Genomic DNA, 57,671 nt, shown 5'->3' with positions numbered 1-57,671 from the left:
TTTAAGTCAAAGCCATGGGCACAGTAGTGAGATTTTATTAGGAAGTATGTTGGCCTTATATGGGCTTTATGGATTATGCGTCAAGAAACTTCCACACTTAGGTAAACATGAGCGCTGGTTATCGCCGATTATTGGATATATTGGTGGGGCAGTGACAGTAGCAACAGGCGTTATTATTATTCCTATCGTGCCATATTTGCAGTCTTTACATTTAAAACGTGACGAACTGGTACAAGCCTTGGGATTAACATTTACCGTCTCTACCATTTGCCTTGCAGTGTTTTTACATCATAACCCGATGTCGGGAGTAACACTGGACTATCGTTTATCTTTTGCTGCTTTGTTGGCGGCACTCGTTGGAATGTGGATCGGTAAAAGAATTCGTTATCGACTCAATGAGCAGTTATTTCGCCGTATCTTTTTTATAGGTTTAGTGTCATTAGGGCTTTATATGATTTTGCACTAAGCCAAATTTCTAAGGGCGATGCTCTAATAGGAAATCTGCAAATTGCTTATAACTACTAGACAGTTGGCTGAAATTTTGTGTTGCCAAAAGTAGTTTTCGGTTTGCCCATGCGCCGAGTAATTGGATGGAATGAAAATCATAATCCGATTGCAAGCGCTGCGCCGCACGGGCAGGCATAATCGCAATACCCACGCCTTTGGCAACAACCTCAGCAATTGCACTAAAGTTAGGTAGGCGCAAACGATACTGTATATTAAAGCCTAATAATTTCGCTTGAGTTTCAATGGACTGTTGCAAAGAGTGATGGGCTTTAAGGCCAATAAAACCATAGCTTAAAGCCTCTACCAAATTTAGCTTTTGATATTGAGCTAACTCATGTGTAGCAGGACAAATCAAAACTAAAGGATCACTTGCAAATTCTTTCGTTTGCAAATGTCGAGTATCAAAAAAGCTTGAGACCAAACCAAGGCTCGCAATTCCTTGGGTTAATGCATCTACAATTTCTGAACTTTCTGCTTCGTGCAAATCGATACTCATTTCGGGATGAAGCACCAGATATTGCGGTAATAAAGGAGGCAAATATTCGCTTTGAGCAGAAGAGTTACACCAAAGTGTTAATGCTTGAGTTGTAGAAGACTTAAAGCGCTGCATTTCTTGTTCGAGTTGATCTTTTTGAGCTAAAAGCTGACGAGCATGCTCTACAAATGCATGTCCAGCTGTGGTGAGTTCTACGCCTGTGGTTTGGCGAATAAATAAGGGTGTTTCAAAATACTGTTCGAGTTTTTTTATACGCTCACTCGCTGCTTGAAGTGAAATTGCAGAACGGTCAGCACCTTTGGTTAGACTACCAGTCGAGACAATATGAAGAACTAGCTGTAAATCAAAAAAATCAAAACGCATGATAGGAACGTATTGAAACGCAAAAATTCATCATACTAAATCGGAATGAAAAAAGGCAGCTTACGCTGCCTTTTTGAATTTAAGTTTTATCTTTTAAACTAAACAACCAGTTTAAAATAATGGCTGCAAAAGTTGCGGTACCGATACCGCCTAAATTGAAATTACCGAACAATAATTCAAAGTTACCAGCACCTAAAATAATCGTCACAGAAGCAACAATCAGGTTTTTATTGTTAGAAAAATCAACTTTGTTTTCGATCCAGATTTTTGCACCAGCAATAGTAATTAAACCAAATACCACAATAGATGCACCTGTGAGGACTGCACTTGGAATAGTGCTAATGACAGCACCAAATTTTGGGGATAGCCCTAAGAAAATAGCGAAGATACCTGCAATCACAAATACAATCGTTGAGTACACACGAGTAACCGCCATCACACCAATGTTTTCACCGTAAGTGGTCATGCCAGGTGCGCCAACACTACCAGAAAGTGTAGTCGCTAAACCATCTGCAACAAATGCTTTGCCTAATTGTGGCGTCAGGTTTTCACCAGTCATTGCACCTACTGCTTTAATATGGCCTAAGTTTTCTGCCACTAAAATGAGTGCAACCGGCGCGATAATTAAAATAGCCTTGGTATCAAAAGTAGGATGTGAAAAGCTTGGAATACCGAACCATGCAGCCTGTGAGATCTGGCTAAAATCGATTGGTTTACCTAAACCTAACCCATTAGTCGTAATGGCATAAATTGCATAAGCCAAAATCAAACCAACTAATAGAAGTAAACGTTGTAATAAACCACGCGTAAAGACCGCAATACTGCCCATACAAAGTACGGTAATTAAAGCCATCCACATTTCAAAGGGTTGGCCTGCAACACCTTTAATGGTGACAGGTGCAAGGTTTAGACCAATAATCATCACGATTGCGCCAGTCACCACAGGTGGCATAAGTTTTTCAATCCAGCGTGTACCAGTAAGCATCACAATAAAACCGATGAGTGCATAAAAGATACCGCAGGCTACGATTCCGCCTAACGCAATTGAAAGATTTGGATTGGCTCCTGAACCTGTGATATGCCCCGTAGCTGCGGCAACAACACCAATAAAGGCAAAACTCGATCCTAAATAACTTGGAACACGACCACCTGTAATTAAGAAGAACAGGATGGTACAGATACCAGACATTAAAATAGCAAGGTTAGGATTAAAGCCCATGAGTAATGGTGCTAAAACGGTGGCTCCAAACATAGCAAATGCATGTTGGATGCCTAAAATGGCACTTTGAACTGGGGGGAGATATTCATTGGTAGAGACCGGTCGATGGTCAACATCACCTTGGTAAGGCTGCCATTTTGGAAACCAGTTGGACATAAAATGAGCTCGTTATTCTTTAATTGGTGCAATGATACTCTTTCTTGGGAATGCATTTAATCTCTAGAGAGCAGTATGTGAGTGAAAAGTAATTATTTTTTAACGATTGGTATAATTTAAAGAATTCTAAATATAAGGAATTAGTTATTTTTTTATTATAAAAATTAATTTTATGATTTTTAAAAAATATTTAAAAAAATAAAAAATCGTGGAAAATTTATAAAAAATGGGGAACTTTGCAAGTAAAAAGCAGCACATCATCGATGTACTGCTTTGTCAAACAATTGGTAAAAACAGCTTAGCCCGTATTACGTAAACCAGCAGCAATACCTGCAATACTCACCATCAGTGCATGGTCAACAGGGGTATGTTCTGCCTGACGCTCCGCGAGATAATCACGGCGGCGTTTCATGAGTTCAGCTTGTAAAAGATGCAAAGGAAGTAAATATGGTTTACGGACCTGCATAGATTGATCCAGAACCTCGTTATTGCTAAGAAGCTTTGATTCATCTTTCAATTTAAGTAACGTTTCAACAGCATCTTTTAAGCGCTGACGTAATTGGTTACCGAGCACTTTTAAATCTTCATCTTCAGTTAAATGAGACTCGTAGTAGAGTGCAATGTTGGCATCGGCTTTAGATAATACCATTTCCAACATATCAATGAGCGTTTGGAAATAAGGCCATTGCTGGAGCATTTCATCAAGTGTTGCTTTTTGCTGATCGGCAATTACTTCATTAATGGCAGCGCCTGTACCTAACCATGCTGGTAACATCAAGCGGATTTGAGTCCACGCAAATACCCATGGAATTGCACGCAAAGATTCAATACCACCACTCACTTTACGTTTTGCCGGACGCGAGCCTAGTGGCAACATTTGTAATTCAAGTTCAGGCGTGACAGTCCGTAAATACTTCACAAAATGTGGGTTTTCACGCACGGTTTGGCGATAAACCTTCACGGAATGGTCTGTCATACGGTTCATAAGTTCACGCCACTCAGCCTTAGGCTCTGGCGGCGGTAACAAGGTCGCTTCAAGTGTTGCTGCGGTATAGATTTCAAGGTTTTGCATGGCAATACCTTCTAGACCGAATTTGAAGCGGATCATTTCACCTTGTTCTGTTACACGAATTGCACCAGAGATCGAACCCGGTGGTTGCGAAAAGAGTGCCTGTTGGGTTGGAGCACCACCACGGCTAATTGAGCCGCCACGACCGTGGAACAGAGTCAACTGTACGCCGTGTGTACGAGCAATTGCAGTCAGCTCTTCTTGAGCACGGTATTGGGCCCAGTTAGCAGACATGAAGCCAGCATCTTTTGCAGAGTCAGAGTAACCGATCATAACTTCGTGTTTGCCCTGAATGTGCTGCTTATACCAATGCATATTGAACAGCGTATTCATGGTAGTTGCAGCGCCATCTAAATCTTTTAAAGTTTCAAATAGAGGCACCACACGTAAAGGGTGCTGAATACCTGCTTCTTTTTGCAATAACAATACAGCTAAAACATCACTCGGATATTCAGCCATCGAAATAATATAAGCTCCTAACGACTCTGGTGGTTGGTCTGCCAAAGTACGCATAGTTGCAAATACTTCCTGTACATCTGGGTGGCCAATCAAACTACCTTCAGGCTCATTAATATATTTGGGTAGCAACGGGCGTTTGCTTTGGAGCTCCTGAATCAGGAAGTTTTGACGGGCTTGTTCAGTCCATGACTCAAAATTACCCAAACCTAAGTATTCGGTAATGGCTGAAATGGCTTGGCGATGACGGCCTGATTCTTGGCGAATATCAAGTTTAAGTAGTTCAATACCAAAACAGTTCACACGGTAGATAAAGTCGAGAAGTTGACCATTTGCGATTTCAGGCAGATTACTATCAATTAAAGAGCGATAGCACAGCAATAATGGTTGTAATAGCTCATCTTTACTTTTAATGACATTGCTATCGTCTGCTTCTAAACCTTGTAGGCGCTGGGCTAACCAATGACGAGTTGCTTTTAAACGCTCTCGTGTTGCACGTAAATACTCGCGATAAGGTTCTGGGTGTGGACTACCAATCGCTTGAATCATCTCTTCAGAACAAGCCTGAATTGAAAGCTCCCAACGTAAATTCTCAATATCTCTTAGGTAAAGGTCGGCAGCTTGCCAGCGTGATAACCATAATACTTCTTGAGTGATTTGATGAGTAACGTTCGGGTTACCATCACGGTCGCCGCCCATCCAAGATGCGAAGCGGACTGGTGCAATATTGAGTGGTAAGTTTTGTTGGCAATTGTCTTGAACTAACTCATTTAATTCACGAATAAACTTAGGTACGGCGTTCCAAAGCGTTTGCTCAATGGTTGCAAAGCCCCATTTTGCTTCATCGACAGGAGTCGGGCGGTGCTGTCTGATTTCATCTGTCTGCCAAGCTGAACTAATTTGTTGTTTTAAGTTGGCAAGCGCATTTTGACGTTCGCGTGGAGTAAGTTTTTGCTGATCGAGTTGTGAAAGACAAGCATTAATATCGTCATATTTTTGAATGAGGGTACGACGGCTTACTTCGGTTGGGTGTGCTGTAAGTACCAATTCGATCTTAAGATCACAAATTTGCTGGAATAGTTTTTCTGTCGAAATACTTTTATCTTTAAACTTTTGAAATAAGTGAACAAGTGGATTTGGAGAATTAGCCTCCGAATCAAACTCTGCCTGTCTGCGGCTACGTACCACATGATATTGCTCGGCAATATTGGCAAAATTCAGAAAATGAGAGAAAGCGCGGGTAAGAGGTAATAGCTCTTCATCGGGCAGTTCTAAAAATAATTGTTCTAATTGCTTTTCGGCTTCAGCTTGACCATCACGTGCACCTTTGGCAAGAGCACGGATTTGCTCGATCTGATTAAACAGTTCTTGTCCTGCATGTTGTTTTAGGGTTTCACCTAACAAATTGCCAAGTAAGCGGACATCCTCACGCAGTGGCGCATCGATTTGCTGAACCATGCTATTTTCTCCTGTTCTTATTCTTATCGAATATAGCGCGATTAACGAACATTCCAAGCTTTGAGCGTAAGAAAATGTGAATTTTTGCTTAAAAAATAACATTTAAATCGCTTATAACGCTTCAAAAGATGGCATGCACCTGATGCAAATTTTGGCAATCGGACTTTGGTTTAATTCCGATATTTGAGGAAAAATAAGTCAAGAGCATCTCGAATAATCTGATTTAGTTCTTGAGCATTGGGTACAGTAATAATTCCAAGTAAAACCTTATGGTGGCGTACACCAAGCAATAAAGTTAAAAGAAGTTCTGTTTGATAAATCGGATCATCGGATTGAATAAAGCCTAATTCGGCTGCCTTTTGGAAGAACGCAGCTAACTCATTTTGCAGGCGAGTATGAGATGCCGTAAAAAATTGTTCAGCTAATGGGCTTTGTTCCGCTGCGAGTTCAAATAATACATGTTCAAGTTTTAGTGCCTCAGGTGAATAAATAATTTGTAAGGCGCGTGAACACACACTAAAAAGTGCTTGATAAAAGTCTACGGAAGCATCTAATTCAAATTGTTTAGTGCCGAGTGTCTCTTCACATGTTTCCGTAATCGCACAGATAAATAGATTGGCTTTGTCTTGAAAGTGGTTATAAACCGTAAGTTTGGTAACGCCTGCTTCCTGCGCAATCTGGTTCATGCTGGTACCGTGATAACCAGATTTTAAAAAAATAGCTTTAGCAGCTTGTAGGATACGAGCACGCTTTTCTAGATCTTTGGGGCGACCACTTTGATTAACTGTTTGCACAAAACCCTCTAATAAAAGATTAAAAAAATAAATATTTATAAGTTTTTTTTAATTAATGTACCCATGGGTATATTAATTAAAAAACAAACAAACTATGATGCAAGCATATTGTGCCTTAAAAAATCAGTTTGAATAAGAGCGATAAGATATGAATCTGTTAAAACCTCTCATCATGAGTATGGTGATTGTTTGCACGGTCACATTAATGGGGTGTAGTAAAGAGGCACCCAAAACAGAAGAAATACCCTACGTGATGGTAACGCAGCCTTCGACCACACTAAACGAATTAAAAAGCTATGCAGGAGATGTACAGGCTCGACAACAAACTGCCTTGGCATTTCGAGTAGGTGGACAAGTTACGGCTCGCTATGTCGATGTAGGTGACCGAGTTAAAGTTGGACAAGTTTTAGCGAAACTCGATGTAGCAGATGCACAGTTACAATTAAATGCGGCCAAAGCTCAATTACAAAATGCACAGGCAGCAGCGAAAACAGCATCAGATGAACTTAAACGTTTCCAACAATTATTACCTGTAAATGCAGTTAGCCGTTCACAATTTGATACGGTAAAAAATCAATACGACGCAGCGCAAGCAGCGTTACAACAAGCCCGCTCTAACTATGAAGTTTCTGCAAATCAAACTGGTTATAACCAACTTATTTCTAATAAAAACGGAGTGATTACCGCGCGTAATATTGAAATTGGACAAGTCGTTTCAGCAGGACAAGCAGCTTATCAATTGGCTATTGATGGCGAACGTGAAGTGGTTATAGGCGTACCAGAACAAGCAGTTACCGAGATCAAGGTTGGTCAAGCAGCTTGGATTACCTTGTGGTCTAAACCGAATGAAAAATTTGCCGGATATGTACGTGAAGTTTCTCCAGCGGCTGACCAGTCTCGTACTTTTACAGTCAAAGTAGCACTCAAAGAAGGCCAATCTGCTATTCAGCTTGGACAAAGTGCTCGGGTATTTTTTAGCTCGACTCAAACCAATGTCATGAGTGTGCCACTTTCGAGTGTTTCTGCCACAGATAATCAGCCCTATGTATGGGTCGTAAATGCAAATCAAACTTTACGCAAAGTACCTGTAACCGTGGGAGCTTATGGCCGAGACAGTGTGCCTGTATTAACGGGGTTAACACCAAATGATTGGGTTGTGATTGGTGGTGTCCATTTACTACGTGATAAGCAGAAGATCCATCCGATTGACCGTGAAAACCGCGCGGTGAAAATTCAGGGGGCAACAAAGCCATGAAATTCAATCTCTCGGAATGGGCACTGAACAATAAAGGTATCGTCCTTTATTTTATGTTGTTGCTTGCCATTATCGGTGCAATTTCCTATTCCAAATTATCTCAAAGTGAAGATCCGCCATTTACCTTTAAAGTGATGGTTGTCAAAACATTCTGGCCTGGAGCGACTGCCAAAGAAGTTTCAACGTTAGTGACTGATCGTATTGAAAAGGAACTGATGACAACTGGGCAGTATGAAAAGATTATGGCCTACTCCCGTCCAGGTGAGTCGATGGTTACATTTGTTGCTAAGGACTCGCTCACTTCTGCACAAATTCCTGATGTTTGGTACAACGTTCGTAAAAAGGTTAATGACATTCGTACTGAACTGCCAAGTGGTGTACAGGGTCCTTTTTTCAATGATGAGTTCGGGGATACTTTCGGTAATATTTATGTACTGACAGGCAAAGACTTTGACTATGCACTTCTCAAAGAATATGCAGATCGTTTGCAATTACAACTACAAAGAGTCAAGGATGTTAGTAAAGTTGAATTGATTGGCTTACAAGATCAAAAAATCTGGATTGAGATTTCAAATACAAAAGCAGTCCAACTCGGTATTCCTCTTTCTGCAATTCAAGAAGCCTTACAAAAGCAAAATAGTATGGCAAGCGCAGGTTTCTTTGAAACCGGTACAGACCGTATTCAAATACGTGTAAGTGGGCATTTAAACAGCGTTGATGAAATTAAAAAAATTCCTTTATTAGTCGGCAATAAAACCATCCAGCTTGGTGATGTTGCTGATGTCTACCGTGGTTTTAGTCAACCGGCTCAGCCACGTATGCGTTTTATGGGGGAAAATGGTATTGGTCTCGCCGTGTCTATGCGTAAAGGCGGGGATATTATTGCCTTGGGCAAAAATCTAGAGTCCGAATTTGCCCAGCTCCAAAAAACCTTACCTTTAGGCATGAAACTACAGAAGGTATCTGATCAACCTGTAGCAGTACAACGTAGTATTCATGAATTTGTAAAAGTACTCGCTGAAGCAATCATTATTGTCTTGTTAGTGAGCTTTTTCTCTTTAGGTTTCCGTACCGGATTGGTAGTCGCTTTTTCCATTCCTTTAGTTTTAGCAATGACTTTTGCCGGCATGAATGTATTCGATGTCGGGTTACATAAAATTTCTCTCGGTGCTCTGATTTTAGCTTTAGGTCTACTGGTTGATGACGCCATTATTGCAGTCGAGATGATGGCAATTAAGATGGAACAGGGCTATAGCCGAATTAAGGCTGCTGGATTTGCATGGAAAACAACGGCCTTTCCAATGCTGACAGGAACATTGATTACCGCGGCAGGTTTTTTACCTATCGCTACGGCACAGTCCAGTACGGGTGAATATACACGTTCAATCTTTCAGGTGGTGACCATTGCCTTATTGGTGTCTTGGGTTGCTGCAGTTTTATTTGTGCCTTATTTGGGTGAAAAACTACTGCCTGATTTTACCAAGACTGGGCATCAAGCTCCTTGGTATGTTCGTTTATGGGCAAGATTAACGAAAAAACCGCAACCACAAACGATCGAGATTTCACAGGACCATCATTACGATCCTTATCAATCTAGTTTCTATTTACGTTTTAGGAAAATGGTCGAGTTTTGTGTGACCTATCGTAAGACTGTAATTGCGACAACGGTTGGGATATTCGTGCTCTCTGTACTGATGTTTAAAATGGTTCCTCAGCAGTTTTTCCCGCCATCAAACCGTACCGAAATTTTAGTTGATCTAAAACTTGAAGAAGGCGCTTCTTTAACTGCTACAGAACAAGCGGTGAAAAAGGTTGAACAGTTCCTGTCTAAACAAAAAGGTATTGATAACTATGTGGCCTATGTGGGTACAGGCTCACCACGTTTTTATTTACCGTTAGACCAGCAATTACCACAAGCGAGCTTTGCACAGTTTGTTGTTTTAGCGACCTCACTTGATGACCGTGATGAAATTCGTCGCTCGCTAGAAACTCAAATTAAACAGTTGCTCCCACAAGTTCGTACCCGTGTGTCATTACTGGAAAATGGTCCGCCTGTAGGTTATCCATTGCAGTATCGTGTGTCAGGTGAAGATCTCAATCTGGTACGTAAAGAAGCACAGCAGGTTGCGAAGGTGATTGGTGAAAACCCAAATACTACCAATGTACATTTGGACTGGGGTGAGCCGAGCAAAATCATTGCGATTCAGATTGATCAAGATCGTGCTCGACAAATGGGTGTCTCAAGTGTGGATTTGGCAAACTTCCTGAATGCTTCAATTACAGGTAGTGCGATTGAACAGTATCGTGAAAAGCGTGAGCTGATCGAAATCCGTTTACGTGGTGATCAAGCTGAGCGTGTTGAAGTCGCTTCTCTTGCAAGTTTAGCAGTCCCAACTGCAAATGGTACGACAGTGCCTTTAGCTCAGATTGCTAAAATTGAATATAGATTTGAAGATGGCCTGATCTGGCATCGTAACCGCTTACCAACAATTACCGTACGTGCAGATATTCGTACCAAATTACAGCCAGCGACTGTTGTTGGCGAGTTAGCCGAATCAATGGATAAGTTACGTGCTGAGTTACCAAGTGGTTACCTCATTGAAGTGGGGGGAACTGTCGAAGAGTCAGCACGAGGACAAAGTTCGGTCAATGCTGGTATGCCATTATTTTTGGCAGTGGTCATGACATTACTCATGATTCAGCTTAAGAGTCTATCGAGAGCAACTATTGTATTTTTGACTGCACCATTAGGTTTAATTGGAGTAGTTTTGTTCTTACTTTTATTTAATAAGCCATTTGGTTTTGTGGCTATGCTGGGAACCATTGCTTTATCCGGAATGATTATGCGTAACTCACTCATTCTGATTGATCAGATTGAACAAGACCGGCAAGCAGGGCATCCAACATGGGAAGCGATTATTGACGCAACCGTACGCCGTTTCCGTCCAATTATTCTGACAGCCTTGGCAGCGGTATTAGCAATGATCCCACTTTCACGAAGTATTTTCTTCGGTCCAATGGCCGTTGCAATTATGGGTGGACTGATTGTAGCCACCTTGCTGACATTATTTTTCCTGCCTGCATTGTATGCTGCGTGGTTTAAGGTGAAAAAAACAGCATAAAATACATAAATTTTTTGTGAATAAAGGTGCGAAATATTGAAAACTCCAATATAGTAGCACCTGTCTTTACACAAAAAATACAGGATTATTTCACTGCATAAAAAATAGGCACAGTGCAGTGAATTGAGGTGAAATACAGATGGGGCAAGACCATATCGAACAGCATCGCCGTTATATTGTGATTTCTTATGCGTTCATGTTTCTTGCATTGTTTACGGTTATTTTTGCGGCCTTTGCTTATCTGGTCGCTCGTAAAGTAGCTGTTGTGGATGATGCGGAAGTTTGGATTCATGCTCATGCGCTCTGGATTATGCGCAATGGTATTCTATTCCTCTTCATGTCAGTTTTTGCTGTTGTTTGGTTTATTCCTCTTTTCTTTTTTGCATGGAACAGTAACCTTTGGGTAACGGCATCAACAGTTGCTGGTGTTGTTTTTAGCGCTATTGCTTGGTTATTTTTATTAAATGCATGGTTAAAAGGCTTGTCTAAATATTTAAAAAATAAGGCAGTTTTTTAATATATCTGTTTTTTGAAAGTTTTCCCCTTGTAAATTCGGCTAAAGCCCCCCATTTAGTCGGCAATAGAGTATTGATAAAATTTCCGTGAGGAGCACCGCCAAACATGGCTAAACGTGATTATTATGAGGTTTTAGGCGTTTCAAAAACCGCAAGTGATGATGAGATCAAAAAAGCCTATCGTAAATTGGCGATGAAATATCATCCTGACAGAAACCCTGACAATGCCGAGGCTGAAGAAAAATTTAAAGAAGCTTCAGAAGCTTATGAGATTTTATCGGACAGCGAAAAACGCAGCATGTATGACCGTATGGGACATAATGCGTTTGAAGGTGGCTTTGGTGGCGCTGGTGGTGGCTTTGGCGGTTTCAGTGCAGAAGATATTTTTAGCCAGTTCGGTGATATCTTTGGTGGAGCGTTTGGTGGCGGCGGACGTCAGCAACGCCAACGTCGCGGTTCAGATTTACGCTATGTAATGGAACTTACCCTTGAGGAAGCTGTAAAAGGGGTTAAGAAAACAATTACCTTTACTGCTCCGGCACCATGTGACGTGTGTGATGGTAAAGGCTCTAAAAATCCAAAAGATGTGGAAACTTGTAAAACTTGTCATGGTTCAGGACAAGTGCGTATGCAGCAAGGTTTCTTCTCTGTACAACAAACTTGCGGCACATGTCGTGGCCAAGGCAAAATTATTAAGAACCCATGCCATGCATGTCATGGTTCAGGTGTAGCTGATCGTCAGCAAACATTAGAAGTCACTATTCCAGCGGGTGTCGACAACGGTGACCGCGTTCGTTTAAGTGGTAAAGGCGAGGCGATCCGTGATGGTCAAGCTGGTGACTTATACGTTGAAGTGGTGGTTCGTGAACACGAAATTTTCCAACGTGATGGCGCCGATTTATATATGGACGTACCAGTAAGCATTGCGGATGCTGCACTTGGTAAAGAAATTGAAATCCCAACGTTGGAAGGCCGCGTTAGCTTGAAGATTCCTGAGGGTACTCAAACAGGTAAATTATTCCGTTTACGTGGTAAAGGTGTGCGCCCTGTACGTAGCAGTATGGTGGGTGATCTACTTTGCCGTATCGTGGTAGAAACACCAGTCAACTTAACCTCTCGTCAACGTGAATTGCTTAAAGAATTACAAGCATCTTTTGATGGCGAAGACAGTGCCTCTTCACCAAAGAAAAAATCATTCTTTGATCGCTTATTTGATTAATGATTGATTAGATCAGAAATTAAAAAGAAGGCGGATATTCAAAAATATCCGCCTTTTTATTGCGCTGATTTATCTTATTATTGTTATTCTGCTTAAAAGAAAATGACTAGCGATTACTCTGTAGGATGAGCGACATCAATATCGTCAACACTTACAATAAGTTCGTTTGATGCAACTGGAGCTACTACAGCCTCGACAGTAGCTTGAGTCACTGGTTGTACAGCTACTTTTACTGTTTCTACTTCTGCGGTTTTTTCTTCAATGATCGGGTCGATATCCTCGACTTTAACTTCAGCATTAGTATTGCTTGCCAGACTTTTTTGAGGTGTAGGTGTTGCTGCCTGAGAATTTACATTTGTGGTAATGCGTGCTTTAGATAAGCTTTCTAGTGTGTCCCCAGGTTGGATTGCAGGTTCTGCAAATGCCACTGAACTCATCATCCCCATAACGGCTATTAAGCCCATAATTTTCGAATGCATGCTGAACTCCTTATAGTCATCTTTTTTTCATTCGTGGCTCAGTAGTGTGCAGATCAATTCTTTAACTTTTGTGAAAACTGTTTAAATTTCGGTTCATCTTAAAAAATATTTTTTACTTTTTATTGTGAGCAAAGAGTTTTGATATAGTAAGCCAATTACGTAAAACACAAGATTGGGAAGGATTATGTCAGCAGCTCCACGCATTGGTATTTTGGGTGCAGGCGGCCGTATGGGTCGTATACTTATTCAGGCAGTTCAACAAGCAGGTTATCAATTGGGAGCTGCTGTTGTACGCCCAGAAAGTACTTTAATCGGTGCTGATGCTGGTGAACTTGCAGGAATTGGTTCAATTGGAGTGAAGCTTACCGGAAGCTTGGCTGAGGTTCTTAAAGACTGTGACGTTGTAATTGACTTTTCGACTCCTGCTGCGACATCTGAGCACCTAAAGTTATGTCGTGAAGCTGGGGTAGCTATAGTGATTGGAACAACGGGTATGTCCGATGAACAAAAAGCTGAGCTTGATGAAACGGCAAAACACATACCTGTTGTATATGCGGCAAACTATTCTGTTGGCGTAAATGTATCAATCAAGTTACTTGAGCTTGCAGCAAAAGTATTTGGCGATACAGTAGATATTGAAGTGATTGAGGCTCATCACCGTCATAAAGTAGATGCACCATCTGGTACAGCACTCATGATGGGTGAGGCGATTGCTGATACTTTAGGCCGTAACTTAAAAGAAGTTGCTGTTTATGGTCGTGAAGGGCATACCGGTCCACGTGATCGCCAAACCATTGGGTTTGAGACCATCCGTGGTGGCGATATTGTTGGTGAACATACTGTCATGTTTATTGGTGAGGGTGAGCGCGTTGAAGTGACTCATAAAGCCACTAACCGTATGAACTTTGCTGCTGGCGCAGTACGAGCTGCTGCATGGGTTGTAGGTCGTGAAGCGCACAAATACGACATGAAAGATGTGTTAGGGTTGAACGACGTACAGGTGTAAACCATCTGTACACGTCCTATATGTGGCGAGAAAAACAAGATAGAGCAGAACATGAATAAAAAACAAATTGCTTTAACCACTCTTCTTTGCTTAAGCAGCCTCTGTGTAGGGGCTGCCCCTACAGACAAGGCTAAACTCAGTCTAGACCGTAATCATATTAAAGTCTGGACCTATCAAAAGGCCGATAATCCAGTCTTTCAATACAAAGCTGAAACAACCTTTGATGTACCCATTGAGCGTGCTGTTGCAGTAATTTTAGATGTAAATCGCGCAGCGCAATGGGTTCCTTATATGGGTAAAGTTGAAATGCTCTCTCAAGATGAGAAGAAGGGTGAATTTACTTTATATATGGTATTAGATTTTCCTTTTCCCCTAAAAGATCGCGATGTAGTCGTTAAAGGAAAAATGAGTAAAGCTGCTAATGGTGTTATTACGATTAAGAACACAGCGATTAATAGTAACTATCCGACTCAACCTGATGTGGTTCGTTTAACCCGTTATGAAGGTGAATGGACGTTCCAGAAATTAGCGAATAACAAAGTTAAAGTAACCACGAGTGGTTATGCTGATCCTGCAGGTTCAATTCCTTTAAGCTTCGTAAATATGTTTGTTCAACAGCAACCTTATCAGATGCTGCTTAAAATGAAGCGGGAAGTAATGAACCCGATTTATGAGCAACCTAAATTACCCGATATTTTAAAATAAGTAAGTGAAAAAAAGCGCCTGAGATCAGGCGCTTTTTTTATTAATCTGAACACTGTTGCAAAGCTTGTGTCGGGCTGCTTTCACGTTTGATTTGGAATAGAACCAGTAACAAACCTAACCCCGCCAATAATGCACCAGCAAATGATACTGCGCTATAACCCCAACCTAAATCGAGTACTAACGCACCTGCGGCGGCACCGACTGCGTTACCTAGGTTAAACGCACCGATATTTACTGAAGAGGCAAGCCCTGGAGCTTCGTGAGCCACTGACATGACACGCATTTGTAAGGGCGGTACTAAAGCAAAGGTTGCTGCACCCCAAATCACCAACGCAATGGCTGCTCCAATCTGGCTTTGGGCAAGAATTGGGAAAGTCACCATCATCACGATCAACAGCACCAAGAAACCAATCAGAGTTTTGTTGATGGACAAGTCTGCAAAACGGCCACCTAAATGGTTACCAATCGAGAAACCGACACCAATCAACACTAACATGAACGTAATGAAGGTCGGTGAAGCATGGGTAAACTCAGTCAAACTTGGCGCAATATAGGTATAGAGCGTAAACATTGCTCCTGCACCAAGTACGGTTGTGAGTAATGCAAGCACCACAGGAGTACGCGTTAATACCTTCAACTCGGCCTTTACATTAGGTTTTTGGGCAACCATACCTTGCGGTAGTGCTTTCCATAAAGCGAGCATAGTAATAACGCCGAGCACGGAGATTGCAAGGAAAGACATACGCCAGCCAATATTTTGCCCAACCCATGTTGCCAAAGGTACACCACCAATATTGGCAATGGTTAAACCCATAAACATGGTTGCTACAGCACTGGCTTGTTTGTGCGCAGGTACAATACTCGCTGCCACAACAGAGCCAATCCCGAAAAAGGCACCGTGGTTCAGGCTTGTAATGAGACGTGCACCTAATAAGCTCATATAGCTTGGTGAAAACGCTGCAATCAGGTTACCCACCGTAAAGATCGCCATCAAAAAAATAAGCGCATTACGTCGTGCAAAACCACCAAACCATAGGGTCATGAAGGGGGCACCGAGCATTACACCAAGTGCATAGCCTGTAATTAACATTCCGGCTGTTGGAATTGAAATACCTAAATCATGAGCGATATTCGGTAGCAATCCCATTGGAGAAAATTCCGTGGTACCAATGGCAAAGGCACCAATTGCCAAGGCCAATAACGAGAACGCCGTATTTGATTGAGTGTTCATGAGTTTAGTCCCAAACAGGTGCCCATGGCTCTGGGCTAACTTCACGGCCATTACGGTCGAGCTCAGCAATCATTTGCATTTCAGCTGAAGTTAACTCGATATCCTGTGCTTTTAAGTTGCTAATCAGGTTTTCACGTTTAGTCGAAGATGGAATAACTGCAAAACCACGTTGCAATGCCCATGCCAGTGCAATTTGTGCTGTTGACGCTTTATTTGCTGCCGCAATTTCAGCTAAAACAGGATCGTGAAGCACTTTGCCGTATGCAAGCGTCATGTATGAAGTGACATCAATATTCTTCTCTTGTAAGAAATTTACAAGTTTATGGTTTTGAAGATAAGGACTCAGCTCAATCTGATTTGTTGCAATATGCTCTACACCAATTGTGTCAATTGCTTGTTGAGTAAGTGCAATATTAAAGTTCGAAATACCAATTTGTTTGGTTAAGCCTTGTTGTTTTGCTTCAAGTAAAAGCTGCATGACTTCAGGAATCGAAACGCCTAAGTCCGGTGCTGGCCAGTGAATCAAAGTTAAATCGACATGGTCAGTACGAAGCTTTTGTAAGCTCTCTTTTAAGCTTGGAATAAACTTCTCTTGGGCAAAATTATCTACCCAGATTTTTGTAGTTAAAAATAAGTCCTGACGTGATACGCCACTTTCAGCAATCGCTTGACCAATTGCTGCTTCATTTTCATAAATTTGAGCAGTATCAATTGCACGATAACCGACATCTAGCGCATTTTTAACAGAATCAATCACAGCTTGTTCTTTAAGGCGGAAAGTTCCTAGACCAAAACGTGGGATATTCATGTATTCACCTGGAATTAAATAATTGTTTAACTTGAGATGCATTTTGCTTTTTTTATTGTTGCGAAAAAATAGATGAATAAGCAAAATATCTTTGAAGTTTAGTCAATAATAGAATAAACCATGAAATCAACAATTGAAGAACTTATTGCCTTTATCACAATTGTTGATACAGGTTCATTTGTGGCGGCAGCAGAACATTTAAAGCAAACACCTTCAGGGGTGAGTCGATCTTTAACACGTTTGGAAGCGAAGTTAGATGTAACATTGTTAGAACGAACAACGCGTAAACTAAAACTCACTCAAGAAGGGCAACAGTTCCTTACGAAGGCTCGAAAAATTTTAAATGAACTGAATGCGGCCGAAGAAGAACTACAAAAGTCTGATCAGGGGACTGCTGGCCTTATTCGTGTTGATTCCGCCACACCGTTTGTTTTGCACGTGATTGCACCATTAATGCATAAGTTTCGTGCGTGCTATCCCGATATTGAAATCGAGTTAAATAGTAATGATCAGGTGATTGACTTACTTCAGCATAAAACCGATGTCGCATTTCGATTTGGGGAGCTTAATGACTCTAGTCTGCACGCCAAATTGGTATGTAAGAGCCGTTTATATATTGTGGCAAGTCCTGACTATCTAGCTTTTAAGGGAACACCAACACAACCTGAAGAACTTAAGCAGCATGATTTGATTGGTTTTACCAGACCGACATATATCAATAGCTGGCCAATTAAAATCGGTGACGAATATTTTTTCGCACAAGCAAACATTAAAGCTTCTAGTGGTGAGACTGTGCGCCAGCTGACGATTAGAGGACATGGTATTGCACGGCTATCTGAATTTGAAATTTGGAAAGATATGGAAGAAGGGAGATTGATTGCATTATTTGAAGATCAAATTGAACATCAATATCAAAGCATCCATGCTGTGTATTATCAACAAGAGCATCTACCAAAACGAATACGCTTATTTATTGAGTTTTTGGCAGAACAGTTAAAAGATGGTTTTAAAACCTGTCTCTAAAAGTTCCATAGATATCACTTGGAAAATGAACTTCTAAAATGGGAATTGTTTGTCCTTCTGCTGAATGTTGGGAAAGAAAATAGCTTTTTTGCTGGTCTCGGCAGCTAAAATATAAGTTCGAATAAACTGAATTCACCATGACAACTTCATTTGAGCTATTTCGTTTATATTGATAATGAGAAATCGCACTGGTCTCGTCATCAGTTCGCTGTTCCATTTTGTAGTCTTGTTGGTTGGTCATTTTTAAATAACCTTCAATCAAACTTTGGCAAATCGTGTGTCTGTGCTGCTCATTTTTGGGCTGTGGTTGGCAACCTGCTAAAACAATAGTAAATAACAATATAGCTTTTAATTTCATTAGTTTGCTACTCTTTGAGTTGATTTCCATAGCCTAAAGGTGTTCTATAAATCAATACAGATACAGAAATTTTTAAAAAAGCAGCACAGAATGACTTTCCAATATCAGGTTCTTGCCAATCAGTTAGCACACCGTATTTATCAAGATGAACTGAAACCTCATCAGAGGCTTATTTCCTTACGAGATTTTGCCCGTCAACATGGTATTAGCTTAAGTACCGCAAAAAGTTGCTATGAATTGCTTGAGGCGAGGGGGCTTATTTATGTAAAGCCGAAGTCAGGTTATTTTGTGGTTGCTCGCACCCCATCTAGCCCTATTCCGGATAGTCCGGATTTCTTATCTTTGCCTCGGCATGTCTCAAATCTGGAACTGCATAACCAAATTCAGGAAGCTGCCTTACAAAGCCACCTTGTACCTTTAGGATCGATTCAGTTAACGCCCCACTTTATTCCTGTAGAGGGGTTACGTCGTTCTATTCAACGTGCTTTAAAAAATTGTCAGCCTCAAGATTTTCTTTAATGTAATAAACAAGGCCATGAACAATTAAGAAAAGCGCTATCTGATCATTGGCGTGAAGATGGTATTTATATCGCTCCGGAAGATATTTTTATTACCAATGGCTGTATGCCGGCTTTGTCTTTAATAATTCAGAAACTCACTGAAGTGGGCGATAGTATTCTTATACCTACACCCACCTACAATGGTCATTTACAGTTATTAGCAAGTTTAAAACGACAAATTGTTGAGATTCCGGCAGATCATCGTGGCATTGATCTTGAGCACTTAGAGTCTTTAATGCAGCAAGGTTTGGTGAAGGTTTGCTTAATGACAGCCAACTATCAAAATCCATTGGGATATTGTTTTAGTAATGCAGAGAAACAGAAGATTGCTGAGTTAGCTGCAAAGTATCAGTGTTTTATTATTGAAGACGATATTTTTGGTGAATGTGGCTACAGTAGTGAGCGGCCATTACCCATTCGATATTGGGACCGTGAAGGTTATGTGGTTTGGTGTGGTTCGGTTTCTAAGTCCTTGTCGAGCGCATATCGGGTAGGGTGGTTTTGTTTAACAACAAAGCTAGAACATTTAAAACTTGAACTGCTGGTAAGTAATATTGGCGTGAATACACCCTTGCAGTTAGGTCTAGCTGATTTTATTTATAGTCGTGGTTATCGAGAGCATTTAGAGCAGTTAAGACCCAACTTGATGCGACAAGTCGAAGAATACCGTAGCTGTATTTTAAAAGCTTTTGAAGGTATACCAATTGCATTGAGCCAGCCCGAAGGCGGATATGCATTATGGATACAGTTACCTAAGAGTGTAGATAGTTTAGCGCTCTATTACACTGCTCAAGCTCAGGGAATTACGGTGGTACCGGGTCATGTTTTTGGTGAGGATGAACGCTATCGACATTTCATTCGTTTAAACGCAGGCCATGAGTTAACTGCCGATGTCCGCCAAGCAATTATGAGCTTGGCAGACTGGTCGCGACAACAGATGAAAACAGTGAGTTAGTTTTATTCTGCAAAGTCTGCTTTAAGCACAATACGGTAGCGTGCCTGACCTGAGTGTAGACGTTCAATTGCTTCATTGAGCTGTGACATTGGAAATAGCTCAATTTGAGGGGCAATTTTTTTGCGTGCGGCAAACTTTAAAAGTTGGCGTAGAGCAGCAGGTGAACCAGTAGGTGAGCCTGTTACTGATTTGGCACCATCAATAAGTGAGCCGACAGAAACAGGAACAGGTTCTAAAGTCAGCCCTAAGAAGTGCAACGAACCGTTTGGTGCTAACGTAGAAATAAAAGCTCGCCAATTTAAAGTCACATTTACGGTACTCAGCAATAAATCAAATTTACCTTTTTGAGCTTTTACCGCTTCTGTATCGCGGCTATTTACTACATGGTCGGCTCCCATTGCTTTGAGTTCTTCAGTTTTATCTGGGTTAGAACTAAAAGCAGTGATTTCACAGCCCCAAGCTTTGAGTAGCTTAATGGCGATATGACCTAAACCGCCAATACCAATCACACCCACATGATGCGTTGCTTGTATTTTGTGTTTGAGGAGTGGGTCAAAAACGGTAATTCCGCCGCAAAGTAGGGGACCAGCACTTTCAGCATCTAAATCATCTGGAAGGGGAATGGCCCATTGCCAGCCTGCACGGACTTTATCGGCAAAGCCACCTGCATGACCCACGATTGTTGCGACATTTTCGCCCGTACAAAGAACTTGCTGACCGCCAATACATTCATCACACGCTTGGCAACTTTCAGCAGTCCAGCCAATACCAACACGTTGCCCAATTTGTAAACCTTTGGCTTCTGAACCCAAAGCTACAATTCTTCCAATAATTTCATGGCCTGCAACTACGGGGTAGACGGTTGAGCGCCACTCATTGTTCAGAACTGAAATATCGGAATGACACAAACCACAGTATTCAACTTTTACTTCAACCTGATGTGGTTGTAATTCACCTGCATCAAATTGGTAAGGAACCAGTTTTTCACCTGCCTGCATTGCTGCATAAGCCTGAATCGTATTATTGCTCATCGGAAACTCCTTAAGCGGATTTGAACCGTTCTGGTGGGTTATGAAGCTTTAAATTGACAATCGTTTTCATGATCATTGACCATACCCACTGCCTGCATAAACGCATAGCAGGTGGTTGGACCAACAAATTTGAAACCATTTTTTTTAAGCGTTTTAGATAGCTTTACACTGAGCTCAGTTTGAGCAGGGGCCTTACGATAATCTATAACATCATTGTGCTGAGGAGTGGCATCTACAAACTGCCAAAGCCATGCAGGAACATCACCAACTTGGGCTTTAAGGGCTTGCCAAGCAATCGCATTATCGCGAATGGCTTTGAGTTTGCCTAAGTGACGAATTAAGCCTGCATCGGATAGTTTTTTTTCTAAAAAGTCATCCGTAAATGCGGCAATGTCAGCAATAGGATGATTAAAAAAGTGCTGGCGGTAGCTTTCTCTTTTTTTGAGTACGGTAATCCAAGATAGACCTGCTTGTTGCCCTTCAAGACAGAGCATTTCAAATAATCGGGCTTCGTTGTGTTCTGGTTTGCCCCATTCTTCATCATGGTAAGCAATATAGAGTGGATCGTTGGAACACCATCCGCAGCGTTGAATTTTCATGATGATGCTCCTTATATTTATCTTAGTATTTTAGAGTTTGAATGGTACCCATTCATTTGGGCGAGTATCCCAATAATATAGTTCGGCTTGGGTTAAGTCTTCAAACTTTAGCCAAAAATCTTTGCCGACTTTATCTGAAAAACCGGTACTGATCAGTAGGGCATCATCGCTGATTTCCATGATCCAGCCTTGATAGCTATTGCCATTTAGAATGATCTTTTGCTGGTTGCCAGACTCGGCAAACTCTACTAAGCGATTGATCAGCGCTTCCGACATAAAATGTTCCTAGCGTAAATATGAATAAGGATTAACAGCACCACGACCTTTACCATCTAAGTAAAGACCATAATGAAGATGAGGTGAAGTATAACGTGCATTTCCCGTATTGCCGACATAGCCAATCAGATCGCCCTTTTTGACATAGTCACCCACGTTTAAGCCACGTTTATGTCCATCAAGATGAGCATAATAATGCCATGTTCCTGCCGGGCCTAAAATCCAGATGACTTTGCCACCGAGGTTATTATTACGAAGATCTGCCACCAGCCCTTCGGTTGTACTGTACACTTTGGTTCCACGTGGAGCCAAAATATCAATTCCTTCGTGGCTACGACCCTGACTCCGAGCAGCGCCCCATGTGTCTTTTAACTCATCTCGATCGACACCTTTTACCGGAACAGGAAGCCGACTTGGAAGCTGCATACTCTTGAGTTTGCTAACTTGGGCTGGTGAAAGCGGAGCAGGCTTTTTAGGCGCACTGGCACAGGCTGCTAATAGAATAATGAGAAAACCAAGTGAGAGATGGGAAACTAAACGTCGCACAAAATACTCCCTGTCACAGCCATATCAAAATTATTTTGCTCACTATGTCATGAACGGCTTGTCGAGATCAATTTTTTCATAGCAGTTGGAACACCTTTAGCGACAGCTTGTTCCGGACTCAGCCATTGGCCTTCAAGTTCAATCGCCAGATGTTCTTTCTGATCAGGTTCCACGTGGAACACATGAGCATTAAGTAACCATGTGAAGTGAGTAAAGCTATGACTGATCTGAAAGGTTTGTGCTTGAGGTTGTAGTTTAAATTGCTGACTTAATTTTAAGCGTTCATGTTCATTTTCTAAAATAGGTAAACAAAATAAACCGCCCCATAGACCATGAGCTTGGCGTTGCTGCCAGAACCATTCATCTTCGCACTGAATAATAAGAACATCTGCCGTTTTAACAGGCGGTGTTTTTTTCGGTTTTTTAAAAGGTAATTCTTGTTCTAAACCTTGCTGATAAGCCTGACAATGAGATTGCATTGGACAATATAAACAAAGAGGCTTTTTAGGTGTGCAGATGGTTGCACCCAAGTCCATAATCGCTTGTGTGTAGTCATGGTTGCGTTGGGTTGGGCATAGCTCTTCAGCGAGTTTCCACATTTCACGTTCGTGTTGTGGCTTGCTTAAGTCATCCTCAATGGCAAAGAAACGAGCTAAAACGCGTTTCACATTGCCATCCATAATCACGCCGTACTGACGTAAACCTAAAGACATAAGCGCGCCTGCGGTCGAGCGACCAATGCCGGGTAGTGCAATCCATTCTTCTAGGGTTTCAGGAAATTTGCCTTGCTGTGCTACAAGTCTGGCAGCTTTATGCAAATTGCGTGCACGAGCGTAATAGCCAAGACCTGCCCAAAAAGGGGCTACTTCATCCCAAGTTGCATGGCCTAAAGCTTCTACAGTTGGGAAGCGCTCCATAAAGCGATCAAAATATTGCAGAACTGTTTTTACCTGAGTTTGCTGTAACATAATTTCAGAAACCCAGACTTTGTATGGATCATCTGCGACTTGCCAAGGCAAATCATGACGACCATGTTGATCGAACCAGTTTAAGAGGGCATCAGAAAAAGAAAATTCAGGCATGAACAGCTATAGAAGAAAAGTAAGGGTTAAATTATAGCTGAAATTTGGGTTAAGTTTTGTTTAAAGCAAGCAATCAGAACGAGCCTGTTAAAACAGAGACTACTTTAAAACGAGTAGTCTCTGCTTCAAGCATAAAAAAGGATTAATCCTCTTTTACGCCCCAACGTTGATCAAGTTTCAACGGTTGGTTTTTATAGTAAGGAATGACATGAATATGGAAATGGTCAGAAGTTTGTCCAAACACTTCACCATCATTAAAGCCAATATGGAAACCAGCTGGTTGATGACGAAGCTGTGTTTCATGACGGGCAATTTCAAGAAGTGTCAGTAAGCTTTCATGCTCTTTAGAGGTAATGTCAAAAAACGAACTTACATGGCGCAGTGGAGTCACTACACAGTGGCCTTTAGACAACGGATTTGGGTCAGGTAAAATTACAGCAAATTCATTCTTATCAATGATGTCATATTCATCAAAATTGCAATACGGACATTTCTTGTCAGTCATTGTTGTATCCTCTCATGTTATTCCATTAAACCCCGAGTGCGGGAAATAAGACTAGGCTTTGCTCTAGCTCAACGGGAGTATAGTTATTGAAGTATGGTTTAAAAAATACAGGAAAAATATTGCAAAGTCATAAAGATTTAAGGGAGCAAATGCGAAAAAAGAACCATTTGCTCCAAATTTGCTTCTTTTATTTTAAAGTACGTTCTAATAAAGCGTACATTTTAGCAAGGCCTTGTTTTTCCGCTTCGCTGTTGTAGCCAAGATCTACGCCGTTCGCTTTAGCTCTTTCATCTGCAAGCGGGTTACTAAAGCCATGTTTAGCATCCTTTAAAACCACTACCTCATGTTTAACCTCAGCAGCTTGCATCTCTTTTTCAAAATTAGCAACATCTTCTAAGGTGACCATGCTGTCTAGTTCACCATGTAGAACCAATACCTCACCTTGAATGTTGCCTTTTTGAGCAGGTGCCTTAGGAGTTAATGTACCATGGAATGTCGCTGTTGCTTTGAGGGGAGCACCTGAGCGAGCTAAATCGAGTACCACTTTGCCGCCATAGCAAAAACCTACTGCTGCAAGTTTTTCACTATTCACTTCCGGTTGAGCAGCTAAAGTTTGAAGCCCTGCATTAGCGCGGTCAGTCACCGTGTCTAACTCTTCAAATGTCTGCATCATCCATTCGTAAGCTTGAGCAGCAGTCGTCGTCACTTTTTTATCGCCATACATATCAATTGCAAGTGCAGCATAGCCGTGTTCAGCAAGTTCACGCGCACGTTGTTCAGTGTATTCGTTACGTCCCCACCACTCAGGACCAATAATGACACCAGGTACAGGGGTCTCACTTTCTGGAGCTGCAAAGTAACCAATTAAATGGCTGCCATCTGGTGCAGTGTATTGAATTTCACGGGTTTTAATTGCTGTACTCATGACATTAATCCTGAAATTTAGCTTGGTTTAAATACACTTGATTAAAGCATAAAAAATAAAAGCTATATAAATAACTATGTAAAAATCTACATCAAAAGAAAAACATAGAAACATTTGGGCAATAAAAAAGAAGGAACAGGTTCCTTCTTTTTTATATGGTCATAATTAAATTAGGTTCGGCCTCGCGAAATAAAACCAATAACAGCGAGAATTACAGCCACAACTAATAAAATCACGGCAAAGTCTTTAGATAACCCTGCAACACCACCAAACCCTAATAGACTGGCAATGAGTGCAATCACTGCAAAAATTATTGCCCAACGGAACATATGCTGTCCTCCTTATTTTTCATTGTGTTTTTACTATATAGCGTGTTTTTTACACGGAATGTGTCGTTTATGTGGTTGAAATGTATATTAAACAATCATTTTGTGATGCTAAAAATACGGTTTCTTTCCTTAAGCAGAGATTACTTCAATGCTATAATCTGAGTTTGCTTTATGTATATAGCTGTTAAAACCTATGTCTACCGAGACCTCACTTCGTCCATTGTTTTGGAAAAATTATACGCTTGAGCAGCTTACACAGCCTGAGTGGGAAGCTTTGTGTGATGGGTGTGGTTTATGTTGTCTGGTCAAGCTAGAAGATGAAGATACCCATGAAGTAGCTTACACCAAGGTAGCGTGTAAATTGCTGGATTGCTCTACCGGACGTTGTTCAGACTATTCAAATCGTCAGCAGCAAGTTCCTGACTGTTTACAGTTGACGCCGGAAAGCTTAAAAACCATACACTGGTTACCATCGAGCTGTGCCTATAAACGGTTGAATGAAGGTAAGAATTTACCTTCTTGGCACTATTTAAATACGGGTACGAGACAAAGCGTGGTTAAGGCGAAAAAGTCGGTTGCAGGACGATGTATTCCTGAAACTGATGTACATGAAGATGACCTAGAAGATTATGTGGTGCGTTGGGTGCGTTAATATGCTCCCGATGGGCATTTTTAATTACAGCGTATAATAAAGTAACATTTTAATCGTAAAGTTTTTAACTATCTCCGTTATATAAAAATAAAAGCAAAAGGAGATAAAAATGATGAAACGACTAGCAGCCCCCTTATTATGTAGTAGTTTCTTCTTGTTAATGGCCTGCGGGTCTAATAATACTAATTCAAAAAGTCCTGAACAAAATACAACTGCAAAAACAGAGCAAACTAGTGGTGCCAAACAAGTTTATCAGGTCGAGGCAGTCGCACATTTTAATGAGCCTTGGGCAATTACCACTTTGCCGGACCAACGTTTATTAGTTACTGAACGGCAAGGTAAATTAAAAATTTTTAATCCCCAAAATAAAAAAGTACAAGATGTTCAGGATGTTCCAGCGGTGAACTATGGTGGCCAAGGTGGTTTAGGAGATGTCGCTTTGCATCCAGATTTTGCCGAAAATCACTGGATATATCTCAGTTATGCGGCCAAAGGGCAGGGTGGATCTGGTGCGGTGATTTCACGTGCAAAATTAGATTTATCTAACCCTAATCAGCCAAAACTTAAGTATATAAAGCAGATTTGGCAGCAAGTACCTAAAGTTTCAGGACAGGGCCATTATGGGCATCGTATGCTTTTTGGCGCAGATGGTAAGCTTTGGGTCAGTTCAGGTGAGCGCCAAAAGTTTGACCCTGCCCAAGACATGAAAAGTAATTTGGGTAAAATTCTACGTTTAAATGATGACGGTTCAGCAGCTGTAGGTAACCCTTTTTATAAGCAAGGCGGTGTTACTGCTGAAATATGGTCACTTGGACACCGTAATCCCTTAGGCATGGCCTTTGACCGCCAAGGACAGCTATGGGTGGTTGAGATGGGGCCTAAAGGTGGTGATGAGCTTAATATCATCGTTAAAGGCGAAAACTATGGGTATCCGGTTGTTTCAAATGGCGACCATTATTCAGGTCAGCCTATTCCAGATCATAACACTCGCCCAGAGTTTAAAGCACCCGAGATAGACTGGACTCCTGTAATCTCACCGTCGAGCTTAATTATTTATCGCGGGCAACAATTTCCGGCATGGCAAAATAAAGCCTTAATTGGTGGGTTGTCTTCACAAGCCATTGTAGTTGTAGATTTAGAGCATAAGCCCGTAAAAGAAGTGCAAAGATTAGAGATGAAGCAACGTATTCGTGGGTTACATGAAGCACAAGACGGTTCAATTTGGATAATTGAAGATGGCCCCAATGCTCGCTTACTCAAGCTGAGTAAGAAACTCTCTTAAGGCCTTGAGTTAGCCTATAAATAAAGGATGGGTCTCATAGATTCAAATTGTAGATTTCTGTGAGACACAATAGACTATAGTGAAAAGACGATAAAGCTATTTGAGATGTCAGACACCCATATTCCACTTCCTGAACGCCTGCGCCCGAGAGACTTGTCTGAAATTATTGGGCAAGATCATTTGTTAGGTGAACATGCACCCTTACGTCAAATGATTGATCAGGGACATTTGCCTTCTATTATTTTTTGGGGACCTCCAGGCGTTGGTAAAACGACAATTGCTTTGCTTTTAGCTCAGGCGATAGATCGTCCATTTGTAAGCTTATCTGCGCTGAATACGGGCGTAAAAGAATTACGTGAAGTGATTGCAGAAAGTGGTGATTTACTAACACCTGTAGTTTTTATTGACGAAATCCATCGCTTTAATAAATCACAGCAAGATGCATTATTAGGTGCCGTAGAAAAAGGTAAAATCACCTTAATAGGTGCGACCACTGAAAATCCGTCTTTTGAAGTCAATAGTGCGCTTTTATCGCGCTGTCAGGTTTATACTTTAAACAGTTTAGACAGTGAAGCAATTCAGACCTTACTCAACAACGCACTTCAAGCAGATAAATTCTTAAAAGAACGCTACATTCACATTGAAGAGTACGATGCTCTTTTACAGTTTGCGGCAGGTGATGCCCGTAAAGCACTTAATTTACTAGACTTAATTGCAAGTACATTTGAGCCAGAAGTTGAAAATACCATTACCAATGCAGTGGTTGTAAAAGTCGCTCAGCAAAATATTGCGCGTTATGACAAATCGGGTGAACAGCATTACGACCTCGTTTCTGCTTTTATTAAATCGATTCGTGGTAGTGATCCAGATGCTGCTTTGTACTGGATGGCGCGGATGCTTAAAGGCGGGGAAGATCCGGTTTTTATTGCAAGACGTATGCTGATTGCTGCCTCAGAAGATATTGGGAACTCGAATCCAAATGCGCTATTGCTTGCAGGTGAATGTTTCCGCTCGGTACAGGCGGTGGGTATGCCTGAGGCGCGAATTATTTTGGGTCAAACCGCGGTTTACCTAGCAACCAGCGCGAAAAGTAACAGTACTTACCTCGCGATTAATAAGGCCTTAGAACTTGCTGAGAAAACGGCAAATTTACCAGTACCTTTACACTTGAGAAATGCGCCGACCAAGCTGATGAAACAGCAAGGTTATGGAATTAATTATCTCTATCCTCATGACTACCCAGAGCACTTTGTACTGCAAGACTACTTACCACCTGAGTTGAAGGGAATCAAACTCTATGAGTCGGCGAGAAACAAGCGTGAAGTTGAAGGTGAGCGCCTCCAGCAACGCCGATGGCAGCAGGAGCAATAGTTTCTATTGCTTCTTGCTAATCCAATTCTTCAGTGACCTGACCGTAAATCAGTAGCGTGAATACGCCTGTACCACCAATAATGTTTCCAATGGTGGTTGGGATCAGGAAATTAAACAGATATTCACCAAGAGAAGCTTCTCCTTGCCAGACCAAATAGGACATTTCGGTAGAGCCAACGACCACATGGGTAAAGTCGCCTAGTCCTATTAAATAAGTCATGAAAAAGATGACTAGGAATTTATTGCTGACTGAAGGCAGCATCCACACCAATGCGGCAATTAAAAGTCCCGACATAACCCCTTTAAGCAGGTTCTGGATTGCAGAAAAAGATGCAACATGATGCGCCAGCTCATCTAGTGCTTTATCAATGTCTGGAGTAAACAGGTCTGTGGTCAGGAAAAATAAACTCGCCAAAGCTGTTCCAATGATATTGCATAGAATCACAATTCCCCATAAACGGCCCACAGCTCGTAATTTGTCCAAACTAAAAGGCTTAAATAAGGGCACAACTGTAGTAATGGTATTTTCGGTAAAAAGTTGCATGTGGCCCAAAATAGCAATCAGGAACCCAATGGTATAACCAAAATTGGTGATTAAATCGGTCCAGATGGCATCAGTTGGGATATAAGAAGCAATAATCGCTTTAAATACAAATGAGAAGCTAATGACCAAACCAGCAGCAATTCCTGAAAAGATCAGTGCAGCTGTTGGGCGATCCAGTTCTTCCGCACCATCACGACGGATAATTTCATAGACTAAACGGGGTGACAGTTTCTCGTGTTCTTCTACTGCCATTTTTTCACGCCAGCTTAAGGTTTGCTCGACCTTTTTTTCCTCTATTTCATGATCCATCAGATTTGCTCCTCACTGAATAAATATTTTTTACTTATTATTTTTATTCATTGTTAAGGCAGCATTCGGGATAAATCTAGTTTATTCCTACCAGCTTTATGTGTCTTTTTATAAATTGAAGGGTACGGCAGTAAGCAAAATAATATACGGATGAACGTAATTAACCAGATAAGACCATTAAGTATAAAAAGAGATTAAGAGTATCGTATGGCAAGACTATTTACCGCCCGAGTGAAAGGCGAGCGTTCTCTATAAACTAGTTAGGTTTGAGATTGAGCGCTTACAGCAACGCAGAGAATTAAAGGAATGTATATGTTCTCAATGTACGTATAAGTTTCATATAATCACCTTGAGAAGCTTCAGAAATAACCGTTTCTACTTCAGCTTGGCTCCAACCTTGTTTCAAAGCAGAGTCGCTAAAATTAGATAAAATCACTAATGGGTTTTCACCAAAATGTATCGAGTGATTCATTAATTTCTTTTCAGGCTTAAATAGTTTCATTGGATTCACCATACTTTAAATTTAATTATTGTGATGCAATTAATGTTTTTTTAGATTTTAGTGCTTTGTTTTTAGATTGTGCAAGTCATAATTTAATTAAATATACAAATCTGTCTACTTTCCTTAAATTCCTAGGGTACTGCAAATAAAAAAACCGAGCTGAAATGCCCGGTTTTTTTAATGAAGCTGATGAATTAGATGTCAGATAAATCTACGCCTAAACGAGCAGCAACTTCTTCATAAGCTTCAACAACACCGCCTAAACCTTGACGGAAACGGTCTTTGTCGAGTTTCTTCTTAGTATCTTTATCCCATAAACGGCAACCGTCTGGAGAGAATTCATCACCAAGTACGATACGGTCATGGAAAACACCAAATTCAAGTTTGAAGTCCACCAAAATCATGTTGCCTTCAGCAAATAATGCTTTTAATACATCATTTACTTTATAAGTTAACACTTTCATTTGTTCTAACTGTTCAGCAGTCGCCCAACCTAAAGCAATCGCTTGAGATTCGTTAACCATTGGATCGCCTAGGCCATCATCTTTGTAGAACAATTCAAATGTAGGAGGAGTAAGCTCTTTACCTTCTTCTACACCTAAACGACGGCATAAAGAACCAGCTGCGTAGTTACGGATTACACATTCAACAGGAATCATTTGAAGTTTTTTAACAAGAACTTCAGTTGGAGAAAGCAATTTTTCAAAATGCGTTTCGATACCTGCTTCAGCAAGCTTTTCCATGATGAAGGCGTTAAAACGGTTGTTCACCTTGCCTTTACGATCTAGTTGTTCGATTTTTTCGCCATTGAACGCAGAGGCATCATCACGAAAGACTAAAATCAGATGGTCGGCATTGTCTGTTTCATATACAGATTTTGCTTTACCAGTATAGAGCAAGGTTTGTTTTAACATGAGGGAACCTTTTAAAAAAAAATGCCTAGTAAACGACTAGGCTGGCCAATTTTGGTAAATCTGGTTTAACACTTCCGCAGCAACATCAGGGCTTGCAAAAGTGTTGTCTGGATTAAAGAGAGCAAGGCTATGACTAGAGCCAACACCAGTCAGTTTAAGCACATAAGTTTTGTCATTTACTTTAATCGTCGCTTGATTACTGCCTTGAGCGATAACATTGTAATTTAACGTGCTTAAGGTTGCTTTGGTGTATTGCCAAATCTCGGCAGTACTTCCATCAATTTTTAACAGTGGATTCTTATTACCATCTGTTACAAGTTGAGGGCGACTAAGCGCGCTACCTGATTGAGCAGATGTATCTGCTGTATCAGCTTGGGTTTGTTCAGGACGTGGCAATGCAAAACGGTTGCCACGCTTGTTTTCAAACTTCGGCGCATGATCGATAGCGAGCTGGTCTACTGTTGGTGCAGGATACAAAGGAGTCGCTGGTCGTACAGTTGCATCGGCAGGGTACTCAAGCGGGGCGAGTTGCTTTGCTTTTTTATAATCTAAAGAGTGATTATTGAGTGCGAAGCGACCACAGCCAGCTAAACTTAAGGCTGAAACTGCAAGGACTAAACCAAGACGTAATTGCATCATAAATTGCTCTTATTAAATAATTCCCGCATCTTTTAGGGCATTGCGGAGAGGTTCGCGATATTGCTCAGCGAGAGGAGTGAGTGGTAAACGAATACCAGTATCAATCAGTCCCATCTCATGTAGTGCCCATTTCACAGGAATTGGGTTTGATTCGCAAAATAGAATATTGTGTAAATTTGCAATCTTATTGTTAAGCGTCTTCGCTTGTGGCTCATCTTTAGCAATTGCAACCGCGCATACTTCACTCATTGCCTTAGGTGCAATGTTTGCAGTAACCGAGATATTACCGTCTGCGCCAAGAAGCATAAGTTCCCATGCAGTTTCATCGTCACCTGAGTAAACAGCCATTTTGCCGTTTAAAGCTTCAATTAAGGCTTTACCACGAGGTACGTCACCTGTAGCGTCTTTAATACCCACAATGTTAGGAATCTCTGCTAAACGTACTGCTGTATCGTTTGACAAGTCTACGCCTGTGCGACCAGGTACGTTATAGAGAATAAGAGGTAATTCAACAGCTTCAGCAACAGCCTTGTAGTGCTGGTAAAGGCCTTCTTGGGTTGGTTTGTTATAGTATGGCGTTACAAGTAAAGCTGCATCAGCACCGAGGTCTTTAGCAGCTTTAGTTAATTCGATTGCTTCACGGGTTGAGTTTGCACCAGTACCGGCAATAATTGGAATACGTTTATTGGCTACACGAATAATTTCTTTAATAACCTGTGTGTGCTCTTCCATGCTCAATGTTGAGGCTTCGCCGGTTGTACCGACGGCTACAATACTGTTTGTACCTTGTTCTATGTGCCACTCAACCAGCTTCTCAAGACCCTTCCAATCTACACCGCCATCTTTCAACATGGGAGTGACAATTGCGACGATTGAGCCTTGAATGGTCTGTGCTTGCTGAGTCATTTTAAAAAATATCCTATTTATCCATCCGAATCTGAGGTAAGAAAAACAAAATGTGGGATGGTTGCAGTATTTTGATTGTCCAGTTCTAACAATAACAGATTGTTGAATGACAATTATGCAAATTATGACTGATCAGACGCATAAGAACAATATGCTTAACTGATAAACCCTATGTAAACTTGAGCGAAACATAGAATGCCAATTTGATCATTTCAAATAAAAGACAGTAAAGATGACAATATGGTGCAATTCTTCCAGTTTCTACTTAACACTGTCTTTTTTATGGCAAGATAAAATGCATATTTCTCCCGAATGGGACTTAAGATGGCATGAAAATGAATAAACAACCACAAAATGCGGCTTTAGTCGTAGTTGATGTACAAAATGGTTTTACGCCAGGTGGGAACTTAGCAGTTGCCGACGCCGATACAATTATTCCAACTATTAACCAATTGGCGGGTTGTTTTGAAAATGTAATTCTTACACAAGACTGGCATCCAGATAATCATATTTCTTTTGCAGCTAACCACTCGGGTAAGCAGCCATTTGAAACTATTGAACTTGACTATGGACCACAAGTGCTTTGGCCTAAGCATTGTGTACAAGGCACGCATGATGCCGAGTTTCATCCGGATTTAAATATCCCGTCAGCTCAACTGATTATCCGAAAAGGTTTTCATGCTCATATTGATAGTTACTCGGCTTTTGTGGAAGCAGACCACGCCACAATGACGGGTTTAACGGGTTACTTAAAAGAGCGCGGCATTGATACGGTTTATGTGGTCGGTATAGCTACAGACTTTTGTGTCGCATGGACTGCTTTAGATGCCATTCAACTAGGCTTTAAAACTTTAGTGATTGAAGATGCCTGTAAAGGCATTAATCTCAATGGCTCTTTAGAGCAGGCATGGCAAGCCATGCAGCAGCAAGGTGTTGTCCGTATTCAATCAACTGACTTGTTGAGTGAATGCTAGAGATAGTGTCCATGTTGTTTGGGCTTTAATTGCAATTTGATATGGATGAACAGCATGTCTGCATTATTACGTTTTACTCACTTTGTTCAGAAAACGTTTGCTTTATGGGTCATCGTTTTTGCGGCATTGGCACTCTGGCAACCCGAGTTTTTTGTCTGGCTTAAAGCTTATATTCCATGGATCTTGGGCATTATTATGCTTGGCATGGGAATGACCATGACCGTTGATGATTTTAAAGGAGTACTACAAAGCCCTAAAGCCGTGTTAATTGGGGTTGTCGCGCAGTTTGTGGTGATGCCTGGTTTGGCATTTGTTCTGTGTAAATTATTTAATTTGCCTCCTGAAATTGCAGTCGGCGTTATTTTGGTAGGTTGTTGCCCAGGCGGAACAGCTTCAAACGTAATTACCTATATGGCTAAAGGCAATGTGGCTTTATCGGTCGCTTGTACATCGGTATCAACACTTTTAGCTCCTGTATTAACGCCTGCAATTTTCTATCTGCTTGCCAGCCAATGGTTAAAGATTGATGCAGCTTCGATGTTTATTTCAATTTTGCAGGTGGTGCTACTTCCGATTGTGATTGGTCTGATTTTACGAACTTGGCTTAAACGTCAGGTCGAATCTTATATTCAAGTCATGCCTTTAGTTTCAGTGATTGCAATTGTTGCGATTGTGGCAGCTATTATTGGTGGCAGTAAAGCAGCTATTTTACAGTCGGGTTTGCTCATTTTGGCGGTAGTGATATTACATAATGGGCTTGGTTATTTATTAGGTTTTACTGCAGCGCGTTTCTTTAAATTGCCTTATGCAGACAGTAAAGCAATTGCGGTAGAAGTCGGTATGCAAAACTCAGGCTTAGGCGTAGCGCTTGCGGCAGTGCATTTTGCGGCTTCTCCGATTACAGCAGTACCGAGTGCTATTTTCAGTCTTTGGCATAATATTTCGGGCCCGGCGCTTGCAACTTATTGGGCAAGTAAACACAAACAGGAATAACTGTATACAACACACATTAAAAAGAGGCCAAACGAATAGTTTGGCTTTTTTATTTAAAGAACATTTTAGGGAGAGCTGAATTTAGAACTGGTATGTCTTTTGCTTTGAATTGATGCATTAAAAATAACGTGAATATCAACATAAATCGCAAAGAAAAAGATAAGGCTTTTTTTGATGAACCAGATTTTTAAATTATTTATACCCATGCTTTCTAGCAATTTAATTGTAGTTTTAAGTGGATTGGTTGATATTGCGTATGTAGGGCATTTTAGCAATGACCATGTCGCCGCATTATCGGTAACCTTATCTTTATATACAGTGATTTATGTCATTGGGATGGGGATTCTGCAAGGTGTGATACTCAAGCTTTCAGAAGCATATGGTTGCCATGATTTACCGCGTATACGTCAGATTTTTATTCAAGGCATTTGGCTAATGTTATGTTCGGCATTGATCAGTATTGGCCTGCTTTACGTATTCCGTGATTTACCAAAATTATTTGGTGCATCTGAACATGTCGTTTCAATTACTAAAAACTGTATTTGGGCTTTGGTATTTATTTTACCTGCGCATTTACTGATGCGTTTATTTACAGCTTTGTCTCAGGTTACTGAAAATGCACACAAGGTTTTATTATCAGATAGTCTTTTCTTCATTCTTAAAATTATTTTGTCCTATCTTTTAATTTATGGTGTTGCTTCATTTTCAATTCCGCCACTCGGTGCGATAGGAGCTTTATTAGCCACTATTATTGTTCGGTGGTTTATGTTGGCTGTTTATTACCTGTTTTTCTTGGAGAAAGGATACATCTTTATTGAACATCCAGAGCGGTCGGTTGAAGATAGCCGACAAAGTCTGCGTATGATTTTAAAAATAGGGATACCTACCGCGATCATGGCGTTGATGGATGTTGTTGCATTTTGTTCGGTTGCTATTTTAATTTTGCCTTTCGGGAGGGTGGTGTCTGCAGCCCATCAAATTGTCGCGAGTACGGGCGGCTTCATGTTTATTTTTCCTTCCTCAATTGCCTCGGCTTATAGCATTTTGGTGTCGAGGTCTATGGGCAGCGGGAACATGGACGAAGCAAACAAAATTGCCAGACAAAGTATATGGGTAATTATGGCAGTGAGTGGCAGTCTGTCCCTGTGTTTATGGTTGGAGCGGGACTTAATTGTCACGTTCTATTCAGATGATTTGGCTGTACAGATTTTGGCAGCATCACTGCTGTTGATTGTCTGCATGTCTCATTTTCTAGATGGCTTAATGTCTTTACTAACCTCTTTGCTGCGTTGTTGGGATGTGTCGATTTTACCCATGCTGATTTTTTTAGTCGTGGTGCTATGTTTCGGATTGGGTGGTGGTTGGTGGATGGCTTATAAAGGGCTGCACTGGGGGAGTCACTCGATTTCTGCAATGGGAATTTATGGTTTTTGGAGTATGGCAGTCATAAGCTATTTAGTAGCTTGTGTATTGAGTGCTTTCTGTTTCCGTTTTAGAAAGCAATTAAGAGGTTTTTGATTAGGTAAATCAACACAACCTTAAAGAGGATGTGTTGTTAACCATTCTTCAATCTCATTTTCAGAAATTACTTCAAAGCCATGGCGCTGTAACAGTGCTGTGGTAATCCCCACACCTGTAATTCTCTCACCTTGAAAAGTACCGTTATAAATTTTTTGGCTACCGCAAGACGGACTATTTTCTTTTAAAACCACGCAAGTTGCTTGTATTTGCCGTGCAATTTCTAAAGTACGGTAGGCGCCTTTTAAATATAGCTCGGTTACATCTAAACCAGATGAATCCGCGATTTTTGCCTTGCCATCAAGTACATCTTGACCTGTTCCCTCCCACAATTTCTGCGGGTAGACGAGGGGTGCTAAATCCACCTAATAACTCTGGGCAAAGTGCATGGGCTTTTTTATTTAAAAATAACTGCTGAAGCGTTGTGTGCAAGCAAGAGCGCCCATCGTAGCGTACAGGCTCCCCAATTAAACAGGCACTGATTAAAAGCATGGGTTTTCCGTCATTAGAACTTTAAAAGCCATGTGAGTGTACCCAATGATTTATAAAATATGAAATCTAAAACAAGTACAAACAAATGGCGTAATTTGATTAATAAATTACACAATTCATAATTAAATTATGTATTGCATAATTTAATTGTTTTTAGTAGCATCTGTTTTAAGGTAAATGGCCATTGGAGGACCAACAAGGATGTTGGCCTCCATAAATCTAGGAATGACTTTAGGAAAAGACGATTTTTAAAGGATTATTGAAAAATCTCAATCGTACTTTTAGATAAGAAAGGACAGTGTGTATGGAAAACAAAGACCATATAGAAGGGAAATTAATCATCGGCTTTGCGCTCATTCAATCTTCGTTTTAGTTATTGGTTTTTTTCTCATAGGATGCGTTGGGCTAAGGCATTTTGACGGTTCAAACACTCTCCCAGCAAATACGTATTCTATAGAGAAAGGAGCTGACCAGATCAGCATGAGAAGTAAACGGATCAGGTAATTACCAGAGGGAAACTAGATGGATATTTTAGAGAACCCATTAGAATTATGCGGTTTTGCATTTATTGAGTTTGTTTCAAAAGAAAATGAATTAGATCCAATTTTTGAAACAATCGGCTTTTCAAAAGTAGCCAAGCATAAATCGAAAAAAGCGTACTTATGGCGTCAAGGAAATATCAATATTATCCTGAATTATCAGCCAGAATCTTATGCTTCATTCTTTTTTAATGAGCATGGTCCATCTGCTTGCGCAATGGGATTCAAAACTCGTGATGCGGCAAAAGCTTTTAAAAAGGCTGTTGAACTTGGTGCAGAACCAATGTATTCGAATGTTGGGCCAATGGAGCTTAACATTCCGGCAATTAAAGGTATTGGTGGCATGCCAATCTTCTTGGTTGACCGCGACATTTATGAAAATGACTTTATTTTCTTTGATGATACCCAGCGTAACCCTGAAGGTGCGGGCTTAAAAGAAATTGACCACTTAACTCATAACGTCTACAAAGGCCGTATGGAGTACTGGGCGAACTTCTATGAGAAGATTTTTAACTTCCAAGAAATTCGTTACTTCGACATTAAAGGTGAATATACAGGTTTAACATCTAAAGCATTAACTGCTCCAGATGGCATGATCCGTATTCCTTTAAATGAAGATTCAGACAAAGGTAACGGCCAAATTGCAGAATTCTTAGCTGATTTTAATGGCGAAGGTATTCAGCATATTGCATTTATTTGTGATGACTTAATTTCGACTTGGGATAAGTTAAAAGGCTTGGGTCTGCAATTTATGACTCCACCGCCAAACACGTATTATGAAATGTTGGAAGATCGCTTACCTGAGCATGGCGAACCGACTGATGAATTAAAACAGCGCGGTATTTTGCTTGATGGTAATACTAAAGATGGTCAGAAGAAGCTTTTATTGCAAATCTTCTCTCAAAATATGATTGGGCCAGTTTTCTTCGAATTTATTCAACGTAAAGATGACGATGGTTTTGGTGAAGGTAACTTCAAGGCATTGTTTGAATCGATTGAACGTGACCAAATCCGCCGTGGTGTTCTCGAAGCAAAATAAGTTTTGCTTTGTCTCTAATCTAAAAAAACCAAGAGCAATGCTCTTGGTTTTTTTATAGCTATTGATTTAGCGGCTTTTAATGTATTGATTAATCGAATTAATCTCATTTTTAAGTGTTTCAATAATTTTACTTTGTGGGTCAACGGGTAAAAACATTTCGCTATCAAGCGCCACAATACAAAACTCAATCCCTTGGTTTGAGTTAAATACCGGCAGACCTACAGCGTTAATACCCGTAAGTAAATCACCTTTAGCCGCAGACATTTGTTGCTGGCGAATCGTCTCTTTAAGTTCTAAAAACTCTTCCCAATTATGTGGTGCAATGTTTAGCCCAAGTTCTTGATGTTTTTGCCATTCAGCTTCTAGTAATGGACGAATAAAATGCTCCGGAAGGTAAGAAGCAAATAAACGTCCTGCAGCAGAATTGACTAAAGGCATAATTGAACCGACTTTGGTCACAATCGAAATAGGGTGATTAGATTCAATAGATTGAACCACCACAGGGCCTTTTGGCGACCACTTACTAATTTGAATGCCACAGCCAATTTTGCTTTGTAGGTCGTAAATTAGATGTTGTACCAACTGTAAAGTGTCACTGTGCTGAATGCAGTTTAAGCCTAAACGCCATGCCTGATCGCCTAGAGCATATTGACCGTCTTCAAGCTGTTTGGCGTAATCCATGCGAATTAAGCTCACCAAATAACGGTGTACTTTGGCAGGATGCATCTCAAGCTTACTCGATAAGTCTTTGAGAATAATCGGTTGATTGTGCTCTAAAAGGGCATTTAGTACGGATAAGCCAACTTCAAGTGATTGAACCCCCCCAGATATTTTTTCTTCAATCATTTAAATACCCTTAATCGATTTACTTCAGCAGTTAAACAGTTATGTATAAACATAAATTGGAATTGATGCGATTTACATCATGCCTGAGCCTATAGAAAAATAGAAATCACCTTTTTCTATTAGCGAAATTCACATGTTTAATAATCAACAATTCTTACAAATACCTTCATCTTTCATTTATAGCGTAAATTGAGAGAAGTTTAGTAGATTTAAACAATATAAATCGGCATTGATATAGAACAGTTCATTCAAACTATTCCCACCAATGCCGACTTTTGAAACAATTGCTTTGAAAGAATTATGCGCCTAATTCTTCTTCATGCAAGAAATGAGTATGGTGTGGAGCACGTTTGGTTTTGCTCCATTCATCTAACATTTCAGTTTTCATTTCTTCAGTAATTTTTGCAATTTTCTCTTCAGCATGTACATCGTTATAAGTCAGTTCTAAACGATGGCCATTTGGGTCAAAGAAATAAATTGAATGGAAGATACCATGGTTGGTAATACCTAGCACTTTAACGCCGTTGTCTTCCAAATGTTTTTTGGCAGCTAAAAGGGCATTTAAATCTTCAACTTCAAAGGCAATATGTTGTACCCATTGAGGCGTGTTTTCATCTCGGCCCATTTCTGGTTGGGTTGGTAATTCAAAAAATGCCAAAACGTTGCCCTGACCAGCATCTAGGAATAAATGCATATAAGGGTCGAAGGCTTTCGTTGAAGGTACATGGTCTTCAGCAAAAGCTAAGATAAAGTCCATGTTGAGCATTTTTTTATACCACTCAACAGTTTCTTTCGCATCCTTACAGCGATATGCAACGTGATGTATTTTTTTAATGGCAAATGTCATGTTGAAACTCCTTTTACTATTCCCAATCTGGTTGTTGTTCTGGCGCCGCGTTATAGAAGGCTGGGATAGACAAACAATGTTGATAAATTGATTCAATTTTTGGAAACGCAGATAAATCTATCTTGAAGCGTTTCGCGTTATAGACCTGTGGAATGAGGCAGCAATCGGCAATCGTTGCTTCGTGCCCAAAGCAAAACTGTCCATTTGAATCTTGAAGTTGCTGTTCGAGCGTTTGAAAACCTTCAAGAATCCAGTGCTGATACCAGTAATTTTTTTGTTCGTCCGAAACATTTAAGTCATTTTTTAAATATTTCAGCACACGTAAGTTATTTAACGGATGAATATCACAGGCAATTGCCTGTGCAAAAGCACGGATTTTGGCTCTCTCTTTCACATCATTTGGGAGTAATTTGGTTTCCGGATATTGTTCATCTAGATATTCCAAAATACTTAATGACTGTGACAAAGTTAAATCGCCATCTACTAAAGTTGGCACTAAGGCACTGCGATTTAACTTTAAATAGTCTTCACTTTGCTGCTCGTTTTTAACCAAATGAACTGGTGCAGTTTCATAAGCGAGATTTTTAAGGTTGAGGCCAATCCGTACTCTGTAAGCTGCAGAGCTACGAAAGTAACTATACAGCTTCATAGTCTGGCTCCGAAGTTTCTGCAAAATCGAAATTTAATGCAGGAAGTACCGTATTCCGAACTTCACCAAAGCCAACACGAATACCATTTTTCTCACAGTGTCCTTTCATAATGAGCGTATCACCGTCTTGTAAGAAACCACGAGTTTCACCATTCGCAAGTGTTAACGGTTTGGTGGTGTTCCACGTCAGCTCAAGCAAGCTACCATAAGAGTCAGGTGTAGAACCTGAAATAGTCCCTGAACCCATTAAATCGCCGACCTGAACGTTACAACCAGCAATCGTGTGGTGAGTCAGCTGCTGAGCCATAGACCAATACATATATTTGAAATTGGTTTTACAGATCACATCAGTTTGTGCTGAATTTGGGCTTTGAATTTCAACACTCAAATTAATGTCGTAACTATTCGCTATATTTTCTTGTAAGTAAGCGAGAGGCTTCGGTTCTTGTTTTGGCCCTTCAACTTTAAATGGCTCAAGTGCTTCAAGTGTAACCACCCAAGGTGAAATCGAGCTTGCAAATGTTTTAGCGTTGAAAGGTCCAAGTGGAACATATTCCCATTGCTGGATATCGCGTGCTGACCAGTCATTTAGCAAAACCATGCCAAAAATATGATCCCATGCATCTTCAATTGCAATTGGCTGGCCTAATTGAGTTGGTTTGCCCACAATAAATGCAGTCTCAAGTTCAAAATCGAGTTTGCGAGTTGCTGAGAAAACCGGACGTTCTTCATTTGGAAGCTTAATCTGACCAGAAGGGCGTACGACGTGAGTTCCACTGACCACAACAGAGCTAGCACGGCCGTTATAACCAACAGGCAACTCGCTCCAGTTTGGAAGCAAAGCATTTTTAGGGTCACGGAACATACAGCCCACATTAGTTGCATGTTCTTTAGAAGAATAAAAATCGGTATAGCCTGGAACTTGGACAGGCAAATGTAAAGTCACGCTGTCTTGCTTAACTAAAACTTCCTGACGTAATGCTTCATTTTCTTGAAGCGTTGAGTTTTCAACTGAAAGAAGAGACTGTAGCGTTTTACGAACTTTAGACCAGTTGGCTTTGCCAGATTCAATAAATTTATTGAGTGTAGATTGGTTAAAGTATGTGTCTTGATCTGAAAGTTTTAAAAGACCATGCTTTTCAAGAGCAGCGAGATCAATCACCCAATCACCGATAGCTACACCGACCTGACGCTCGCCTTCGGCTGTTCTACTAAAAATACCATAAGGCAAATTATGAATAGTGAAATCAGATTGAGGTGAAACTTCAATAAAAGAGTTTAGTTTTTGTTCCATTTTCGCTTCCTTGTCTTCATCTCGCGTCTTATACAAATAAAAGTTCGGTCTAGGGACTGAGCTACTCAGTAAGTTTTAACCTTTATTGAGGTCATTTTTTACTTATGAGTTTGATAGAGACCGAGAACAACCAATTACTTCATGGTTCTTATAATACTGAATTCATCAAATTACGCAATACATAATTTGATTACACATTGCATAATAATTGTTATTTCTTGCATTTTCTGTTTTCATGCGCGGTTGTGAGAAAAGTAACGCAATTATTTTTTCATCAATCCCTATGAAAATCTGATCAATTTATGATATACGTAATTTATTGGAAAAAAATTACGTGACAAGGATGAGAATAATCATATGTCAACACAAGAGCAAGGAAACCTGAAACACGGTTTAAGTAATCGTCACATCCAGCTGATTGCATTGGGTGGAGCGATTGGTACAGGGCTGTTTCTTGGTATATCACAATCGATTAAATTGGCAGGTCCATCGGTAATCTTGGGTTATGCGATTGCCGGATTTATTGCTTTTTTAATGATGCGCCAGCTCGGTGAAATGGTGGTCGAAGAGCCAGTAAGTGGTTCGTTTAGTCATTTTGCTTATAAATATTGGGGACCTTTTGCAGGCTTCATGTCAGGATGGAACTACTGGGTACTCAACGTACTGGTATGTATGGCAGAGTTAAGTGCAATTGGTCTTTATATTCAATATTGGTGGCCGCAAATCCCAACGTGGGCATCCGCTCTAACGTTCTTTATTCTCATTAATGGTATTAATTTGCTGCATGTTAAGTTTTTTGGCGAAATGGAATTTTGGTTTTCCATTGTCAAAATCTTAGCTATTTTAGCTATGATCGGTTTCGGCTCGTATTTACTTGCAACCGGTACAGCAGGGCCACAGGCCAGCATTTCAAACCTTTGGGCATTGGGTGGTTTCTTCCCATTTGGCATTAAAGGTTTGGTCATGGCAATGGCGGTCATTATTTTTGCTTTTGGTGGGATCGAGCTTTTTGGTATTACTGCGGCAGAAGCACGAGACCCAGATAAAACTTTACCTAAAGCGGTAAACCAGATTATCTATCGTATTTTGATTTTCTATATTGCGACGCTTCTTGTTTTATTCTCATTATTTCCTTGGAATCAAATGGCACAAGGTGGCAGCCCTTTTGTAATGGTGTTTGCTTCTTTAGACAGCCAAGGTGTTGCAACTTTACTCAACTTCGTGATTTTGACTGCTGCGGTTTCGGTCTATAACGGCACAAGTTATTGCAGTAGCCGTATGTTGCTCGGCCTTGCTCAGCAAGGAAATGCTCCAAAAGTATTTGCTCGTATTAATAAACGCGGTATTCCAACCAATGCAGTGATCCTTTCTGCGGCAGTCACTATTTTATGTGTATTGTTAAATTACATTTTCCCTGAAAAAGCGTTTGGCTTACTCATGATGCTTGTTGTAGCAGCGATTGTGATTAACTGGGTCGTAATTTCATGGACACATTTAAAATTCCGTAAATTCATGATGCGCCAAGGTCAAACCACTAAATTCCCAAGCTTTATGTATCCATTTAGCAACTACCTTTGCATGGTGTTTATGCTTGGAATTTTAGTTGTAATGTCGCTAACACCAGATATGCGTGTTGCGGTTATGATGATTCCGGGATGGATTTTGTGTTTGATGGTGGCTTATCAGTTTAAACGCCGTAAGTTAAAGGCTGAGCAGCCTGTACATGCTCTAGAAGCAGATGTGTAATTAGACCTTAATTAGGAACGAAAAGGGACGTATCGTATACGTCCTTTTTTATTTTTAAAATTTACAACAGAAATTAAAGGACTTTATAATTGTTATATTATAATATCTCTTGAATGAATAACTAAGGCTTCCCGATGTTGAGGGAGGAACAACATATTTATGAAATATTCCTATTTAGGTTTACTCTTACTTTCTCTGACTGCGTGTACCACTCAAACACCTAAGCCAACCGTTTCTAAACATCCTCACTCTTTGCCTCAGCCATCTAAAACGGTAGTAAGAATAAAACAACAACCCGAAGATTATATTGCCTGGATTGCAACCGCAGATCATGCGCAGTCTGTACAAGCTTATAAGCAATTTCTTAATCAAAAAGGGCTTACCAATTTAGTTCCAGATTATGAGTTATTGCGTTCAGCTCGTGACTGGCAAAAATGTGGAGTGGAGCCTTATGCCGTGCCACCACGCGAGATTTGGTCCAATATTGTACCAACGCTTAGTATCTTAAAAGCATTGGTTGACGATGGTGTAATTAACGATTTTGAAGTGACATCGGCCTATCGAGCTTTATCTTTAAACCGCTGTGCAGGTGGGGCGGATGCTTCCCGACATGTCTTTAATGCAGCGCTTGATTTTCGAATTGGACCAGAACAGCCTAACGACTTAGACCAGTTCAATATTCAACAAACCAAAACTAAACTTTGTCAGTTCTGGGAAACCAAAGGACAAGCACTTAACATGGGTCTTGGTGTTTATGCCTCGGGACAAATTCATATTGATAGCCAAGGATTCCGTTCATGGGGACCTGACCATCACTATAGAACCTCGATTTGTCAGTGACTATAAAAGCAGTTTTTTCAAAGATTAAGTAAATTGGCTTAGATAAAACTGGAATAAAAACTTGATCAATAGTTATGTTATAACATAACATTAATAGGGTTTAGAAATAGGTTACGCCTGTGATCTGGCCATATTTAATTGGCCAGCCATGATCAGTTTAAATATTATTCAAAGAGATCAAGCCATGCACACTGCAATCGCCAACTCATTTGCCAAGCTTCCTGTTACCGTTTTATCTGGCTTTTTGGGTGCAGGAAAGACCACATTACTCAACCATATTTTAAATAATCGTGAAGGCCGCCGTATTGCCGTGATTGTTAATGATATGTCTGAGGTAAATATTGATGCAGCATTAGTACGTGAAGGTGGGGCAGAGCTTTCAAGAACAGATGAAAAACTGGTTGAAATGAGTAACGGCTGTATCTGTTGCACGCTACGAGAAGATTTACTGGTTGAGGTGAGACGCTTAGCCGATGAAGGGCGCTTTGACCAATTGGTGATTGAGTCAACGGGTATTTCAGAACCATTACCAGTAGCAGAAACTTTTACCTTTGAAGATGAAGATGGAAACTCTCTCAATGAGTTTGCTCGACTTGATACTATGGTCACGGTAGTCGATGCTTTTAACTTTCTTAAAGATTACAGTTCAGTTGATTCACTGCAACAACGTGGTGAGTCATTAGGCGAGCAAGATGAGAGAACTGTGGTCGATTTGCTTATTGATCAGATTGAGTTTTGTGATGTGATTGTGCTGAATAAAGTTGATTTGATTGATCAGGCGCAGCAAGACCAGCTTATCGCCATTTTAAAAACTCTAAACCCGCGTGCTCGAATTGAAATTGCTCAATTTGGAAAAATTGCCTTAGATAAAATCTTAAATACACAGCTATTTGATTTTGATGAAGCCGCGCAAGCACCGGGCTGGTTAAAAGAGTTACGCGGCGAGCATACACCTGAAACTGAAGAGTACGGAATCAGTAGCTTTGTTTACCGCGCACGTCGACCTTTCCATCCAGAACGTTTTTATGATTTGGTGCAGGCTGAATGGCCGGGAGTCGTGCGTTCAAAAGGCTTTTTCTGGTTGGCTGCCGAACCGACTTTGGCTTATTCATGGTCACAAGCAGGTGCAATGGCTCGACACGGTTTAGCAGGTTATTGGTGGGCTGCTGTTTCAGAAGAAGACTGGCCGAGTGACCTCGCCAGTATTGAACAAATTAAGAAAAACTGGGACGCTCGCACAGGTGATGCGCGTCAGGAATTGGTTTTAATTGGTATGCAAATGGATGAGCAAGCTTTAATAGAACGCTTAGATGGTTGTTTATTAAGTGATGAAGAAATGGCTTTAGGGCCACAAGCTTGGCAGAACTGGTCGAACCCTTTTAAGCAAGATGATGAAACCATGTTGATCGCTTAATAAAACAAAAGCCCCTATTTTCAAGGGGCTTATTTTTATGATTTATCTTTAATGAAAATCTTTCGAATGTAGCTGTTAAGCGGGGTGGAATAATATTTTTCAATTGCTGCGCTAATAACAAAAGTTAGAACTAGATAGCCAATTAAAAGCATAATTTTGATGCTAGCGTCGGTTTGAACCGGAACAAAAGCAGCTTTCATAAGACCTAGTACTACCAGATGGAACAGATAAGTTTCGTAACTTCGTTGCCCCAACCAGACCATCACTTTGGTCAATAGATTATGCGCCTGTGTTCCGGAAGGATGTTGAAAACACAAAATCAGTAAGCCTGTGGCAAAAGCAAATAGGCTAATACCCCATGTACTCACTTCTTTAATTGGCGCATATAAATATAGAGCGGTCATACCTAAAATAATTAGCCATGAAAGAAGTTTTTTATAGTGCCAATTTGGCTGATATTTATGAGAAAAAATCGCCGTTAAACAGCCAATCGCTATACCATCAAAACTCGAAAAATAGTGATATAAATAGGCGCCGCTTTCTTCCCCAAAATGCAGGGACCTAAAATAAGGCCCGTAAATAATTACCCCAATCAGTACAGCAATAAAGACCTTATTACTACGCGTAAGCAAGCACAATAATGGAAAAACAAAATAGAAAACTTCTTCCACAGAGAGTGACCACAACACGCCCAAGGCGTAGTTTACCCAACCGAATTTAATAATCAGGATATTCATCCAGAAGGTTAAAGCTGCAAATATGGTTAAGGAATAGGAAACCTCAATGCCATTCGGAGCTTGGTTCATAAAGGGTTTTAAGTCAAATGAACCAAGTATGCTTACCCCTAAAATGAGTAATACTAAACACGGCAAGATACGCGCTGCCCGTCGGATATAAAAATGCTTGAGGTTAATCGCAGAAAATTGTTTATCTCTTTTTAAAGTGTGGTGGGTAATTAAAAAACCCGAAATCACAAAAAACATGGTGACACCATAGTTTCCATTTCTTGCGATGACTGTGCTAAATGCTTCACCTAAGAAATCAAAACCTAACCATGTATCTTTGAGTTTATAGGGAATATTAAAATGGTGTAAAAGAACCAATAGGATAGACATTCCTCGAAGAATATCTATTTTATAATTACGCATTCGATGTGCTTCCAGTTTTATTAATATACTGTGTGGCAGCAGAATACTATTGATCAGTTATTTTAAATAAAAATTTTAAGCAGCATTTCGTAAACTAAAAAAGACTACATTTTTGCTTCTTTGAATTGAGCTAAGGCATAGCAGAAATAATTATTAAATAAATATTGATAAAGCTTTTATATATTTGAATTTTTCTACATAAAACTTTAAATTAGCTTTTACCGAACTATGTTTATTTTTTAGACTTCTTAAAATATCTTTAATTCATAAATTAACATGTTGTATGTGGTTGTATATACATAGCATGTCAACTAAAATACCTTTTTGCCTGCTGCCTTTTTGAGTATTTGTTATGCCCAGAACATCAAAACAAGAACATACTGAGCTTTCGATTGAAGCTGATAGTCCAGTTCCTTTATATCAACGCGTAAAACAATTGATTTCACAAAAGATTTATGAAGGTACTTGGGCTGTAAATAAAAAAATTCCTTCGGAAAGTGAACTGGTTAATCAACTCGGTTGTAGCCGTATGACGGTAAACCGTGCGCTACGTGAATTAACGACTGAGGGTTTGCTCGTTCGAATTCAGGGCGTTGGTTCTTTCGTTGCTGAAGGGCAAGGCCGAACTGCACTTTTTCAAATTAATAATATCGCCGATGAGATTATTGCACGAAACCATAAGCACCACGCTGAAGTTTTAGTCTTAGAACAAATTTATGCAAATGCAGAGCAAAGCGTGTTAATGCAAACTCGCGAAGGGCAAAGATTATTTCACTCGATTATTGTGCATTATGAAAATGATGTACCTGTTCAGGTCGAAGATCGTTTAGTCGATGCAGCGCTGATTCCAGATTATTTAGAACAAGATTTTAAAACCATTACACCTAATGCTTATCTCATGGCGAAAGCACCAGTGACGGAAGGTGAACACATTGTTGAGGCGGTTTTAGCATCTGCTCAAGAGTGTAAATGGTTGAAGATTACTAAAGCTGAACCGTGTTTACTGATCCGTCGCCGTACATGGTCAAACAAACAACTCATTTCAAGTGCACGTCTGATTTATCCGGGTAGCCGTTATTATCTCGAAGGGAAATTTAATCCATGATTGAATTGATCAGGGCCGATCAATATACAAAAATGCTTTGGAAAAACGGTGCGGGTTTCACTTTAGAAATTGCCAGAAGCCAAGGTGAAGCCGATTTCGATTGGCGCATTTCGATGGCAGATGTAACCACTTCCGGACCATTTTCGTTATTTCCCAATAAGCAGCGCATTATTAGCGTCCTCGATGGACAGGGCATAGTACTGTATGTCGATGAGCTTCCTGCCAAAACGCTAAACCAAGGCGATATTTTTGCTTTTCATGGTGAGAGTCAGGTTCAAAGTGAACTATTAGAGGGTGCAATTCGAGATTTAAATTTAATTTATGATCCTGCAAAGTTTTATGCCCGTTTTCAGTGGTTGAATGATGCAGCGGAGCAGGCATTTATAAGTTCGGCAGACCTGATTTTCATTTTTAATCAGGGTAGTGAAACACAAGTAAATGTGAATGATCATTCCGTTCAGATTGCTGCTCATGAGACATTAAAAATTGAGAAAAAATCTGGTGTCACATCAATCAATTTTCCCAAAAAACAACTTAAAAGCTGCTATGTCATTGAGTTAATTCAACGATAAAAAGACATCATTTACCTCTTAAAAAGCACATGTCTTGTGAGAAGATATGTGCTTTTTTTATGCCAGACATAAAAATAAATTAATTTAATTCATAAGCTTATTCAATTTTTTTTAAAAAATATGAGTCACCCTCTTCACGCCGAAAAATATTTGTGTAGTATATGGATGTATATACAAGTTAATACATTACTATACAAATGCAGAAACAAGTGATGTTCTGCTGATGTAAGCTCAAAGGAAGGAGTCCGACTGTGACAACAACGACAACAAAATTTCGTGATGTAGAAATTCGTGCACCACGCGGCACTGAATTAACGGCTAAGAGTTGGTTAACTGAAGCCCCATTGCGTATGTTGATGAATAACCTTGATCCGGACGTTGCAGAAAACCCGAAAGAGTTAGTTGTATACGGTGGTATTGGTCGTGCAGCACGAAACTGGGAATGTTTCGACAAAATTGTAGATACGTTAAAAAATCTTGAAACTGACGAAACTTTATTGGTTCAATCAGGCAAACCAGTTGGTGTGTTTAAAACTCATAAAGATGCACCTCGTGTTTTAATTGCAAACTCAAATCTTGTACCACACTGGGCAAATTGGGAACACTTCAACGAGTTAGACGCAAAAGCACTTGCAATGTACGGTCAAATGACAGCAGGTTCATGGATCTACATTGGTAGCCAAGGCATTGTACAAGGTACTTATGAAACTTTCGTTGAGGCAGGCCGCCAACACTACAACGGGGACTTAAAAGGTCGTTGGGTTCTTACTGCTGGTTTAGGTGGTATGGGTGGTGCTCAGCCTCTAGCTGCAACACTTGCAGGTGCATGTTCTTTAAACATTGAATGCCAACAAGCAAGTATCGATTTCCGTTTACGTACTCGTTATGTAGACGAACAAGCGACTGATTTAGATGATGCTTTAGCGCGTATTGACCGCTATACAAAAGAAGGCAAAGCAATTTCCATTGCGCTTCATGGTAATGCTGCTGAAATTTTACCTGAGCTTGTTCGCCGTGGTGTGCGTCCAGACATGGTGACAGACCAAACAAGTGCACACGATCCACTTAATGGCTACTTACCAGTAGGTTGGACTTGGGACGAATATCGTGCACGTGCGAAAACTGAACCAGAAGCTGTGGTAAAAGCTGCAAAACAGTCGATGGCGAAGCACGTACAAGCGATGCTTGATTTCCAGAAAATGGGTGTTCCAACATTTGACTATGGCAACAACATCCGTCAAATGGCGAAAGATGAAGGCGTAGCAAACGCTTTTGATTTTCCAGGCTTCGTACCTGCTTATATCCGTCCATTGTTCTGCCGCGGTATTGGTCCATTCCGTTGGGCAGCGCTTTCTGGTGACCCAGAAGACATTTATAAAACAGATGCCAAAGTTAAAGAGTTAATTCCTGATGATGAACATTTACATCACTGGTTAGACATGGCTCGTGAACGCATTAGCTTCCAAGGCTTACCAGCGCGTATTTGCTGGGTAGGTTTGGGCTTACGTGCAAAACTTGGTTTGGCATTTAACGAAATGGTTCGTAGCGGTGAATTGTCTGCACCAGTTGTGATTGGTCGTGACCACTTGGACTCAGGTTCAGTTGCAAGTCCTAACCGTGAAACTGAAGCAATGCAAGACGGTTCAGACGCAGTATCAGACTGGCCTTTATTAAATGCGTTGTTAAATACAGCAGGCGGCGCAACTTGGGTGTCTTTACATCACGGTGGTGGTGTAGGTATGGGCTTCTCTCAACACTCAGGCGTTGTGATTGTGTGTGATGGTACAGATGAAGCTGCTGCACGTATTGCTCGCGTACTGACCAATGACCCTGCAACAGGTGTTATGCGTCATGCCGATGCAGGTTATGAAATTGCGATTAACTGTGCCAAAGAGCAAGGCTTACACTTGCCAATGATCACGCAATAAAAATACATGGAAGAACTAGCGGTGCTTTTTGCAATTGTGAAAAGCACCGTCTCAGCAGAATATAGTGCAAAAAATTAGGAAGCCAACATGGAATTACTTATCCAACCGGGAAAACTGACCTTAGCCGATTTACGTCAAGCGTATCTCAACCCGATCAAAGTTAAATTGGATGAAAGTGCTTCATCTGCAATTGATGCAAGTGTGGCTTGCGTTGAGAAAATTGTAAATGAAGGGCGTACAGCTTACGGTATTAACACAGGCTTTGGCTTACTCGCGTCAACCAAAATTGCTCCTGAAGATTTAGAAAAGTTACAACGTTCATTGGTTCTGTCACATGCAGCAGGTGTAGGTGAAGCACTTGATGATGCAATGGTTCGTTTAATTATTCTATTAAAAGCAAATAGCTTGGCGCGTGGTTTCTCAGGTATCCGTCGTAAAGTAATTGATGCTTTGTTGGCTTTAATTAATGCCGAAGTTTACCCCCACATTCCATTGAAAGGTTCAGTAGGTGCTTCAGGTGACTTGGCACCGCTTGCACACATGTCTTTAGTTTTACTTGGTGAAGGTAAGGCACGTTATAAGGGTGAATGGTTACCAGCCGTTGAAGCTTTAAAAGTTGCAGGTTTAGAACCAATTTCTTTAGCTGCTAAAGAAGGTTTGGCACTTTTAAACGGTACACAAGTGTCAACTGCTTATGCGTTACGTGGCTTGTTTGAAGCTGAAGACTTGTTTGCTGCTGCAACGGTTTGTGGTGGCTTAAGTGTTGAAGCAATGTTGGGTTCACGTGCACCATTCGATGCGCGTATTCACGAAGTACGTGGCCAACGTGGTCAAATTGATGTAGCTGCGGCTTATCGTGACCTATTAACTGACTCAAGTGAAATTGCACATTCACATGAAGACTGTAGCAAAGTTCAAGACCCATACTCTTTACGTTGCCAGCCACAGGTCATGGGTGCATGTTTAACCCAAATCCGTCAGGCTGCTGAAGTATTAGAAATTGAAGCAAATGCTGTATCAGATAACCCGCTTGTTTTTGCTGAACAAGGTGACGTGATTTCTGGTGGTAACTTCCATGCAGAGCCTGTTGCAATGGCGGCAGATAATTTAGCATTGGCGATTGCTGAAATTGGCTCACTGTCTGAACGTCGTATTTCGATGATGATGGACCGCCACATGTCACAACTTCCACCATTCTTGGTTGCAAATGGCGGTGTTAACTCAGGCTTTATGATTGCACAAGTGACAGCTGCTGCACTCGCGAGCGATAATAAAGCACTTGCACATCCTGCAAGCGTTGATAGTTTACCAACGTCTGCCAATCAGGAAGACCACGTATCGATGGCTCCGAATGCTGGTAAGCGTCTTTGGTACATGGCTGACAACGTTCGTGGCATTTTAGCTGTTGAATGGTTAGGCGCTTGTCAGGGTTTAGACTTCCGTGAAGGTTTAAAAAGCTCGCCTAAACTTGAACAAGCTCGTAAAATCTTGCGCGATCAAGTTCCTTACTACAGCGAAGATCGTTTCTTTGCTCCGGATATCGAACAGGCTAGTGAATTGCTTGCGAGTGGTTGCCTAAACAAGTTACTCATTCCAAAACTACTCCCTAGTTTATCTGAAGTGTGATTGATAAAACGGTCACATGGAGTGGCCGAATCCAACTAAATTTCCTCAAGGATTGGAGATTATAATGTCACAAAACTCCACACTACAGCGGGGTTTAAACACCCGCCATATTCGTTTCTTGGCATTGGGCTCAGCAATTGGAACTGGGCTTTTCTATGGTTCGGCGACTGCCATCAAAATGGCAGGGCCTTCAGTATTACTCGCGTATATCGTTGCAGGGATTGCAATTTATATCGTTATGCGCGCGCTGGGTGAGATGGCTGTCCATAACCCTGTTTCTGGCTCATTCAGCCACTATGCATCTCAGTACATTGGTCCATTGGCGGGTTTTACCACAGGTTGGACCTATGTTTTTGAGATGGTGATTGTTGCAATTGCCGATGTCACTGCATTTGGTATTTATATGGGGTTCTGGTATCCCGATGTACCACGGTGGATCTGGATTTTGTCTCTCATCATGTTTCTAGGCGCAATTAACCTGATTCATGTAAAAGTCTTTGGTGAACTCGAATTTTGGCTTTCTATTGTTAAAGTCAGTGCCATTGTTGCCATGATTTTAGGTGGCTTGGGTTTAATGTTCTACGGTTTCCATGTTGACCACAGCAATGTTGTACCGGGGCTTCAAAACCTATGGATTTATGATGGCTTCATGCCACATGGTATTGCAGGTTTAGTGGCATGTTTATCTGTAGTGGTATTCGCTTTTGGCGGGATCGAAATTATTGGTTTAACCGCAGGTGAGTCACAAGACCCGAAAACGACTCTACCAAAAGCAATTAATGCCGTTCCAGTCCGTATCTTACTGTTCTATGTACTGACTATTTTTGTACTGATGTCGATTTTCCCATGGAACCAGATTGGTAGCCAAGGCAGCCCGTTTGTACAAATTTTTGAAAACTTAGGCATTAAATCTGCTGCAAATATTTTAAATATTGTGGTGGTGACAGCAGCAATTTCAGCAATTAATAGTGATGTATTTGGTGCAGGCCGTATGTTGTACGGTATGGCAAATCGTGGTCAAGCACCGCAAGTGTTCAAGAAACTTTCACGTAATGGTGTGCCTTGGATGACTGTTGTGGTTATGGCTGGCGTGCTGTTAATTGGTGTGGTGCTGAACTACCTGATTCCTGAAAATGTATTTGTCATCATTGCTTCAATTGCAACGTTTGCAACTGTTTGGGTATGGCTCATGATCTTGCTTTCGCAAGTGGCGATGCGCCGTAAATTATCTACTGCTGAAATTAAGGCACTAGATTTCCCTGTATTTGGCTGGCCATATGCACCTGCTTTTGCAATCGGTTTTATGGTGTTCATTTTAGTCATGATGGGCTACTTCCCAGACTCGCGTCCTGCAATTTATGTAGGAATCACTTGGCTTGTTCTGTTAACCATTGCGTATCGCATTTGGGTAAAACCGGAGCAAAGCTTGGGAAAGGAAAGTGAGCCTGTCCAGCAAAACATAGAAATGGAAAGCTAACAAATCAACTGCCCAATAGTTTTACTGTTGGGCAGTTTCGAGGATAGGCTAATGAAAAAACTTTGGCAAAACTGCCATATTGCGACCATGCAAAATGGGCAATATTCTTATATCGAAGATGCTGCAATTGTTACCGAAGGGCATCTCATCCACTGGATTGGAAAACAACAACAACTTCCTGCCGACACTTATTCCGAAACAGTTGACTTAAATGGTGCTTGGGTAACTCCAGGGTTCATCGACTGTCATACGCATAGTGTTTTTGGTGGCAACCGTAGTGTTGAGTTTGAAAAGCGCTTACAAGGCGTAAGTTATGCTGAAATTGCAGCAAGCGGTGGCGGTATTGCAAGTACAGTACGCGCAACACGTGAAGCAAGCGAAGAACAGCTATTAAACTCAGCACTGAAACGTATTCGCTGTATGCAGCAAGACGGTGTCACCACCATTGAAATTAAGTCTGGTTACGGACTCAACTACGAAAACGAGCGCAAAATGCTGCGTGTAATCCGTCAAATTGGTGAAAAATTACCGATGACGGTCAAAAGTACCTGTTTGGCTGCCCATGCGTTACCGCCAGAGTACAAAGACCAAAGCGATGCTTATATCGAGCATATCTGTACAGAAATGTTGCCTAAACTACATGCTGAAGGTTTAGTTGATGCAGTAGATGCGTTCTGCGAGCATTTGGCATTTTCACCCGCTCAGGTCGAACGTGTTTTCAAAACGGCACAATCATTGGGTCTACCCGTTAAGCTTCATGCTGAACAGCTTTCATCACTAGGCGGCTCAAGCTTGGCAGCACGTTATCATGCTTTGTCGGCTGACCATTTAGAGTACATGACCGAAAACGATGTCAAAGCCATGGCAGAGTCGGGTACGGTTGCTGTGTTATTGCCGGGTGCCTTTTATTTATTGCGTGAAACACAATACCCACCAATTGAAAGTCTGATTAAGCATGGAGTGCGTATTGCGCTGTCGAGTGATTTAAATCCGGGTACATCTCCAGCACTTTCTGTACGTTTAATGCTGAATATGGGCAGTACGTTATTCCGTTTAACACCTGAGCAAGCTTTAGCGGGTGTCACCATTCATGCTGCACAAGCGCTCGGTTTAGAGCAAACACACGGCAGTTTGGAGCAGGGTAAAGTCGCTGACTTTGTAGCTTGGGATATTGAACATCCATCTGAAATTGTTTACTGGCTTGGCGGAGATTTGCCTAAGCGAGTCGTTCAGCATGGACAAGAAGTTATTTTTTAAACGGTGTCACATGAATCACACATTTAAATGGCAAGGCCGACATGATGGCGAGGGTGAGTCACATCAACGTATTCACCATATTGTGAACAAAACTCAACATGCCGAATTTGCCCTGATTGGTTTTAGCTCTGATGAAGGCGTGAAACGTAACAAAGGCCGCGTCGGTGCTGCCGACGCACCAGATGCAATCCGCGCGCAACTTGCTAACTTACCGATTCATCGTCCAGTAAGTCTGGTCGATTTGGGTACGGTGACTTGTGAATATGAGAATTTAGAGCAAGCACAAACCGAGTTGGCAGAGCAAGTCGCAAACAGCCTACAAAATGGTTTAAAACCGATTGTGTTGGGCGGTGGACATGAAGTTGCATTTGGTAGCTTTAGTGGTCTGTTCCAATATGTACAAGCCCACGCGCCAGATAAAAAAATAGGTATTATTAATTTTGATGCCCATTTTGATTTGCGTGAAGCAGAGCATGCCACCTCTGGAACACCTTTTTTACAAGCAGCAAGGCTTTCAGAACAGCATCAAAAACAATTTAATTATTTATGTATTGGGGTCGCCAACCATGCCAATACTAAAGTTTTGTTTGATACAGCCGATGCTTTAAATTGTTCATATTTACGCGATCATGAGGTTAATATTTTTAACCTACCAAACGTGCTCGCGGCGGTTGATGCTTTTATTGAAAAAGTAGACTGCTTGTACGTTACGATTGATTTAGATGTCTTCGCGGCTGCGGTTGCACCGGGGGTCAGTGCGCCAGCCGTAAAAGGAATTGATTTAGCTACTTTTGAAGCAATTTTTAAGCATATTCAAGAGACTGGCAAAATCAAACTTCTAGATATTGCTGAGTGCAATCCAAAATTTGATTTGGACAATCGAACAGCAAAACTGGCTGCGTATATTGTTTATCAATATTTGTTTTCTTGAGAAACAATTTTTAATGTAGAAATGAAAAAGTGCACTGAGATCGCTCATGTGCGCTTTTTTTGACTTTCTGGTAAATTAAAGTCAAATAGGGAATATAGATAGCAACTGTAAATAATTTAATTAAAAAGAAAATTAATTTATAAAATCATTGAGTTAAAAAAATACTCGATTTTTACACTATTTTATAGGCTGCTTGGCACGTAATTTGTTTTGTCTATATTTTAAACTTCGTTAAATATGTTTGGATAACTAAATGAAAAACAGAACCTTACATTTTGCTTGTATCAGTGTTTTATTTTGGATGTCTCATTCGTCTAATGCTACAACCCCCGAAATAAATACAAATACCATCGAAAAATCACAATCTAAGCAAAACACTAATGTCTCTGTTCGGGTGAAAGCTTTAAATCAGCTTTTACAAGAACAATGGGAATATACTTTGAAAAATAATCCTGAAACTGCAACGACTTTAGGCGATTTACGCTACAACGATCGATGGACCGAGTCTTCAAAAAATCAGATTGAGAAAGATAAAAAAACTACGCAAAATTTTTTAAAACGTTTTGAAGCGATTGATAGCGCAGGATTTTCAGCAACTGATCAATTAAATAAAGATTTAATGATTTATCAGTTGAAAGAAACTCTTAAAAATTATGATTTGAAATTGTATGAGATGCCTTTTAATCAAATGTGGGGGCTACATTTACAATTTCCGGGATTTATTAGTTCGATTCCATTTAATAATACTAAACAATATCAAGACTATATTGCTCGTTTAAAACAAATTCCTCTTATTCTTGATCAAGGGATTCAGTTAGCAAAACAAGGACAAAAAGACGGGTTGATGCCACCCAAGTATTTAATTGAAAAGGTGGCAAAGCAGATTGATAGTATTGCAGCTCCAGTAGGGAAAGACAGTGTATTTGCTTCTCCATTAAAGCAATTTCCAAACAACATTTCTAAAGCAGAACAAGAACGTTTAAGTCGTGAAATACTACAGGCCATAGATCAGAATGTTCGCCCCGCTTATCAAAAACTCGGTACGTTTATTCAGAAAGATTACTTACCCCATGGACGACAACACGAGGGTATATGGAGCTTGCCAAACGGTGACGAACTCTATCGCTTTTATGTAGAAAACAATACGACTACGCTAGAGAGCCCTGAAACTATTCATCAGCTCGGGTTAAAAGAAGTTGCTCGTATAGAAGCGGAAATGCTGAAAATTGCGAAAGCACAAGGTTTTAATAACTTAAAAAGTTTCCAACAATCCTTAAAAACAAATCCCGCTGTTTTCCCAAAATCTCGTGAAGAAATTTTAGAGATTTATCGCGGGTATATTGCCCAAATGCAACCGGAGTTGCCGAAGCTCTTTGGTTTATTACCTAAAAATAAAGTCGAAGTTTTACCTGTAGAGCAATATCGAGAAAAAGAAGCGGCAGGAGCGGAGTATCACCAAGGAACACCTGATGGTTCACGTCCCGGACAAGTGTATGTAAATACGGGGGACTTCTCTGAACGTTCTAAAATATCAATGGAAGCAACCGCTTACCATGAGGCAATTCCCGGCCACCATATGCAGATTGATATTGCCCAAAACCTGCCAAATTTGCCGATGTTCCGAAAGCAGCCTAACCATACTGCCTATATAGAAGGATGGGCACTTTACGCAGAGCAACTAGGTAAAGATGTTGGTTTCTATAAAGACCCACTTTCAGACTATGGAAGACTATCGAGTGAGTTGTTCCGTGCCTGTCGTCTAGTGGTTGACACTGGCGTACATTATAAAAAATGGACCCGTCAGCAAATGATTGATTTTATGCGAGAACACTCTGCTTTAGACGAGCCTGATATTCAGGCAGAGACTGATCGATATATTGCTATTCCTGCCCAAGCATTAGCTTATAAGATGGGCCAACTCAAAATTTTAGAGCTACGGGAGCTCGCCAAACAGGAGCTTGGAGATCGTTTTGATATCAAAGCCTTCCATGACATGGTTTTAAATGCAGGAACATTGCCTTTAAATATACTCGATGCCCGTATTAAAAATTGGATAAAGGAACAAAAAGCGGCAGCTTAAAATAAAATTCAAAATTTAGGTCAGGTCCTCGTTGGGCCTGATTTAAAAACCAATAGAAAACAGAATATAATAATAAAAAATATATTTTCGAAACTAGAAATGGAAAAAAACCTAAAACAATATCAAGCGATTATTTTTGATTTAGATGGCACTTTAGCCGACTCCTTTCATTTTTTTCTAAGCGTTTTAA

General features: G+C 40.7%; 53 protein-coding genes and 2 pseudogenes (2 of these 55 running past the window's edge). 28 read left to right on the top strand and 27 right to left on the bottom strand.

Going from position 1 to position 57,671, the window contains the following annotated elements; translation table 11 throughout:
• On the top strand, positions 1 to 466 hold the 3' portion of the coding sequence (locus tag ABLC00_RS18345; RefSeq protein ID WP_006581525.1) for a sulfite exporter TauE/SafE family protein. 266 nt of this gene lie to the left of the window's left edge; only the last 466 of its 732 coding nucleotides appear in the window; the start codon falls outside the window, past its left edge; the stop codon is at positions 464 to 466.
• Positions 467 to 475: 9 nt separating this feature from the next.
• Here the strand turns inward: ABLC00_RS18345 and ABLC00_RS18340 are convergent, their stop codons facing one another.
• The 4 genes from ABLC00_RS18340 to ABLC00_RS18325 form a co-directional block, all read right to left on the bottom strand.
• On the bottom strand, positions 476 to 1,366 hold the full coding sequence (locus tag ABLC00_RS18340) for a LysR family transcriptional regulator (protein WP_006581526.1): 891 nt from the start codon (positions 1,364 to 1,366) through the stop codon (positions 476 to 478).
• A 79-nt stretch (positions 1,367 to 1,445) separates the two neighbouring features.
• Positions 1,446 to 2,741: a solute carrier family 23 protein gene (locus tag ABLC00_RS18335; protein WP_016804285.1), complete on the bottom strand. Its 1,296-nt coding sequence runs from the start codon at positions 2,739 to 2,741 to the stop codon at positions 1,446 to 1,448.
• Between the two features lie 298 nt (positions 2,742 to 3,039).
• Positions 3,040 to 5,724: a phosphoenolpyruvate carboxylase gene (ppc, locus tag ABLC00_RS18330; protein ID WP_033846258.1), complete on the bottom strand. Its 2,685-nt coding sequence runs from the start codon at positions 5,722 to 5,724 to the stop codon at positions 3,040 to 3,042.
• Between the two features lie 170 nt (positions 5,725 to 5,894).
• On the bottom strand, positions 5,895 to 6,518 hold the full coding sequence (locus ABLC00_RS18325) for a TetR/AcrR family transcriptional regulator (protein WP_004885068.1): 624 nt from the start codon (positions 6,516 to 6,518) through the stop codon (positions 5,895 to 5,897).
• Between the two features lie 148 nt (positions 6,519 to 6,666).
• On the opposite strand from ABLC00_RS18325, the gene ABLC00_RS18320 reads away from it, so the two are divergent.
• From ABLC00_RS18320 to dnaJ, 4 genes are all read left to right on the top strand, one after another.
• On the top strand, positions 6,667 to 7,773 hold the full coding sequence (locus ABLC00_RS18320) for an efflux RND transporter periplasmic adaptor subunit (RefSeq protein ID WP_004885065.1): 1,107 nt from the start codon (positions 6,667 to 6,669) through the stop codon (positions 7,771 to 7,773).
• A complete protein-coding gene (locus tag ABLC00_RS18315; RefSeq protein WP_004885063.1) occupies positions 7,770 to 10,895 on the top strand; it encodes an efflux RND transporter permease subunit in 3,126 nt (1,041 codons plus the stop codon). The genes ABLC00_RS18320 and ABLC00_RS18315 overlap by 4 nt, the downstream gene beginning before the upstream one ends.
• Positions 10,896 to 11,034: 139 nt before the next feature.
• Complete coding sequence (locus ABLC00_RS18310; RefSeq protein ID WP_002053984.1) at positions 11,035 to 11,412, top strand: hypothetical protein; 378 nt, start codon at positions 11,035 to 11,037, stop codon at positions 11,410 to 11,412.
• 104 nt (positions 11,413 to 11,516) lie between these two features.
• Complete coding sequence (gene dnaJ / locus ABLC00_RS18305; protein WP_001119029.1) at positions 11,517 to 12,629, top strand: molecular chaperone DnaJ; 1,113 nt, start codon at positions 11,517 to 11,519, stop codon at positions 12,627 to 12,629.
• 113 nt (positions 12,630 to 12,742) lie between these two features.
• Here the strand turns inward: dnaJ and ABLC00_RS18300 are convergent, their stop codons facing one another.
• Complete coding sequence (locus ABLC00_RS18300; protein WP_004885061.1) at positions 12,743 to 13,108, bottom strand: hypothetical protein; 366 nt, start codon at positions 13,106 to 13,108, stop codon at positions 12,743 to 12,745.
• 184 nt (positions 13,109 to 13,292) lie between these two features.
• Between ABLC00_RS18300 and dapB the strand changes: the two genes are divergently transcribed.
• On the top strand, positions 13,293 to 14,114 hold the full coding sequence (gene dapB, locus ABLC00_RS18295; protein ID WP_002053870.1) for a 4-hydroxy-tetrahydrodipicolinate reductase: 822 nt from the start codon (positions 13,293 to 13,295) through the stop codon (positions 14,112 to 14,114).
• Positions 14,115 to 14,165: 51 nt separating this feature from the next.
• A complete protein-coding gene (locus ABLC00_RS18290) occupies positions 14,166 to 14,819 on the top strand; it encodes an START domain-containing protein (RefSeq protein ID WP_004885059.1) in 654 nt (217 codons plus the stop codon).
• Positions 14,820 to 14,859: 40 nt separating this feature from the next.
• Here ABLC00_RS18290 and ABLC00_RS18285 read toward each other — a convergent pair whose 3' ends face one another.
• Complete coding sequence (locus ABLC00_RS18285; protein WP_016804288.1) at positions 14,860 to 16,050, bottom strand: MFS transporter; 1,191 nt, start codon at positions 16,048 to 16,050, stop codon at positions 14,860 to 14,862.
• Positions 16,051 to 16,054: 4 nt separating this feature from the next.
• Positions 16,055 to 16,858 (bottom strand): 2,5-didehydrogluconate reductase DkgB, encoded by an 804-nt coding sequence (dkgB, locus tag ABLC00_RS18280; RefSeq protein ID WP_004885055.1) that lies wholly within the window; start codon positions 16,856 to 16,858, stop codon positions 16,055 to 16,057.
• 120 nt (positions 16,859 to 16,978) lie between these two features.
• On the opposite strand from dkgB, the gene ABLC00_RS18275 reads away from it, so the two are divergent.
• Positions 16,979 to 17,881: a LysR family transcriptional regulator gene (locus ABLC00_RS18275; protein ID WP_033846257.1), complete on the top strand. Its 903-nt coding sequence runs from the start codon at positions 16,979 to 16,981 to the stop codon at positions 17,879 to 17,881.
• Here ABLC00_RS18275 and ABLC00_RS18270 read toward each other — a convergent pair.
• Positions 17,865 to 18,239 carry a hypothetical protein gene (locus ABLC00_RS18270; RefSeq protein ID WP_004885051.1) on the bottom strand — a complete coding sequence of 125 codons (375 nt, stop codon included), beginning with the start codon at positions 18,237 to 18,239 and terminating at the stop codon, positions 17,865 to 17,867. The two genes, ABLC00_RS18275 and ABLC00_RS18270, sit on opposite strands and share 17 nt — an antisense overlap.
• A 90-nt stretch (positions 18,240 to 18,329) precedes the next feature.
• Here ABLC00_RS18270 and ABLC00_RS18265 point away from each other — a divergent pair.
• Positions 18,330 to 19,754 (top strand): annotated as a pseudogene (locus ABLC00_RS18265) (PLP-dependent aminotransferase family protein).
• A gap of 2 nt (positions 19,755 to 19,756) precedes the next feature.
• On the opposite strand, the gene ABLC00_RS18260 reads toward ABLC00_RS18265, so the two are convergent.
• The 8 genes from ABLC00_RS18260 to ABLC00_RS18225 form a co-directional block, all read right to left on the bottom strand.
• Positions 19,757 to 20,785 carry an NAD(P)-dependent alcohol dehydrogenase gene (locus tag ABLC00_RS18260; RefSeq protein ID WP_004885048.1) on the bottom strand — a complete coding sequence of 343 codons (1,029 nt, stop codon included), beginning with the start codon at positions 20,783 to 20,785 and terminating at the stop codon, positions 19,757 to 19,759.
• Positions 20,786 to 20,823: 38 nt separating this feature from the next.
• Entirely contained in the window at positions 20,824 to 21,384 is a 561-nt protein-coding gene (locus tag ABLC00_RS18255; RefSeq protein WP_004711326.1) for a DNA-3-methyladenine glycosylase I, read from the bottom strand.
• Positions 21,385 to 21,414: 30 nt separating this feature from the next.
• On the bottom strand, positions 21,415 to 21,660 hold the full coding sequence (locus tag ABLC00_RS18250) for a hypothetical protein (protein ID WP_001287365.1): 246 nt from the start codon (positions 21,658 to 21,660) through the stop codon (positions 21,415 to 21,417).
• Positions 21,661 to 21,669: 9 nt separating this feature from the next.
• Positions 21,670 to 22,206 carry a M23 family metallopeptidase gene (locus tag ABLC00_RS18245; RefSeq protein ID WP_017393109.1) on the bottom strand — a complete coding sequence of 179 codons (537 nt, stop codon included), beginning with the start codon at positions 22,204 to 22,206 and terminating at the stop codon, positions 21,670 to 21,672.
• Positions 22,207 to 22,253: 47 nt separating this feature from the next.
• Positions 22,254 to 23,288, bottom strand: a complete 1,035-nt coding sequence (gene mutY / locus ABLC00_RS18240) for an A/G-specific adenine glycosylase (RefSeq protein WP_004885042.1) — start codon at positions 23,286 to 23,288, stop codon at positions 22,254 to 22,256.
• Positions 23,289 to 23,430: 142 nt separating this feature from the next.
• Complete coding sequence (locus ABLC00_RS18235; protein WP_002053765.1) at positions 23,431 to 23,793, bottom strand: HIT family protein; 363 nt, start codon at positions 23,791 to 23,793, stop codon at positions 23,431 to 23,433.
• Positions 23,794 to 23,980: 187 nt separating this feature from the next.
• Positions 23,981 to 24,718 (bottom strand): dienelactone hydrolase family protein, encoded by a 738-nt coding sequence (locus tag ABLC00_RS18230; protein WP_000100775.1) that lies wholly within the window; start codon positions 24,716 to 24,718, stop codon positions 23,981 to 23,983.
• Between the two features lie 170 nt (positions 24,719 to 24,888).
• Entirely contained in the window at positions 24,889 to 25,047 is a 159-nt protein-coding gene (locus tag ABLC00_RS18225; protein WP_002053759.1) for a DUF1328 domain-containing protein, read from the bottom strand.
• Between the two features lie 193 nt (positions 25,048 to 25,240).
• Between ABLC00_RS18225 and ABLC00_RS18220 the strand changes: the two genes are divergently transcribed.
• The 3 genes from ABLC00_RS18220 (at position 25,241) to ABLC00_RS18210 (ending at position 28,352) form a co-directional block, all read left to right on the top strand.
• The gene (locus tag ABLC00_RS18220) at positions 25,241 to 25,699 is read left to right on the top strand and encodes a YcgN family cysteine cluster protein (protein WP_006581539.1); all 459 of its coding nucleotides are present in this window, start codon (positions 25,241 to 25,243) and stop codon (positions 25,697 to 25,699) included.
• Between the two features lie 109 nt (positions 25,700 to 25,808).
• A complete protein-coding gene (locus tag ABLC00_RS18215; RefSeq protein WP_031944185.1) occupies positions 25,809 to 26,981 on the top strand; it encodes a PQQ-dependent sugar dehydrogenase in 1,173 nt (390 codons plus the stop codon).
• Between the two features lie 105 nt (positions 26,982 to 27,086).
• On the top strand, positions 27,087 to 28,352 hold the full coding sequence (locus ABLC00_RS18210; RefSeq protein ID WP_023188047.1) for a replication-associated recombination protein A: 1,266 nt from the start codon (positions 27,087 to 27,089) through the stop codon (positions 28,350 to 28,352).
• A gap of 16 nt (positions 28,353 to 28,368) precedes the next feature.
• On the opposite strand, the gene ABLC00_RS18205 is transcribed toward ABLC00_RS18210, so the two are convergent.
• The 5 genes from ABLC00_RS18205 to dapA form a co-directional block, all read right to left on the bottom strand.
• Positions 28,369 to 29,205 carry a formate/nitrite transporter family protein gene (locus tag ABLC00_RS18205; RefSeq protein ID WP_023188048.1) on the bottom strand — a complete coding sequence of 279 codons (837 nt, stop codon included), beginning with the start codon at positions 29,203 to 29,205 and terminating at the stop codon, positions 28,369 to 28,371.
• A gap of 298 nt (positions 29,206 to 29,503) precedes the next feature.
• Positions 29,504 to 29,707 carry a hypothetical protein gene (locus tag ABLC00_RS18200; RefSeq protein ID WP_031995861.1) on the bottom strand — a complete coding sequence of 68 codons (204 nt, stop codon included), beginning with the start codon at positions 29,705 to 29,707 and terminating at the stop codon, positions 29,504 to 29,506.
• A gap of 194 nt (positions 29,708 to 29,901) precedes the next feature.
• Positions 29,902 to 30,621 (bottom strand): phosphoribosylaminoimidazolesuccinocarboxamide synthase, encoded by a 720-nt coding sequence (purC, locus tag ABLC00_RS18195; protein ID WP_000917863.1) that lies wholly within the window; start codon positions 30,619 to 30,621, stop codon positions 29,902 to 29,904.
• A 36-nt stretch (positions 30,622 to 30,657) separates the two neighbouring features.
• Complete coding sequence (locus tag ABLC00_RS18190) at positions 30,658 to 31,257, bottom strand: hypothetical protein (protein ID WP_002053789.1); 600 nt, start codon at positions 31,255 to 31,257, stop codon at positions 30,658 to 30,660.
• A gap of 15 nt (positions 31,258 to 31,272) precedes the next feature.
• Entirely contained in the window at positions 31,273 to 32,166 is an 894-nt protein-coding gene (gene dapA, locus ABLC00_RS18185) for a 4-hydroxy-tetrahydrodipicolinate synthase (protein WP_002054045.1), read from the bottom strand.
• Between the two features lie 329 nt (positions 32,167 to 32,495).
• Between dapA and pncA the strand changes: the two genes are divergently transcribed.
• From pncA to ABLC00_RS18170, 3 genes are all read left to right on the top strand, one after another.
• Positions 32,496 to 33,140, top strand: a complete 645-nt coding sequence (pncA, locus tag ABLC00_RS18180; protein ID WP_006582415.1) for a bifunctional nicotinamidase/pyrazinamidase — start codon at positions 32,496 to 32,498, stop codon at positions 33,138 to 33,140.
• A 54-nt stretch (positions 33,141 to 33,194) separates the two neighbouring features.
• Positions 33,195 to 34,133: a bile acid:sodium symporter family protein gene (locus ABLC00_RS18175; RefSeq protein WP_006582416.1), complete on the top strand. Its 939-nt coding sequence runs from the start codon at positions 33,195 to 33,197 to the stop codon at positions 34,131 to 34,133.
• Between the two features lie 174 nt (positions 34,134 to 34,307).
• Positions 34,308 to 35,651: an MATE family efflux transporter gene (locus ABLC00_RS18170; protein ID WP_348941011.1), complete on the top strand. Its 1,344-nt coding sequence runs from the start codon at positions 34,308 to 34,310 to the stop codon at positions 35,649 to 35,651.
• Positions 35,652 to 35,671: 20 nt separating this feature from the next.
• Here the strand turns inward: ABLC00_RS18170 and ABLC00_RS18165 are convergent.
• A pseudogene (locus ABLC00_RS18165) lies at positions 35,672 to 36,143 on the bottom strand (DUF523 domain-containing protein).
• A gap of 522 nt (positions 36,144 to 36,665) precedes the next feature.
• Between ABLC00_RS18165 and hppD the strand changes: the two are divergent.
• Positions 36,666 to 37,721, top strand: coding sequence for a 4-hydroxyphenylpyruvate dioxygenase (gene hppD, locus ABLC00_RS18160; protein WP_002053927.1), 1,056 nt, complete (start codon positions 36,666 to 36,668; stop codon positions 37,719 to 37,721).
• A gap of 66 nt (positions 37,722 to 37,787) precedes the next feature.
• Here hppD and ABLC00_RS18155 read toward each other — a convergent pair whose 3' ends face one another.
• The 4 genes from ABLC00_RS18155 to fahA all read right to left on the bottom strand — a co-directional run bounded on the left by ABLC00_RS18155 (position 37,788) and on the right by fahA (position 41,357).
• Positions 37,788 to 38,567 (bottom strand): IclR family transcriptional regulator, encoded by a 780-nt coding sequence (locus ABLC00_RS18155; protein WP_004885016.1) that lies wholly within the window; start codon positions 38,565 to 38,567, stop codon positions 37,788 to 37,790.
• 298 nt (positions 38,568 to 38,865) lie between these two features.
• A complete protein-coding gene (locus tag ABLC00_RS18150; protein ID WP_004711359.1) occupies positions 38,866 to 39,414 on the bottom strand; it encodes a VOC family protein in 549 nt (182 codons plus the stop codon).
• A 16-nt stretch (positions 39,415 to 39,430) separates the two neighbouring features.
• Positions 39,431 to 40,063 (bottom strand): maleylacetoacetate isomerase, encoded by a 633-nt coding sequence (gene maiA / locus ABLC00_RS18145; RefSeq protein ID WP_006581446.1) that lies wholly within the window; start codon positions 40,061 to 40,063, stop codon positions 39,431 to 39,433.
• The gene (gene fahA, locus ABLC00_RS18140) at positions 40,050 to 41,357 is read right to left on the bottom strand and encodes a fumarylacetoacetase (protein ID WP_004711362.1); all 1,308 of its coding nucleotides are present in this window, start codon (positions 41,355 to 41,357) and stop codon (positions 40,050 to 40,052) included. The genes maiA and fahA overlap by 14 nt, the downstream gene beginning before the upstream one ends.
• Positions 41,358 to 41,714: 357 nt before the next feature.
• Here fahA and ABLC00_RS18135 point away from each other — a divergent pair, with 357 nt between their 5' ends.
• The 3 genes from ABLC00_RS18135 (at position 41,715) to zigA (ending at position 45,357) form a co-directional block, all read left to right on the top strand.
• Positions 41,715 to 43,103 (top strand): amino acid permease, encoded by a 1,389-nt coding sequence (locus tag ABLC00_RS18135; RefSeq protein WP_006581444.1) that lies wholly within the window; start codon positions 41,715 to 41,717, stop codon positions 43,101 to 43,103.
• A 159-nt stretch (positions 43,104 to 43,262) separates the two neighbouring features.
• Complete coding sequence (locus tag ABLC00_RS18130; RefSeq protein ID WP_006582419.1) at positions 43,263 to 43,943, top strand: D-Ala-D-Ala carboxypeptidase family metallohydrolase; 681 nt, start codon at positions 43,263 to 43,265, stop codon at positions 43,941 to 43,943.
• A gap of 148 nt (positions 43,944 to 44,091) precedes the next feature.
• Positions 44,092 to 45,357, top strand: coding sequence for a zinc metallochaperone GTPase ZigA (gene zigA / locus ABLC00_RS18125; protein ID WP_006582420.1), 1,266 nt, complete (start codon positions 44,092 to 44,094; stop codon positions 45,355 to 45,357).
• 35 nt (positions 45,358 to 45,392) lie between these two features.
• Here the strand turns inward: zigA and ABLC00_RS18120 are convergent, their stop codons facing one another.
• Positions 45,393 to 46,505, bottom strand: coding sequence for an acyltransferase (locus ABLC00_RS18120; RefSeq protein WP_002132350.1), 1,113 nt, complete (start codon positions 46,503 to 46,505; stop codon positions 45,393 to 45,395).
• Between the two features lie 352 nt (positions 46,506 to 46,857).
• On the opposite strand from ABLC00_RS18120, the gene hutC reads away from it, so the two are divergent.
• The 9 genes from hutC to ABLC00_RS18075 all read left to right on the top strand — a co-directional run.
• Positions 46,858 to 47,610 carry a histidine utilization repressor gene (gene hutC / locus ABLC00_RS18115; protein WP_002132315.1) on the top strand — a complete coding sequence of 251 codons (753 nt, stop codon included), beginning with the start codon at positions 46,858 to 46,860 and terminating at the stop codon, positions 47,608 to 47,610.
• Entirely contained in the window at positions 47,607 to 48,182 is a 576-nt protein-coding gene (locus ABLC00_RS18110) for a HutD family protein (RefSeq protein WP_006582421.1), read from the top strand. Before hutC ends, ABLC00_RS18110 begins: the two co-directional genes overlap by 4 nt.
• A gap of 251 nt (positions 48,183 to 48,433) precedes the next feature.
• On the top strand, positions 48,434 to 50,110 hold the full coding sequence (gene hutU, locus ABLC00_RS18105; protein ID WP_006582422.1) for a urocanate hydratase: 1,677 nt from the start codon (positions 48,434 to 48,436) through the stop codon (positions 50,108 to 50,110).
• An 87-nt stretch (positions 50,111 to 50,197) separates the two neighbouring features.
• On the top strand, positions 50,198 to 51,736 hold the full coding sequence (gene hutH / locus ABLC00_RS18100) for a histidine ammonia-lyase (RefSeq protein WP_004704779.1): 1,539 nt from the start codon (positions 50,198 to 50,200) through the stop codon (positions 51,734 to 51,736).
• Positions 51,737 to 51,800: 64 nt separating this feature from the next.
• On the top strand, positions 51,801 to 53,213 hold the full coding sequence (locus tag ABLC00_RS18095; protein ID WP_006581437.1) for an amino acid permease: 1,413 nt from the start codon (positions 51,801 to 51,803) through the stop codon (positions 53,211 to 53,213).
• A gap of 51 nt (positions 53,214 to 53,264) precedes the next feature.
• Complete coding sequence (hutI, locus tag ABLC00_RS18090) at positions 53,265 to 54,470, top strand: imidazolonepropionase (RefSeq protein ID WP_006582423.1); 1,206 nt, start codon at positions 53,265 to 53,267, stop codon at positions 54,468 to 54,470.
• A gap of 10 nt (positions 54,471 to 54,480) precedes the next feature.
• On the top strand, positions 54,481 to 55,401 hold the full coding sequence (hutG, locus tag ABLC00_RS18085) for a formimidoylglutamase (RefSeq protein WP_033854084.1): 921 nt from the start codon (positions 54,481 to 54,483) through the stop codon (positions 55,399 to 55,401).
• Positions 55,402 to 55,654: 253 nt separating this feature from the next.
• Positions 55,655 to 57,481 (top strand): DUF885 family protein, encoded by a 1,827-nt coding sequence (locus ABLC00_RS18080; RefSeq protein ID WP_033846252.1) that lies wholly within the window; start codon positions 55,655 to 55,657, stop codon positions 57,479 to 57,481.
• A 99-nt stretch (positions 57,482 to 57,580) separates the two neighbouring features.
• Positions 57,581 to 57,671 carry the start of an HAD family hydrolase gene (locus tag ABLC00_RS18075; protein ID WP_033846251.1) on the top strand. Its footprint extends 548 nt past the window's final position, so the window shows 91 of its 639 coding nt (coding positions 1-91); it begins with the start codon at positions 57,581 to 57,583; the stop codon falls past the right edge of the window.

Origin of the sequence: Acinetobacter nosocomialis (assembly GCF_041021905.1) — a bacterium.
Classification (GTDB): domain Bacteria; phylum Pseudomonadota; class Gammaproteobacteria; order Pseudomonadales; family Moraxellaceae; genus Acinetobacter; species Acinetobacter nosocomialis.
The sequence above is the reverse complement of the archived record's forward strand: the minus strand, read 5'-3'. Positions and strand labels throughout refer to the sequence as shown.

Excerpts from the sequence above, each read along its gene's own strand:
- zigA (WP_006582420.1), top strand. The coding sequence starts at position 44,092 with ATGATCAGTTTAAATATTATTCAAAGAGATCAAGCCATGCACACTGCA.
- pncA (WP_006582415.1), top strand. The coding sequence starts at position 32,496 with ATGAAAATGAATAAACAACCACAAAATGCGGCTTTAGTCGTAGTTGAT.
- ABLC00_RS18290 (WP_004885059.1), top strand. The coding sequence starts at position 14,166 with ATGAATAAAAAACAAATTGCTTTAACCACTCTTCTTTGCTTAAGCAGC.
- ABLC00_RS18260 (WP_004885048.1), bottom strand. The coding sequence starts at position 20,785 with ATGAGCAATAATACGATTCAGGCTTATGCAGCAATGCAGGCAGGTGAA.
- ABLC00_RS18200 (WP_031995861.1), bottom strand. The coding sequence starts at position 29,707 with ATGAAACTATTTAAGCCTGAAAAGAAATTAATGAATCACTCGATACAT.
- dapA (WP_002054045.1), bottom strand. The coding sequence starts at position 32,166 with ATGACTCAGCAAGCACAGACCATTCAAGGCTCAATCGTCGCAATTGTC.
- maiA (WP_006581446.1), bottom strand. The coding sequence starts at position 40,063 with ATGAAGCTGTATAGTTACTTTCGTAGCTCTGCAGCTTACAGAGTACGG.
- fahA (WP_004711362.1), bottom strand. The coding sequence starts at position 41,357 with ATGGAACAAAAACTAAACTCTTTTATTGAAGTTTCACCTCAATCTGAT.
- ABLC00_RS18320 (WP_004885065.1), top strand. The coding sequence starts at position 6,667 with ATGAATCTGTTAAAACCTCTCATCATGAGTATGGTGATTGTTTGCACG.
- ABLC00_RS18205 (WP_023188048.1), bottom strand. The coding sequence starts at position 29,205 with ATGGATCATGAAATAGAGGAAAAAAAGGTCGAGCAAACCTTAAGCTGG.
- ABLC00_RS18215 (WP_031944185.1), top strand. The coding sequence starts at position 25,809 with ATGATGAAACGACTAGCAGCCCCCTTATTATGTAGTAGTTTCTTCTTG.
- ABLC00_RS18300 (WP_004885061.1), bottom strand. The coding sequence starts at position 13,108 with ATGCATTCGAAAATTATGGGCTTAATAGCCGTTATGGGGATGATGAGT.
- ABLC00_RS18285 (WP_016804288.1), bottom strand. The coding sequence starts at position 16,050 with ATGAACACTCAATCAAATACGGCGTTCTCGTTATTGGCCTTGGCAATT.
- ABLC00_RS18255 (WP_004711326.1), bottom strand. The coding sequence starts at position 21,384 with ATGAAAATTCAACGCTGCGGATGGTGTTCCAACGATCCACTCTATATT.
- ABLC00_RS18120 (WP_002132350.1), bottom strand. The coding sequence starts at position 46,505 with ATGCGTAATTATAAAATAGATATTCTTCGAGGAATGTCTATCCTATTG.
- ABLC00_RS18310 (WP_002053984.1), top strand. The coding sequence starts at position 11,035 with ATGGGGCAAGACCATATCGAACAGCATCGCCGTTATATTGTGATTTCT.
- dapB (WP_002053870.1), top strand. The coding sequence starts at position 13,293 with ATGTCAGCAGCTCCACGCATTGGTATTTTGGGTGCAGGCGGCCGTATG.
- dnaJ (WP_001119029.1), top strand. The coding sequence starts at position 11,517 with ATGGCTAAACGTGATTATTATGAGGTTTTAGGCGTTTCAAAAACCGCA.
- ABLC00_RS18130 (WP_006582419.1), top strand. The coding sequence starts at position 43,263 with ATGAAATATTCCTATTTAGGTTTACTCTTACTTTCTCTGACTGCGTGT.
- ABLC00_RS18190 (WP_002053789.1), bottom strand. The coding sequence starts at position 31,257 with ATGCAATTACGTCTTGGTTTAGTCCTTGCAGTTTCAGCCTTAAGTTTA.
- hutI (WP_006582423.1), top strand. The coding sequence starts at position 53,265 with ATGAAAAAACTTTGGCAAAACTGCCATATTGCGACCATGCAAAATGGG.
- ABLC00_RS18170 (WP_348941011.1), top strand. The coding sequence starts at position 34,308 with ATGAACCAGATTTTTAAATTATTTATACCCATGCTTTCTAGCAATTTA.
- ABLC00_RS18155 (WP_004885016.1), bottom strand. The coding sequence starts at position 38,567 with ATGATTGAAGAAAAAATATCTGGGGGGGTTCAATCACTTGAAGTTGGC.
- purC (WP_000917863.1), bottom strand. The coding sequence starts at position 30,621 with ATGTTAAAACAAACCTTGCTCTATACTGGTAAAGCAAAATCTGTATAT.
- dkgB (WP_004885055.1), bottom strand. The coding sequence starts at position 16,858 with ATGAATATCCCACGTTTTGGTCTAGGAACTTTCCGCCTTAAAGAACAA.
- hppD (WP_002053927.1), top strand. The coding sequence starts at position 36,666 with ATGGATATTTTAGAGAACCCATTAGAATTATGCGGTTTTGCATTTATT.
- ABLC00_RS18335 (WP_016804285.1), bottom strand. The coding sequence starts at position 2,741 with ATGTCCAACTGGTTTCCAAAATGGCAGCCTTACCAAGGTGATGTTGAC.
- ABLC00_RS18340 (WP_006581526.1), bottom strand. The coding sequence starts at position 1,366 with ATGCGTTTTGATTTTTTTGATTTACAGCTAGTTCTTCATATTGTCTCG.
- ABLC00_RS18225 (WP_002053759.1), bottom strand. The coding sequence starts at position 25,047 with ATGTTCCGTTGGGCAATAATTTTTGCAGTGATTGCACTCATTGCCAGT.
- ppc (WP_033846258.1), bottom strand. The coding sequence starts at position 5,724 with ATGGTTCAGCAAATCGATGCGCCACTGCGTGAGGATGTCCGCTTACTT.
- mutY (WP_004885042.1), bottom strand. The coding sequence starts at position 23,288 with ATGCCTGAATTTTCTTTTTCTGATGCCCTCTTAAACTGGTTCGATCAA.
- hutH (WP_004704779.1), top strand. The coding sequence starts at position 50,198 with ATGGAATTACTTATCCAACCGGGAAAACTGACCTTAGCCGATTTACGT.
- hutC (WP_002132315.1), top strand. The coding sequence starts at position 46,858 with ATGCCCAGAACATCAAAACAAGAACATACTGAGCTTTCGATTGAAGCT.
- ABLC00_RS18270 (WP_004885051.1), bottom strand. The coding sequence starts at position 18,239 with ATGAAATTAAAAGCTATATTGTTATTTACTATTGTTTTAGCAGGTTGC.
- ABLC00_RS18110 (WP_006582421.1), top strand. The coding sequence starts at position 47,607 with ATGATTGAATTGATCAGGGCCGATCAATATACAAAAATGCTTTGGAAA.
- ABLC00_RS18135 (WP_006581444.1), top strand. The coding sequence starts at position 41,715 with ATGTCAACACAAGAGCAAGGAAACCTGAAACACGGTTTAAGTAATCGT.
- ABLC00_RS18230 (WP_000100775.1), bottom strand. The coding sequence starts at position 24,718 with ATGAGTACAGCAATTAAAACCCGTGAAATTCAATACACTGCACCAGAT.
- ABLC00_RS18080 (WP_033846252.1), top strand. The coding sequence starts at position 55,655 with ATGAAAAACAGAACCTTACATTTTGCTTGTATCAGTGTTTTATTTTGG.
- ABLC00_RS18210 (WP_023188047.1), top strand. The coding sequence starts at position 27,087 with ATGTCAGACACCCATATTCCACTTCCTGAACGCCTGCGCCCGAGAGAC.
- ABLC00_RS18275 (WP_033846257.1), top strand. The coding sequence starts at position 16,979 with ATGAAATCAACAATTGAAGAACTTATTGCCTTTATCACAATTGTTGAT.
- hutG (WP_033854084.1), top strand. The coding sequence starts at position 54,481 with ATGAATCACACATTTAAATGGCAAGGCCGACATGATGGCGAGGGTGAG.
- ABLC00_RS18250 (WP_001287365.1), bottom strand. The coding sequence starts at position 21,660 with ATGTCGGAAGCGCTGATCAATCGCTTAGTAGAGTTTGCCGAGTCTGGC.
- ABLC00_RS18220 (WP_006581539.1), top strand. The coding sequence starts at position 25,241 with ATGTCTACCGAGACCTCACTTCGTCCATTGTTTTGGAAAAATTATACG.
- ABLC00_RS18175 (WP_006582416.1), top strand. The coding sequence starts at position 33,195 with ATGTCTGCATTATTACGTTTTACTCACTTTGTTCAGAAAACGTTTGCT.
- ABLC00_RS18150 (WP_004711359.1), bottom strand. The coding sequence starts at position 39,414 with ATGACATTTGCCATTAAAAAAATACATCACGTTGCATATCGCTGTAAG.
- ABLC00_RS18235 (WP_002053765.1), bottom strand. The coding sequence starts at position 23,793 with ATGACTGACAAGAAATGTCCGTATTGCAATTTTGATGAATATGACATC.
- ABLC00_RS18315 (WP_004885063.1), top strand. The coding sequence starts at position 7,770 with ATGAAATTCAATCTCTCGGAATGGGCACTGAACAATAAAGGTATCGTC.
- ABLC00_RS18095 (WP_006581437.1), top strand. The coding sequence starts at position 51,801 with ATGTCACAAAACTCCACACTACAGCGGGGTTTAAACACCCGCCATATT.